The organism is Paenibacillus sp. JNUCC32 (assembly GCF_014863545.1).
GTDB lineage: Bacteria > Bacillota > Bacilli > Paenibacillales > Paenibacillaceae > Paenibacillus_AQ > Paenibacillus_AQ lautus_A.
Genome location: NZ_CP062260.1, coordinates 3,400,157 through 3,457,827, shown reverse-complemented (window position 1 = coordinate 3,457,827; position 57,671 = coordinate 3,400,157). Strand labels below are relative to the sequence as shown.

Below are 57,671 nucleotides of genomic sequence, written 5' to 3'. Positions count from 1 at the left end.
AGCAGAACTGAAGAGTAAGTACTCGGAGTCCGTCGGGCATAGTGCCGGTGTGCTGTCCAAGGGGCTTCTGATGGGAGCCAGAGGGAATTCGGGGGTGATCCTGTCCCAGCTGTTCCGTGGTTTCAGCCGGTATGCGGCACCTTATACAGAACTTAATTCTCATCAATTTGCCGCAGCGCTGCAGACAGGCGTGGAAGCTGCGTATAAAGCTGTCGTAAAGCCTGTGGAAGGCACCATCCTGACCGTAGCTAAAGAAGCGGCCAAACATGCCGTTTATTTCTCTCGCCGCAGCAACGATATCGTGGAGCTGATGGAGCAGGTGCTGGCCAAAGCCAAAGAAACGCTGTCCCAGACGCCGGATATGCTTCCCGTGCTGAAGCAGGTTGGCGTTGTGGACTCGGGCGGGCAAGGCCTGGTGTACATCTACGAAGGTTTCTTGCAAGCGTTGAAAAAAGACGGCGCGTCCGGCTCCTTCGCTTCTGCGGAAGGACAAGCAGAACAGAGCAGCGCGGCACCAGCCTATCATGCGGTTCCTGATTTCTCGGCGGTTCAAGCTCCGGCTTCGGCCCAATCCCGACTGTCCACGGAGGACATTGAATTTTTATACGACATGGAATTCTTTATTAATAGGCAGCTTGGAGAGGGAACGAGTGCGGACTTTGATGAAGATAAGTTCCGGAAAGCGCTTGCAGTGAACGGTGATTCCATCATTGTCATTGCCGATGACGAGACGATCAAAGTGCATGTCCATTCCAAGGCGCCGGGCGAAGTGTTGAATTTGGCCCTCATGTATGGAGAGATCACCCAGATTCACATTTTGAATATGCGCGAGCAGCACCGCGACTTGCTGACAACCGGAATGGATATCGCGCCGATGCCCGAGCTGTTTGCGGATATTCCGGCAGAGACCGTGACGCCGGAAGCACCGGCTGTTCCTCCTGCAGACGAGATCGCGCCGTACGGGTTCATTGCGGTTTCGTCAGGGGAAGGCATTTCCGATATATTCAAGAGCCTGGGCGTCGACGTCGTTCTCTCCGGAGGACAGACGATGAACCCGAGCACCGAGGATTTCGTCAATGCGATTTCTTCGATCTCGGCCCAGCAGATTTATATTCTGCCAAACAACTCCAACATCGTGCTTGCTGCCCAGCAGGCCAGAGAGCTTCTCGAAGGCGAGCGCAGCGTAACGGTCATCCCGAGCAAGACGATCCCGCAGGGAATCGCGGCAGCATTTGCTTTCCAGGAAGACGAGAATGCGGATATGAATACCGACAACATGCTGGATGCCATCACTCGCGTGCAATCGGGGCAGGTCACCTATGCCGTGCGGGACACAACAATTGATGATCTCGAGATCAAGGCTGGCCAGTTCATCGGTATCCGCAATTCCAACATCGTGGCAGCAAACGAGGATCTGATTACGACATCCCAGGATTTGCTGGGTAAAATGCTGGAATCCGGCGATGAAATCGTAACGCTGCTTACCGGCGCTGACGCAACCGAGGAATCGACCAGCGCACTCACGGAGTGGCTGGGCGAGCAGTACCCTAACGCGGAGGTTGAAGTACACTACGGCGGACAGCCGATCTATTCCTATCTGTTCTCCGTGGAGTCTTGATATAAGAGATAGGCGGGTTCCTCAAGAGGCTTTCCTTCCCTATCTCGGTAGAAAAACTTACGCTGCATGCGGCCTGTCTTCGGAGAAAGTACGTCGATAGAGTTTTTTTTCATAACGCTTTGATATTATGCATGGTACATTTTTAGGAGGGGTTCCGGTGAATAAGACCGTTATTGTGACAGACAGCACAGCGGATATTCCGGCAGACCTGGCGAAGCAACACAACATTCATATTGTGCCGCTGAGACTTATGTTCGGGGAAGATACGTTTTTGGACGGAGTGGAAATCACGCCGGGAGAGTTCTACCAAAAGCTGGTGCAATCGCCTCAGCTTCCGACGACCTCCCAGCCTTCGCCCGCAGATTTTGTGGCTGTGTATGAGTCCATTCTGGAACAGCACCCAGGCTGCTCCATTGTGTCCATTCACATCTCATCCGGCCTGAGCGGAACGTATCAGTCCGCACTGCTTGCAACCTCTCTTATTGAAGGAGAAGCGGATATTACCGTATGGGATTCCAAATCCGCCTCCTACGGTTTCGGGTTATTCGTGGTTCATGCAGCGAAGCTCGCGCAAGAAGGGGCCGCTGTTTCGGATATTCTTTCATCGCTTGAGGACCTTCGTTCCAAGCGCCGCCTCTACTTCTTGGTAGACACGCTGGAATATTTGCAGAAGGGCGGACGAATCGGCAAGGCGTCGGCCGTGCTCGGTACGCTGCTTAACATTAAGCCGATTTTGTCCATTGACGGCGAAGGGATTATCTTTCCGGTAGACAAGGTCCGGGGTCGGAAGAAAGCGACAGCCAAAATCATTGAGCTGTTTCAACAGGATCTATCCGGCGTGAAAAATATTAATGTGGCTGTGGGTCATACAGCTGACCCTGCTCTGGTTGAGGATTTTCTGCAGCAGCTGTCCGCTGTGTTCACGATCGAGGAAACCGTGTTCTCCGAGATCGGTCCGGTTATCGGTACGCACGTCGGACCGGGAACCATTGCAGCATATATATGGCCTGCTTAAGTGAGGTAGATGATATGAGTCTCAAACTCGATCAAATATCCGTCAGACAGATCAACGGCGTGAGCGCCCTGAAAGAGGGGGAGCTTCACGCCTTTGGCGTCTCTACGGTCAAGGATCTTTTGGAGTATTACCCTTTCCGGTACGAGGATTACCGGCTTCGGTCCTTAAGCGAAGTCAAGGACGGGGACAAAATCACCATTCAAGCCAAGATTGCGAGCGTGCCGGTTCTGCAGCGTTACGGGCGCAAATCCCGATTAACCTGCAAAATGCTGGCCGAAAACTGGATGTTCACCGCGACTTGGTTTAACCGGCATTTTCTGAAGGACCAGCTTACGGCTGGGCGGGAGATCGTGCTGACGGGCAAGTGGGACCAGCGCAGAATGCAGCTTACGGTGTCCGAATCCGAATTCCCGGATAAAGGAGCCTTCCGCAGCGGAACGCTGCAGCCGGTGTATTCCATCGGCGGAAAGATTACGCAATCCTGGATCCGAAAAACGATGGGACAGGCATTGGAGCAATACGGGGAGATGATTCCCGAGATTTTGCCGCAATCCCTGCTCCGAAAATATGATCTGATGCCCCGTAAATCGGCGATTATGACGATCCATCAGCCTGTCGACTCCAGGGAAGGTCAGGAAGGGCGGCGCCGCATGGTGTACGAGGAGCTCTTCCTGTTCCAGTTAAAAATGCAGGCATTCCGGGCACTGAACCGGGGACGGATGGACGGGGTGGTACATACGGCCGACAATGCAACCATCCGGGAGTTCGTGCGCAGCTTCCCGTTTGAGCTTACCGATGCGCAGAAGAAGGTGGAGCTGGAGATTTTGCATGATATGCGATCCCCTTACTGCATGAACCGTTTGCTGCAAGGGGATGTCGGCTCGGGTAAAACGATTGTTGCCGCCATCGCGTTGTTTACGACGGTCCGCTCGGGCTTCCAAGGCGCATTGATGGTGCCGACGGAGATTCTTGCCGAACAGCATATGCGTTCCCTGCAGAGGCTGTTTGAACCCTTCGGCATTACGGTCGGTCTGCTGACAGGCAGCGTAACGGGGAAGAAGCGGAAGGACCTGCTGGCTTCCTTGCAGATGGGGCTTACGGACATCGTTGTGGGCACCCATGCCCTTATCCAGGATGACGTCTACTTCCGGGAGCTGGGGCTCGTCGTGACGGACGAGCAGCACCGCTTCGGCGTGAATCAGCGAAGCGTTCTAAGGCGTAAAGGGTATAACCCGGACGTGCTCACGATGACGGCGACGCCGATCCCGCGGACGCTGGCGATTACCGCCTTTGGCGACATGGACGTATCCACGCTGTCGGAGCGTCCGAAAGGGCGCATTCCCATTACGACCTATTGGGTCAAACATGAACTGATGGACCGCGTGCTCGGATTTATTTCCCGGGAAGTAAATCAGGGACGCCAGGCATATCTGATCGCCCCGTTGATCGAGGAATCGGACAAGCTGGACGTCCAGAATGCGATTGACCTGCATGTTCAAATGCAGCAGGCGTTCCCCGCATATTCCGTCGGACTTCTGCACGGCCGCATGACGCCGGCCGAGAAGGATGAGGTCATGCGCCAATTCTACAGCAATGAGGTTCAGCTGCTGATCTCCACGACGGTTGTTGAGGTTGGCGTTGACGTGCCGAACGCAACCCTGATGATCATTATGGACGCCGATCGCTTCGGCCTGTCCCAGCTGCACCAGCTTCGGGGCCGGGTAGGCCGTGGACAGCATGCTTCCTATTGTGTCCTGGTGGCTGATCCGAAGTCGGAAGTGGGTCAGGAACGGATGCAGGTCATGACGGAAACCGAAGACGGCTTCGAGGTATCCCGGCGGGATCTGGAGCTTCGGGGACCGGGCGACTTTTTCGGTACGAAGCAGAGCGGGCTGCCGGAGTTCCGGCTGGCCGACATGGTCGCCGATTTCAAGGTAGTCGAAGAGGCCCGGGGCGACGCGGCGGCTCTCGTTAGCGACAGTTCCTTCTGGACGTCGCCGGAATATGAGCCGCTGCGCGACTTTTTGCAGCAGGAGAAGATCTTCCAGGGCGATATCATGGATTAATGGCATGAATCTGTTGGCACAATGGACAGACCTTCGTCATATACTCAAAAAGGGTAGCAGCATTTATGACTGGAGGTGCTTCAACATTGGGTTATCAGCAGTATGGCATTAGTCCGCAGCTGGTGGAGCGTATCAAGCTAAAAATGAAAAACCCGGCCATCAAGGAAAGAATCAAGGGACTGACTCAGGGCTTGACCAAAGCGGATCTTCAAAATAGCGCAAAAGTACATCAATTGATCCGGACGGCCAGCGGCATCTTGAATGAAAAGCTGAGCTCCGCACAGGAGCAGCAAATGGTTCAATTCGTGCTTGCACAGCGCATCGATCCGAACAACACCTTCCATTTGATCAAGCTGTGGGGAATGTTTCGTTAACAACTGGATGACATCAAGGAATGACAAGCATAGAAGAAGCCCCTCTCGGGAGTGTTTTCTCCTAATGAGCAGGGGCTTTTGACATGGCTTGAACAGGGATGAGGCGATCTTAGGCGGATTCCCGTTTAGAGGAGTCCCTCGCTATTGTGGTCTAACCGGCAGCGGTGAAGCCGGTATGCTGTGAAAAAGCGCGACAGTCGAAGAGAAATCCCAACCTTTTCGGAATATCTAGCTGCCCGTAATGGAGCGTATGCAATCTTCCGTGTCGTTCTTGACGGAGTTTACGGTTGTGCTTACCGGCACTGCCTGCATTTCCTCCGCGGGATAGGGTTTCAACAGCTCCTTGAGCGATTGCAGGTGGGAAGGGTGGTTCCCATGGGTATGGGAGGACGGCTGCCGTTCAAGCCATAGCGCTTCGTCAGCGGGTCTTAGAATGACCGGCATCCGGTTATGGATCGGCTCCATGAGCCTGTTGGGCTCGGTCGTAATGACGGTACAGGTGCTCAGCTTCTCGCCCCCTGGGGTGATCCAGGTGTCGTACAGGCCGGCCATGCTGAATATTTCGCCGTTCTTCAATCCAATGCGAAAGGGCTGCTTGCCATTGCCGCTTTTCTGCCATTCGTAAAAACCGTCTGCAGGAATCAGGCATCTTTTCCGATAAAAGGGCATCCTATAGGCAGGCTTGTCTTCCAGCGTTTCACTGCGGGCATTGATCATTTTGGCTCCGCCCGAGGAATCCTTGGCCCAGGAAGGGACAAGCCCCCATTGCAGCTGCCCGATCCGGTTGGTGCTCCCGTCATGGATAATGGCCGTGACCATCTGCGTAGGCGCGATGTTGTACCTGGGAACGTGAAAGGGAGAGACCGATTCGGGATCAATGAGATACCTGGTCATCAGCTCTTCCCAAGTAACGGTGAGCGTAAAACGTCCGCACATCGTTTCAAGGCCTCCTCTCATTCGAGCCGCTTTAGATCAGAACATCGACTTATGCTGGCATTCCCGACGGAATGGCCATATAAGGATGACGGCTCGTTTGTGTTTGAGTATATCAAATATTGCACAACTTACCAAAAGGGTCCGGCGCTCAGCCGGGCCGAGCATCATGAATGGAGGATTTTTCGTGTTTGATTTAAAAGCTAACGGCACCTCGGTCAAGACCGAGGTTGTTGCCGGGACCACGACATTTTTTACGATGGCTTATGTGACCGTGGTGAATCCGCTGATACTGTCGCAAGCGGGCGTGCCGTTTGAACAAAGCTTCACGGCTACGATTATTGCCGCCGTCATCGGTACGCTGCTCATGGGGCTCGTAGCCCGCTACCCGATTGCCGTGGCGCCGGGGATGGGGCTGAATGCTTATTTTACGTATTCCGTTGTCCAAGGGCATGCCGGACTTGGTTATATTGAAGCCTTTTCCGCCGTTTTTATCGCCGGTATTCTGTTTCTGCTGTTATCGATGACTTCCCTGCGGCGCAGGTTAATTGAGATGATCCCGGCGAACCTGAAGCATGCGATCACGGTCGGGATCGGCCTGTTCATTGCTTTTATCGGTCTGCGGATGAGCGGCATTATCACCGCGCATCCGGATAATCTGGTAGCGCTCGGCGATTTGCACCAGCCATCGGTCGTGCTCGCCTTGGTGGGCTTGGCGGTTACGCTCGTGCTGCTGTCCCGCGATGTGAAGGGCGCCTTGTTCATCGGCATGATCATCACCGGAATTATCGCTTATCTTGCCGATATGCTGTCCTTCACCGGCGGGATTATGTCCGTTCCCACGCTGCCGGAAGGCATTCTGGTATGGAACCCCATTACGGCGGCCTCGGATGTGATCAGGCACGGGCTCTATGCCGTGGTGTTCTCGTTCCTGCTTGTAACGCTGTTCGATACCACGGGCACGGTCGTTGGCGTGGCAGAGCAGGCAGGGCTGATGAAGGATAACAAGCTGCCCCGCGCGGAACGTGCCATGTTCTCCGATTCGGTGGCAACCGTGGCCGGTTCCATGGTCGGCACAAGCCCGACCACGGCGTATATCGAATCCGCAGCCGGTGTCGGCGCAGGCGGCCGCACAGGCTTAACCTCGGTGGTCGTTGCCGGGCTGTTCGTGGTTGCGGCCTTCTTTAGCCCGCTGATCGGGGCGGTGGCCGGATTGTCCGCCATCACGGCACCTTCGCTTATCGTGGTGGGCTGTCTGATGCTGAGCAACGTTCAGCACATCCGGTGGAATGATTTTGATGAAGCGTTCCCTGCGTTTCTCGTGATTTTGACCATGCCGCTTACGTCCAGCATCGCAACTGGGATTGCGCTCGGTTTTATTTCATACCCGCTCATGAAAATCGTGAAGGGCAAGTGGAAGGCGGTTCACCCGCTGATGTATATTTTTGCCGTGCTGTTCGTGCTGCAGCTCGTTTTTGTTCCGCATTGATAAGGAGCGCGGAAATCCCCTGCAAGGTCTTTAAAGCAGACCCGGCAGGGGATTTTTTGGCATGGCGGACGACCGTATGGCGGGTAGATCCCTTGTTGCGGATCAGGCGACGTTATAACGGTTTCCCGGCTGACGCTGCCGCAGCAAGGGGGAACACTGACAGCGGGGGATGGACGGGGCTCAGCGAGTCCGGCTCCATACGTCCGCGTACGTTGTGACAAGGCCGCGTTCGTCAACCTCCAAATCCGCTTGATACGCTCCGTGGTTGCTCTCGTAACGGTAGGCGAATTCGCCCGTCCGCGTGTATCGTTGGGGGAGGGGAGCGACGGTTAGACTCGGGAATTGAATCCATACGGCCGTCATGGTTGCGCTCTCCCCGGGCTCCAGCTGCAGGCGGCGGATCGGGAGCGTGTTGGTGGACGGGGTGATCCCGAGATCGATGTCGGTCATGCCGGCAAAGGCCGTGAGCTCGGTATCGCCGTTCCACCAGCGGCCCTCATCATCCCGTTCCAGGTGAAGGGACTGTTCTTCCGTGCCGCTTGAGAGCGTAATCCGGACTTTCCGGGTCTCCCAGCTGCTTGTGGTTTCGACCTCGTAGGAACAGTGGAGAGTCCGGCCTTCCAGGCTGGCTACGACCGTTCCGGTGAGCGTAAATCCATCGTGATGCCGATAGAGCCGGCCATGCTCCAGCGAAGGAAGATCGTGCCGGTTCCATAGCAGCGATTGCAGAAGCTGGCCGGACTGGCCGGAGCTTGCGTTTTTTTGTCCGATGGACTGCAGGTCTTGTTCAGCGTGCATATTGTTGTTCAAACGTGATCCCATCCTTGATCCATAATGTAACGAATTGGCCGTATCCCCTGGCTCCGATGATCCGAGAGGGCAGCAGGCAGGGGATCCGGCATGGGCAAGACGGCGGCGCGGCCAAGGCGCGGATATGGATGCCCGCGGCAGTCAATCACACGTCTCCGCCGTTTCAACCTCCAGTATATCTACCAGATTAATCCAAGTATCCCCGACAAGCAACCGCTCGTTCAGGGTATTGATTCGGGAGATCCTTCCGTTTACCGCGTAATTTCCGTACTCCCCGTATACTTGCAGCTGTATGGTTTCCTTGCTCCGGTAAGCCGTGCTGATCTTTTCTATAATCCACTGCATCTGCTGCTCATCCAGAAGAGGGTGGGCCTGCTTATGCTTCTCGCCCTGCTTCTCCAAAATGGCGTCGCGATGCTCAAACAGCATCATGCGGCTGGATTCCCATAGACCGTTTCCCGTTAGTTTTTTCATTTGTAGTGTCCTCCGATCTTGGCGTTCAGAAATTTCAGCTGGCTGGTTTTGGTTAGCGATGAGCCGAAGTAAACGGAGGAGGGACCATATTGGTTGTTGATATCGTCCATGGTATGTTCCAAATACATGAGCCGCTCCCGGTCGCCGAAGAGAGACAGCTGGTAAACGGCGTCACTCTGCAGTTCTCCGAGGGAGACCCAGATTTTGCGGACAGGGCCGCCGTCCCAGTGCTTGCGGAACAGCTCCTTGGCAGCCGCATACACTTCGCGGGACAGATGCGTCGGCTCGGCAATCTTCATTTGGCGGGAGAACCCCACCGGCCGGTCGAAATCGGCGCCCTGGGCGCCGGCGTGGACCACGTTGCCCATGTAGCCTTTGGCCCGCGCCCGCTGGCAGATGAGCATGGAGAGCTCGTTCAGCACGACATCGATGTCCTGCTGGTCGTGATAATCGACGGGAAGCGTGGTCTGCCGGCCGATTCCTTTTTGCCCGTCGAATGCATCGGGCGTCACCGGGGAATCATCATAACCATTGGCGGTTCGCCACAGCACTTCGCTCCAGATGTCGCAGTTTTTTTTCATGTAGCGCTTCATTTTGAATTTGAGATCGGGAAGCGGCGTATGGGCCAGCTCCCCGATGGTCTGGATGCCGAGCCGTGCCAGATGCTTCGTGGTCCGCGAGCCCACGCCGAACATTTTATGGGTGGGGCAGGCCCAGAGCGCGTCCATGGTGGCCTCGTTCAGCTCAAAGATGCCGTCCTCATTCTTCTTGGCGAAATTGTCGCAGGCCAGCTTGGCAAGAACCTTGTTGCGCCCGATGCCGACTCGGGTATAGACGCCGGTCTCGCGCCGCACCCGCATCTGAATATGCCGGGCGAGCTCCTTCGGCGTGCAGCCAAAGTGCGCCAAGCTTGCCGTCACATCGATGAATTGCTCATCAATGCTGAACGGCTCCACGAGATCGGAATACGATTCGAGAATGCTCATGATCTGCAGGGATACCCGGATATAGGCGCTCATGCGCGGTTTCATCACGACCAGATCGGGGCATTTCTGCTGGGCCTGCCACAGGGGCTCCGCCGTGGTGACCCCGTGATCCTTCGCAAGCGGGCATGCCGCGAGAATGATGCCGCTTCGCCGGGAAGGGTCGCCGGAGACGACCAGGGGTCTGTTTTGGTATGCGGGATTCGCCGCTTTTTCAACAGAGGCATAAAAGGACTGGCAGTCCGCCAGAAAAACGACGCGCTGCTTGCGTTTATGCATGATGATTCCTCCTATTCGAGACGAATGTGAAATGTTTCAGCCAGACGCATTTGAATATCGGCCCTCACAAAATCCCACATCAGCTCCATGTCATGCTGGTAGCCGCGACATCGGTAGCGGATGGTGACGGAGTGCTTCTGGCGCCGGGTTTCCAGAATGGCGATGCCGCGTGCGCGGCAGCTTCTCTTGAGCTCGGCGAGCTTCGCGAACGTAATCTTCTGAATGGTCTGCAGATGGAGCACGTAATAGTCGCTTATGCCGGTATGCTTCATGCTGCGGATATCCCGTTCCAGCACGTCCAGCAAAATCGGCAGAATGACGCAGTCCTTGACGGACAGCAGCTCTTCCTCGGTTTGCAGCGGAGACGCAGACATGCCTGATGCCTCCTCATCGTTCTTCATATGCTCCTCACTATTATATAACGAACATACGTTCGTTATGCAACTGGTAAATACAGAGCATGATGCGGCATTCCCTATATGGACTCCAAAACGTTTGTGAAGTAATATGAAAAGATCGTGTATTCATCCGGAAAAAATTTCATAAGAGTAGGGGTACAGCCTCCATGAACATACCCAAACGACGCCTCAAAATCAGTCTTGCGATGGTCATGCCTGCATTGGTTTCATTATCCATCCTAATGACGATGTCGATCATGGTCTACATCCAGTATAAAAACGAGAAACGGTCCCTGTACGACACGACCATGTCGCTGAATTTATCATCCGCGCAAAAAATGGCGGTTACCATAGAGGCGCTTTTCTCGGGGATGCGCCAAAGTCTACGCGCCGCCGCAAGCAACCCGGCCATTGAGGCAAGAGCGGCATCCGACGAGGAGGAGCTGCAGGTCATTTTTGATCTTATGCTCCAGAGCAGCCCTTACTTCAATTCCGTATTTTGGGCCGATGAAAGGGGGAGCATTCGGGTTGTTTCTCCTGCGGGGAATCAGGTAAACCATGCCCGATTAATAACGGAGGGGGCCATTCAAGCATTAAACGAGAGAAAATCCTATCTTTCGGTACCGTATAGGAGTCCGACCGGCCGCTGGATCGTGTTTGCGAGCGAGCCGATTTTTGACGGATCCGGCAAGTACTGCGGCATGATAGCAGGCACGATTTATCTGGAAGAGAACAATATATTGCATCGGATTTTCGGATCCGGTGCGGGAAATGAAGAGGACTCCTATTCCTATATCGTGGATTCCGGCGGGAAGGTGCTCTATCATCTGGAGGAAAGCCGGGTCGGGGAGGACGTGAGTTCTAACGTGGTCGTGAGACGGCTCATGGATGGCGAGAGCGGCATGCAACGCGTGACGAATACGCAGGGCGACGATTACTTGACGGGTTATGCCAGCGTGGCGATGAATGGCTGGGGGATCGTCATGCAGACGTCGGTAAGCTCCATCCTGGCCGATGTCAATGGAAATTTGCAGGACCAGCTGAGAAGCATGCTGTTTCCCATCGCGCTCATGCTGTTCATTGCCGTATATACGGCCGCAAGAATTGCCGCCCCGTTTACCCGGCTCTATAAATTAACGAAATCGGTAGCAGCCGGCCAAACGGTGTCTTCCCAGGAATTCCGGCCGCATTGGAACCGGGAAGCCGACCAGTTGAACCGGATCATGGGAGCCGCTGCGGAAACGATGGCCAAGCAGACCCAGTCGCTGCAGCAGGAGGCCATCACGGATCCATTGACGGGGCTGTCCAATCGCCGGGAACTGGAACGCTGTCTTGAGTCTTGGGATGCGCTCGGGGAGCCGTATGCCGTTATTCTCCTGGACATCGACCATTTCAAAGCGATAAACGATACATACGGCCATCAAACCGGCGATCAGATCCTGAAGCTCGTGGCAGCCGTCATGGTGGATTGCGCTCCCGCGGATGCGGTATGCTCCCGCTTTGGCGGGGAAGAGTTCGTCATTCTTCTTCGCGAACGCAGCCTGGATACGGCATACCGTATGGCCGAACGGATACGCAGGGCGATCCTGATTTCCCCGACCCCTTATTCCGGAACGCTCACCGTATCGATCGGCGTATCGCTGTATCCGGAGCACGGGGGAAACCGGGAGGATGTATTTCAAGCGGCGGATATGGCGTTGTACCGGGCGAAGGGGGAAGGACGCAACCGCACGGTGGCGGCTGGATTATCGGCATGAGAGACATCCTGGCCGCTTTGGTGAACCGGATATCTTTTTTTGTATATCGGGGTGTGATTCCGAGCACACTCCTATACAAATCAAAAAAATGGATGCTTGACGTGCTGCGGATCGCTTGCTACAATCATCACATCAAAATAATTTGATGGGAAAATGAGGTGACAACATGAAGGTCTCTACCATACATAACGACGTATTAAGCTTGTACGAACAGAAATTCAAAGCATTATCCGATAAGAATCGCTTGAGAATCATATATGAGTTAAATCAACGAGGTAAAGTATGTGTATGTGACCTGACGGACATGCTGGACCTCCCTCAATCGAAACTGTCTTACCATCTGAAAATGCTGCTCGATGCAAATATTATTTTGATGGAACGCATCGGAAAATGGAATTACTATGAGCTTAACGATGAGGAAGTCAAAGCGCTGTTATCCGAAAAGCTTTGCTGCGTTTTTTATCCGAATTCAAAGGCATAATTTTTTTAACCGATATATCAAAAAAAATTGATGGATTAAAAAAGGAGGATTTCCGTATGAAAAACATTGAGTTTAAGGTAACCTCATCTTCTTGTTGCACACCCCGAGTACCCTCATACACCAAGGAAACCGTCAAAGAGGAGCATGCTTCCTATAACGATAGCCTGCCCGTGGCGATAATCGGAGCCGGACCGATCGGGTTGGCAGCAGCAGCGCACCTAGCGGAGAGAGGACAAAATTTCATCCTTTTTGAAGCCGGATCCAGCATTGGCCACAACATCCTTCAATGGGGGCATGTACGACTATTCTCGCCATGGCAGTACAACATCGATAAAGCCGCTGAGCGTCTTTTGCGCAAACAAGGATGGAAGCCTCCTGTATTAACGGAACTGCCATTCGGTCAAGAGATTGTCCATCAATATTTAAAACCTTTAGCACAGTTGCCTGAACTGGAGCCCAATATCATGTTGAATTCCAGAGTGGTCTCCATATCGAAAAAGAATATGGATAAAATGAAATCGGCTCATCGCGAAGCTGCACCCTTCGTGCTTTATGTTGATGCAAATAACGCCACGCAGCGTTTTGAAGCTAGGGCCGTGATCGATGCGTCCGGAACCTGGGGACATCCGAATCCGCTGCATGCTGACGGAATATGGACGCGGGAAGAACGTGATTTGAAAGATCATATTTATTACGGGATTCCAGATTTATCAGCAGAACAAAGGCAGAAATACGCGGGGAAACGCGTTGCAGTGGTAGGAGGCGGACACTCGGCGATCAACACTTTATTGGATCTGGCCCAGCTCAAAGAAACGGATTCGAATACGGAAGTGATTTGGGTGATGCGAAAGAAATCGGTGGAAGAAGCCTATGGCGGGGAAGAGAATGATCAACTCGAGGCTCGTGGAGCGCTTGGAAGCCGCATTCACCAGTTGATAGATGCAGGCCAAATCCAAGTGGTTACTCCATTGATGATTGAGGGGCTTTCCCAAAAAGACGGGAGGATCGGCATCAAGGGGACTGCCAATGGCGAAGGCAAGGAAATACAAGGAATCGATGAAGTGATCGTAAATACGGGGAGCCGACCTGATTTTACATTTCTGAGCGAGATCAGGCTTAGCATGGATCCAGCCACGGAGAGCGTTGAGGCGCTGGCTCCGTTAATTGATCCGAATGTACACAGCTGCGGCACCGTAAGACCTCATGGGGAGAAAGAACTTCGTCATTTCGATAAAAACTTTTATCTTGTCGGGATGAAGAGTTATGGCCGGGCTCCGACTTTCCTCATGGCTACAGGGTATGAGCAGGTCAGATCCATTGCAGCCTATTTGGACGGCGATCTGGAGGCGGCGTTAAAGGTTGAGCTGGAGCTGCCGGAGACCGGCGTATGCGGCGTTAGCAGTGGACCAAATGCCAACGATTGCTGTCTGCCAACCTCATCTGCTTCGGGCTGCAAATAAATCGCTTATACGATTGAAATCAGGCACACTTTCCATTAACATATAAGCATTGACTTATATGAGACAGAATCGTCATTTTATTTTGCCGGAGGAAAGGGATGAATCTTAATGGAGCCCATGAACGAAATAGCCGAGAAACTCAAATTGCTTGGGGATAAAACAAGGCTTACGATGTTGACGCTCCTTAAGGAAAGAGAATGGTGCGTTTGCGAGTTCGTGGATATTTTCGATATGTCGCAGCCGGCGATCAGCCAGCATCTGAGAAAGCTGAAGTCTCAGGGAATCGTCAATGAAGCCAGGCGAGGGCAATGGGTTTATTATTCATTGAATGTGGATGACATGCCGTATATCCAAGCCGTATTAAATGAAATGCCAGGCTCGCAAGAAGTATTGTCATCCATGAATAAGGAGGTTAACTGTACTTGTAACTAACCGAGAGTCAGCCGGCATTCGCATAAAGTAGAATTGTTGTTCATTATATAAGGATATAGTTATATATTGATTCACCGTGAAACATAATTGTATTCCGGCTCAACACGTCATTGGAGGTTTGTACATTGGTTTCTGTTGTCCTGGCCAGCATCATTTTTATTGTCACTTTAATTTTTGTCATTTGGCAGCCTAAAAATCTATCCATTGGATGGTCGGCTTGCGGAGGCGCGTTGCTGGCGCTTCTCGTTGGAGTCGTGGACTTCCAGGATGTGTGGGACGTCACCCGGATCGTATGGAACGCAACGCTCGCCTTTGTTGCAATCATCATTATTTCGTTGATATTGGATAAAATCGGGTTATTCGAATGGGCTGCGCTGCATATGGCCAATGCCGCCCGGGGAAACGGCATCCGGATGTTTGTGTACGTCTCCTTGCTTGGAGCGGTTGTTTCCGCATTCTTCGCGAATGACGGAGCGGCGCTCATCTTGACACCGATCGTACTTGCCATGGTACGGGCGCTGAATTTCGATGAACGAAAGGTATTTCCGTTTATTATCGCAAGCGGCTTTATTGCGGACACCACCTCGCTACCGCTTGTCGTCAGCAATCTGGTGAACATCGTATCTGCCGATTTCTTCGGCATCACGTTCATCGAATACGCTAGTCGCATGCTGGTTCCGAATCTGTTTTCTTTGGCAGCTAGCGTTCTGGTGCTTTACTTGTTTTTCCGCAAAAGCATCCCGCGGAATTATGACGGTACCCAGCTGAAGCAGCCATCCACGGCAATTCAGGATCCTGCCATGTTCCGTTTATCATGGATCGTATTGAGCATGCTGCTGATCGGTTACTTTGTGTGTGAATTTGCAGGTATACCCGTATCGATCGTCGCCGGCGTTATCGCGATATTGTTCCTGCTGATGGCGAGAAAAAGTCCGGCTGTGCAAACCAAGGAAGTGCTTAAAGGGGCGCCATGGGCGATCGTGTTTTTCTCGATCGGCATGTATGTCGTCGTATATGGCTTGCGCAATGCAGGCCTTACGGATCTTCTGGCCGGCGTCATACAGAGCGCAGCGGATCAAGGGTTGTTTGCCGCTACCATGGCCATGGGTTTTATTGCCGCCATGATTTCGTCCATTATGAACAATTTGCCGACGGTGATGATCGATGCACTCGCTATCGATGCAACCCATACGTCGGCAGCCATTAAAGAGGCCTTAATTTATGCGAACGTGATCGGTTCCGATTTAGGTCCCAAAATTACGCCGATCGGCTCGCTGGCAACCTTGCTTTGGCTGCATGTCCTTTCTGCCAAGGGCGTGAAGATCAGCTGGGGAACCTATTTCAAAACAGGGATCATATTGACCATCCCGACGTTATTCATAACCCTCTTGGGTTTATATATCTGGTTGACCCTATTGTAAATGATCAAAATAAGAGGAGAGGGCAAAAGAAAGCATGAAAAAAGGTTAGCTTTCCGAAAGCTAACCTTTTTCCTGCTAAAGGGCAGGGGGCACCGCTCCCGGTGCTGCCCTATTGAATGGCGGCGTGCAGGGCTTGGGCGAACTTGGAGATTCCGGAGGGGATATCCTCGGCCCTGGCACGGGCGTAAGTGAATCGCACATATCCGGAAGCCGATCCGTACACGCTTCCCGGCGCGAAAATAACGCCTTTTTGAATAGCGGCCTCCAGCAGCTTGCTGTCGTTCACTTCCGGCACGATCTTGCACCAGAGATGCAGGCCGCCCTTCGGCACATGGAAATGAACCAGGCCTTGCAGCTCTTTCTGCAGGGCCTCGATCAGTAAATCCCGCTTGTACAGCAAGCTCGCTCGCAGCCTGTCCAGGTGGGGAGCAAAATAGGAAGAGTCGATAAACTGGACGGCAAGGCTTTGGGGCACCACGCTCAGCCCGAAATCCATCTGCTGCCTGGCGTCTGCGAGCCGCTCCACAATGGAATTCGGGGCGACCATCCAGCCTACGCGAAGGCCGGACGCGGCTATTTTCGAGAGTGACCCGATGTAAAGCACCGACCCGATGGAATCCACGGATTTCAAAGGAGCCGGCGGCGGGCACTGGTAGGCGGTCAAACTGAAGGGATCGTCCTCCACGATGGGAAGTCCAAGTTCACTGGCTGCATCCAGCAGCTGCGACCTTCGCTCCTGAGCCATGACGGTGCCGGTCGGATTCTGAAAATTCGGATTAATGAAGATCATCTTGATCCGGTGTTTCTTGTACAGCGAGCGGATGTCCTCCGGCCGCACCCCTTGTTCGTCGACAGGGAGTCTGAACAGGCGAAGGCCGGCCGATTGAAACATCGGCAGCGAATAGCAGTACGACGGATCTTCAATGGCCACCGCATCGCCAGGCGACAACAAGCACTGCGTAATGAGATACAGCGACTGCTGAGACCCCGACGTGATCAATATGGAGGATTCGGTGGTCTGGATCCCCCGATATTTTTTCAGATACGTAACCAAAGCCTGCCGGAGCGGACCATATCCCTGCGGGTTGTCATATCCGAAATAGGACGTGTTCGATTTTTGACTCATTAACGTATTCATTTCTTGGATTGGCGCCAAATCGCCGGCAAGCTCTCCGCTGGCAAAATCGATCAATGAGGGATCATGCGCCAGCGCTTCCCGAATCCGGCGAAGAAAAGGGAGATTCGGCAGGAAATTCCCTCCCTCCGCATAGCGGCGCCAGTTCGGCGTATGCTTGGGCGTGGCTCCCCATTTGGAGTTGCTGACCCGCGTTCCGCTTCCGGAACGGCTCTCTATGATTCCAAGCGCCCGAAGCTCCGAGTAAGCCAGAACCACGGTGCTTCGATTAACCCCTAACTGCTCCGCAAGCTTTCGTTCGGATGGGAGTAAGCTGCCCGGTGGAAACTCACCATAAGATATTCTTTGCTCCAGATCATCGGCAATTTGCTGATATAGAGGTCGTGTGCTGTTACGATCCGGCTTCCACACCTTCCTCATCCTTTCGTGACATATTCAGGCGGTTTCTGTCTGTAACCTTAATCATATCATTTAGCCTAAATAAAGGCTTTTCATAATTTCATCATTACGATGACAAATCTTGAGCCATCCCTTCAATATGGACGGGATATCGGACTGCGAGTTGGACGGGCAACATGACCGACTTCCCGAAATGCGGCTGTAAGTTGCTCCGATTTCTTGACAAAACATAAAAACGGGAATAAAGTATATTTTAATTAATCGTAATTATTACGATTTAAACAAAAGGCAGGAGGTGCTGAATATGCGAGTGACCATAACATTGGCATGCACGGAAACGGGGGACCGTAACTATACAACGACCAAAAATAAACGAAATCACCCGGAGCGGATGGAATTGCGCAAATATTGTCCGCGTTTGAAGCGGGTGACGCTGCATCGGGAAACCCGTTAGCGCATGCTTTAACGCAAGCCGGACCAGCCGTCCGGCTTATTTGACTTCAAACGAAATGGGACTACACTAAAAGTAACAGCAAGAGACCATGTCAATGAGGGGGATGGACGGGATGAACCAGGAACGACAGGATTCCGGCGGAGAGATGCTCCTGAGCGCACATACCCCGGAACAGTGGAGACGGAGAAGGCAGGAGCTAAACGAGTGGATCAACAGACCCAAGGTACGCAAACAGCCCAAACGCACGCGGTTGTTCGGCAATGCCCCTGTTGACGAGCAATTGTATCCGATATTGATGTCGCTGCAGCAGGCGGGCTTGGAGACCGAGTTTTCCTGCGCGGGCGTAAGCCCTCTCGATGAGCCCGTGGATCATTCCCTGTACGCCTACCTAACCTTTTTCGCAAAGGGTCCAGCGGAGCGGTTCGCTGACATACTTATCGAAAATATGAAGCATCGCGCTCTGATTACTTATGAGCCAGCCCGTCATCGCTATGACGTATCGTCATTTTTTATCGGACATAACCGGTCCTTCTGCCTTCTTCTGCAGCGCAGCGCGGATCAATTACTGAGCGATTCAGCCCGGTAGAATGCGGGGCTTTTACATAGGGTATCATCGTTTAGCCGGCTCAGAGCCTTGAGCAGCTTAGTCTCGGACTACCCCATTGGTTAACGCTTCTGTATCAATTGCCACAGCGGCCGTGCCGCGTGCGGTGATATATTGAAGCAGGACACGCACCAGCCTGCCCTATATCGATAACGTCCAGCAAAGGGGAGAAAACCATATGCCGAGTAAAGAGAGTACGGCTGTAAAAGAGCAGCTGACCGCCGAGGGATTTCATCATAAATGGGAACATGCCGGAACGATTCGGCAGTATATCGAAACATTGCCTCCATATCCTGCGTTGTCCGAGGAACAGGAAGGATTTGAGACCCGCCGTTTCCATAGCGGATCGGGCGCAAGCATGAATTATTATGTATCGCATGGTACGAAGGAACGGGGGACCGTCGTTTATTTGCACGGCGGAGCCTATATCGAAGAGATTCTGCCGCCCCACTTCGCGTTTGCCAGGCAGTGGACGAAACGAACCGGTTTCACCGTCATCCTACCCAATTACCCCACCGTTCCGGCTGCCGATGCGAAAAAGCTGACGGGGCTGATGCGCGAGTTTTACGTGCACGTATGCGCCCAGGCCGAGAGCCCGGTACTTCTTATGGGCGATTCGGCCGGCGGCGCGCTGGCTCTCGACATGGCCCAGTCGGTCAAGGAGACGCCGCTGCAGGCACAGGGGCTGATTCTGATCTCGCCATGGGTGGATGCAGCCACGGACAATCCGCAGATATCCGCGCTCGGCATCCCGCAGCGCGACGTCTTTCTCCAGCCGGCCGGGCTCGGAGCGGTAGGAAGGATGTATGCAGGAGGCCTTCCGATGGACCATCCTGCGGTCAGTCCTCTGTTTGGCGAGATGGGAAGCCTTCCCCGCACGGTCATTCTCGCAGGAACCGCCGATTCCCTGCTGCCGGACGCTCGCCTGCTGCGCGATAAGATGGCCCGGGAAGGCGTCGATACCGAGTACTGGGAATACGAGAACATGATGCATGTGTGGCCTCTGTTTCCGATGCCTGAAGCCGATGAGGCACTGGAACGGCTGCATCAATGGACGGCGCGCGAAGGTTGAAAGCCGAAATGGAGGGTGACCCGCCATCCAATTGGATGGTCACAACTGTCGCTCAATTGGATGGTGTGCATCGGCCGATTGTTCATTATAATGAGGCAGAAACGACCATTTCATGATGATATAGGTTGATCCTGAAGCCTCAGGTTCTATAATAGATTGTATATAATGAATAATCGAATGGGGTTGTTTGTGGTTGGTTATGTATATTATCGTCATCGCGCTGGCATTAATTGGAGGAATATCAACGCTTCTAGTAGGATTATCTCAGGAGAATAAGAAGGCAAACCCGAACTATGAGCGGAAAACGAGAACCAATCTCACGAAGCTGCTCATCATTTATCTTGTTTCGTTAATAGCGTTTATTGTGATATGGATGATTTTCAGATAGGCAGAGTCCGCTCCCGGTCCATGACCGAAGAGCGGGCTTTTTTTATTCAAATAAAGGAATTGAGGACAAGGCCGACGAAACATGATGCTTGCCGGGCTTTTCCGGTACTATGATAATGAAGAAGAACAGGGCATCGTCTCTAATAGAAGGGGAGGTTTTAGGATCAGATGGCATTCAACATAGGAATGATCGGTACAGGCTGGTTCAGCAGAGTGCATGCAGATATTTTGTCCAACATGGACGGAGTGAACGTTGCCGCCTTTGTCGGGACGAGTCAGGAGAAAGCGGAACAAGCGGTGCGGGGCTATGCTGGCGCCAAGGCGTACAGCAACGTTGAGCAGATGCTGGATGCAACCAAGCCCGATGCGGTTTATATCTGCGTTCCGCCATTTGCGCATGGAGAGATTGAAGCCCAGGTGGTGGAGCGGGGCATTCCTTTTCTGGTCGAGAAACCGCTGGGCACGAACCTGGATACGCCACGGCAGATTCTGCATGAGGTGAAGAAGGCCGGTTTAATTACGTCTGCAGGGTATCATTTCCGTTATACGGATGCGGCCATCAAGGCTGCCGAGCTGCTGGAAGGCCGGAAGATCGGGATGGCGCTTGGCTACTGGTTGGGAGACATGCCGCAGGTGTACTGGTGGAGACAGCAGGAAGGCTCGGGAGGGCAATTCATTGAGCAAACCACCCATATGGTTGACCTGCTTCGCTGCCTGCTCGGTGAAGCGGATGAAGTGTATGCGGCTTTTGCCCATCGAGCGATGAAGGATGTTCATGAGGGGGTAACGGTACACGACGTGGGCACTGCGACGCTGAAATTAAAATCCGGCGCCGTGGCAACGATCTCCAATACCTGCATGCTGCCGGAGTCGGATCGGGCTGGCTTGGATATTTATACGGAGCAGGGGGTCATCGGCATTCAATCCGATAAACTCATCGTCAAGGAAAAAGGAAGAACGACGGAATACCGCAATGCGGTTAATCCATATCTTCGGGAGAGTGAAGCGTTCATCCACGCGGTTCGCACCGGCGATGCTTCCGGAATCTTGTCCTCCTATGAGGATGCGTTTAAAACCATGGAAATTACCTTTGCTGCTTTGCAGTCGGCCGAAACGGGGGTCCCGGTGAAGATCGGGGAATGATTATAAACATTTAGCAGTCACAACAGAATCCGAAGGTGCCCCGCAAGATCATCAGGTCTTGCGGGACACCTTTTTTTCGTTTCACAAGACGATCCGTGCTCGAATCGCCGCCTGACGTTAACCAAGGGAATTCTCGAAGGAATATAGGAGTTTCCCTAATAGGAACCGAGGGTGAGGCCGCTCATAATGAAGCTATACGAAGAACGGCACATTGATTCCCCAATCATTGTCATTCAAGCAGAAGGAGTTGAAGTGTCCTATGAGACGAAAGTCGGGGCTGAAGTTCTTCAAGAGGATGGAAAGCTACTCTGGCAATTGGTCCGTTCTGGAGGAGAAAAGCAGGGAATGGGAGGATATGTACCGCAAGCGCTGGTCGCACGACAAAGTGGTGCGGACCACTCACGGCGTGAACTGTACAGGCTCCTGCAGCTGGAAAGTGTTCGTAAAGAACGGGATCATCACCTGGGAAAACCAGCAGATCGATTATCCGTCCTGCGGGCCGGATATGCCGGAATTCGAACCGCGGGGATGTCCGCGCGGGGCGTCATTTTCCTGGTATGAATACAGTCCGCTGCGGGTGAAATACCCTTACATGCGCGGCCGGCTGTGGCATATGTGGAAAGAGGCATTGAACGAGCACGGCGATCCGATCGCCGCTTGGGCCAGCATCGTCGAAGATCCGGCGAAATCCAAATCCTATAAACAAGCACGGGGAAAGGGCGGTCACGTTCGTGTATCTTGGCAGGAAGCCACGAAGCTGATCGCCGCCCAGTTAATCTATACGATCCGCAAATACGGCCCGGACCGCATCGCCGGCTTCACACCGATTCCAGCGATGTCCATGATCAGCTACGCTTCGGGGGCAAGGTTCATCTCCCTGCTGGGCGGCGAAATGCTGAGTTTTTACGACTGGTATGCCGACCTGCCGCCGGCTTCCCCGCAAATTTGGGGAGAGCAGACCGACGTGCCGGAATCGAGCGACTGGTATAATGCGGGCTACCTGATCATGTGGGGTTCGAACGTACCGTTAACGCGTACGCCGGACGCCCATTTCATGACGGAAGTGCGATACAAAGGGACCAAGGTCGTGTCGGTCGCGCCGGACTATGCCGAGAATGTCAAATTCGCCGACAACTGGCTGGCCCCGAACCCCGGAACCGATGCGGCGATTGCGCAGGCCATGACGCATGTCATTTTGAAGGAGTTCTATCATGAACGTCAGGAGCCGATGTTCCTGAATTATGCGAAACAATATACGGATATGCCTTTCCTGATTCTCCTGGATGAGTTTGAGGGGGGGTACAAGGCTGGCCGCTTCCTGCGGGCAAGCGATTTGGGCGATGCCTCGCAGCATGCCGAGTGGAAGCCGGTGATTATCGACGAGAACACGAATGAAATCATCGTTCCGAACGGTACGATGGGCCAGCGCTGGGAGCAGGACAAGAAATGGAACCTGATTCTGGAACGCGAAGACGGGTCGGTCATTGCACCGGCGCTTTCCGTAGAGTCCCAGGTAGCGGAGCGGCAGACGATCCTTTTCCCGTTCTTTGATAACCGGGCCAACGGCACCTTCAAACGCCAAATTCCGGCGAAGAAAATTCAGCTGGCCGACGGAACCGAGCGTCTCGCCGCCACGGTATACGATCTGATGCTGAGCCAATATGGGATAGGGCAAGCGGAGAGCGGACTTGCGGCTTCGGGATATGAAGATGCCGAATTCGACTACACCCCGGCCTGGCAGGAGAACATTACCGGCGTGAAGGCTTCGGTCGTCGTTCAAATCGCCCGAGAATTCGCGCAGAATTCGCTGGATACCGGCGGCCGCTCCATGATCATCATGGGTGCGGGCATTAACCACTGGTTCAACAGCGACACGATCTACCGCTCCATTCTGAACCTGGTCATTCTGACGGCTTCCCAGGGCGTGAACGGCGGCGGCTGGGCACATTACGTGGGGCAGGAGAAATGCCGTCCGATCGAGGGCTGGTCCACGGTTGCCTTCGCCAAAGACTGGCAGGGACCGCCGCGGCAGCAAAATGCCACTTCGTTCTTCTATTTTGCGACCGACCAGTGGAAATACGAAGAAATGGGGGCCGATTCCCTGAAATCGCCGACGGGCGGGGAGATCCGGTACCGGCATCCGGCAGATTACAACGTTCTTGCCGCTAGGCTCGGCTGGCTTCCGTCCTATCCGCAGTTCAACAAGAACAGCCTGACGTTTGCCCAGGAAGCGGCGCTGCAGGGGAAAACGAGCAATGAAGACATCGTGAAGCACACGCTTGAACAAATCGTGTCAGGAGATACCAAATTTGCGGCAGAAGATCCGGGTGCGCCGGAAAACTTCCCGCGATCGCTGTTCGTATGGCGCTCGAACCTGATCTCAAGCTCGGCCAAAGGGCAGGAATACTTCATGAAGCATTTGCTTGGCGCTTCGGACAGCCTGCTCTCGACGCCGAACGAAGAGGATAAGCCGGAGGAAATGGTGTGGCGCGAGGACGTGGAAGGCAAGCTGGATCTGCTGGTCGCGCTCGATTTCCGGATGACCTCGACGCCGATGTATGCCGATGTGGTGCTGCCGGCAGCGACCTGGTACGAGAAAACCGACTTATCCTCCACCGACATGCATCCCTTCGTCCATCCGTTCAACCCGGCGGTGGATCCGCTCTGGGAATCGCGTTCGGACTGGGATATTTACAGAACGATCGCTGAAGTCTTCTCGGACATGGCCAAAACGCATCTGCCAGGCGTATACAAGGATCTTGTGACAAGCCCGCTGGCCCATGACTCGGCAAGCGAGATCGCCCAGCCGTACGGTGAGGTGAAGGATTGGCGCAAGGGCGAGATCGAAGCGGTTCCGGGCAAAACGATGCCGAACCTGACGGTGGTCGAACGCGATTATACCAAAATTTACGATAAATATGTGACGCTCGGGCCGAATCTGGCCACAGGCAAAGTCGGGGCGCACGGCGTCAGCTTCTCGGTCGCCGAGGAGTATGAAGAGCTGAAGCGCTTGAACGGAACTTATTATGACGACTCCATCAAAAATGGCCTGCCGAAGCTTCATACCGCAAGACATGCGGCGGATGCCATTCTGAATCTGTCTTCGGCTACGAATGGAAGAGTAGCGCAGCGGGCATGGGAATCGGCGGAGCAGGATACCGGCGTGCAGCTGAAGGATATTTCCGCGGACCGCGCGGCGGAGCGCATCACGTTCCAGAGCATCACGGCCCAGCCGCGGGAAGTCATTCCGACGCCGGTGTTCAGCGGCTCGAACAAAATGGGAAGAAGATACTCGCCGTTCACGACGAACATCGAGCGGCTCGTGCCGTTCCGCACGCTGACCGGCAGGCAGCATTTTTATATCGACCACGAAATCTTCCTGCAGTTCGGCGAAGCGCTGCCGGTGTATAAACCGACGCTTCCGCCGATGGTGTTCGGCCCGCGCGACAAGCAGATTACCGGGGGCAAGGATACGCTGGTGCTCCGCTATTTGACGCCGCACGGCAAATGGAACATTCACAGCACGTATCAGGATAACCTGCACATGCTGACGCTGTTCCGCGGCGGCCCGACGGTATGGATCAACAATGACGACGCGGCGGCAAACGACATCCAGGACAACGACTGGCTGGAAGTATACAACCGCAACGGGGTCGTCACCGCCCGCGCCGTCGTCAGCCACCGGATGCCGAAAGGCACGATGTACATGTATCACGCGCAGGACAAACACATCAACGTGCCGGGCTCGGAAATCACGAAGGATCGCGGCGGCAGCCACAACGCGCCGACGAGAATCCATGTGAAGCCGACCCAGATGGTCGGAGGCTACGCCCAGCTCAGCTATGGATTCAACTACTACGGACCGATCGGCAACCAGCGGGATGTGTACGTGGCTGTCCGCAAAATGAAAGAGGTGGATTGGCTTGAAGATTAAAGCGCAGGTCGCCATGGTCATGAATCTGGATAAATGCATCGGCTGCCATACGTGCAGCGTCACCTGCAAGAGCACCTGGACGAACCGTCCGGGCGCGGAGTACATGTGGTTCAACAACGTGGAAACGAAGCCGGGCGTCGGCTACCCGATCCGCTGGGAAGACCAGGAGAAATACAAGGGAGGCTGGACGCTGAAAAAGGGCAAGCTGCAGCTGAAATCCGGCAGCAAGCTGTCCAAAATCGCGCTCGGCAAAATTTTCTACAATCCGGATATGCCGGAAATGAAAGATTACTATGAGCCCTGGACGTATAACTATGAACATCTGACGAATGCCGGGGAGAAGAAACATCAGCCGGTGGCCCGTCCGAAATCGGCGGTGACCGGCGAAACGATGAATCTGGATTGGGGCCCGAACTGGGAAGACGATCTGGCGGGCGCCCACGTGACCGGTCCGAAGGATCCGAATATCGAAAAGATCGAGGAAGAGATCAAATTCAACTTTGAGCAGGCGTTCATGATGTATTTGCCCCGCCTGTGCGAGCACTGCCTGAATCCAAGCTGCGTGGCGTCCTGTCCGTCGGGTGCGATGTACAAGCGGGACGAGGACGGCATCGTGCTGGTGGACCAGGAGGCCTGCCGCGGCTGGCGGTACTGCATGACCGGCTGTCCTTACAAAAAGGTGTACTTCAACTGGAAAACGAACAAGGCCGAGAAATGCACCTTCTGTTTCCCGAGAATCGAAGCAGGGCTGCCAACGGTATGCTCCGAAACCTGCACAGGCCGTATCCGTTACTTGGGCGTGCTGCTCTATGACGCGGACCGCGTACAGGAAGCAGCCTCCACGCCGGATGAGAAGGATCTGTATCAGGCGCAATGCAGCCTGTTCCTTGATCCGCATGATCCGGCGGTGATCGAGCAGGCGCGCAAAGACGGACTGTCCGAGGAATGGATCGAGGCGGCCCAAAACTCCCCGGTCTATAAGCTCGCGATCGAATACAAGCTGGCCTTCCCGCTTCATCCGGAGTACCGGACGCTGCCGATGGTATGGTACGTGCCGCCGCTCAGCCCGATCATGAACTATTTTGAAGGCAGGGATTCCATCGAGAATCCGGACATGATTTTCCCGGCGATCGAGGAGATGCGCACGCCGATCCAGTACCTCGCGAATCTGCTCACGGCAGGCGACACGGTCACGGTGAAGGAAGCCCTGCAAAGAATGGCGATGATGCGTTCTTATATGCGCGCACAATCGTCGGGGGCCGAGTTTGATGAGACTCGTCTGGCACGGGTCGGCCTGACTGCCCATCAAATGAAGCAGATGTACCGGCTTCTTGCCATCGCGAAATACGATGACCGGTTCGTTGTTCCGACTTCCCATAAAGAAAGCCATATGGATGTCTACCGTTCCCAGGGCTCTGAAGGATTCGGCGCGAGCTGCGGCGGCTGCGGTCCGGAAGGTCTGCAGGGCAAAACCGGCAAGGAGCTGTACGAAGAAAATTTCTATGGAGGGATCTGGCGTGATTAATCTCGGAAAGCTGCATGATTGTAAACATGTTTTCGGTTTTTTTGCTCAGCAGCTCACGTATCCGGAAAAGCTGGATTTCCATCCGTCCGTCATGGAGGAGCTGCTTGACTCCGCCGATCCGGCCTATGAATCCGTCAGAACGTATTGGACGATCATGCATGAATACAGCATGGAGGAGATTGAAGAGCTGTATGTCCAGACCTTCGACTTTCAGGCGAAATCCACGTTGTATATGACCTATTACAAATTCGAGGACGGCCGGGAACGCGGGCAGATGCTCGCCAGGCTTAAGGAGACGTACGAGATGTTTGGCCTTGGCATCGAAGGCTCGGAATTGTCGGATTATCTTCCGCTGATGTGCGAGTTTTTGTACGCGGGGCCCTGGCAGGGCCGCGAGAAGGAAGCCGCGGAGAGCCTGAATTTGATGATGGCCGTCATGGAAGACGGCACCTATCATCTGCTGAAAGCCTTGGAGAAGTATAACAGCCCGTATGGTTATCTCGTTCAAGGGCTTCGCGACACGTTCAAGGCGTGTCTCAGTCAGGAGGCTGCCGCTCATGAACATGATTGATCAATTTTTGTGGGTCATTTTCCCCTATGTATGCATCGTTGTATTTATCGTCGGTCATATTTACCGTTATCGTACGGACCAGTTTAACTGGACGGCAAAATCCAGCGAGTTTATCGAGAAAAAACATCTCAAGCTGGGCAGCCTCATGTTCCATCTCGGCATCATTCCGGTTATCGGGGGACACGTGGCCGGCCTGGCCATCCCCCAATCCTGGATGGAGTCGCTCGGCGTCAGCGACCATATGTACCATATCGGCGCGGTGTATATCGGAAGCGCGTTCGGCTTTTTAACGCTGGGGGGCATGATCTTGTTGACCGCCAGACGGTTTGCCATCCGAAATGTCCGAAAACTCAGCACCGCTTCCGATATGGTGGTCAATGTCCTCCTGCTGTTTATCGTCTTCATGGGGATGTACAGCACGCTGGTCACAAACGCGGTGCAGCCGGAATTCAATTATCGGGAAACGGTCTCGGTCTGGTTCCGCGGACTGTTTATGTTCCGACCGGAGGCTTCGCTGATGGAGGATGTGCCGCTGTCGTTCAAAATTCACATTCTTGCGGGATTTGGTATTTTCGGTTTGTGGCCGTTTACCCGTCTGGTCCATGTGTGGAGTGTTCCGTTGAATTATGTGGGCAGAAGATATATCCTGTATAGAAAGCACCGCAAATTTGAGTCGTAGGACGAGAGAAGGCTTCTTTAGCCTTCTTTTCTACGTCAGAGGAGTAATGGGGATGAAGAATCAGCCGATCTATGATTACCAACGTGAAATGGATAAGCTTCGGACCCGGTTTCATTTCGATTTCGTGTCCATGGCATTGGTGCAGCCGGCTGAAGACCGATTTGTATTGACCTGGCAGTATGCCTCGGGAAACATCAACGAGAGGTACAAGCGCATCGTGCTGCATTCCGGCAAGGGCATCGCCGGCATGGTGTTTAAGACCGGGAAACCGATGCTGATCCCGAATGTGAATGCGGATATTGAATCAAGGGACTTGTATAATTATCCGATTATCGTTGCAGAGCAGCTGAAGAGCCTCGGTGCCATACCGCTGTGGGAAGGCACGCGCGTCATGGGGGTTTTGCTTGTGGGATATCGTAAGGAGAACATGCTGGATCACAAGGCCTTTGCGTCTTTTCAGGAAGGTATAGGAACGGAATTTGGCGCTTTTTATGCCAAGGAGGTATCACGGCCGTGATTCAAATGACGGATGAGCATCTGAGCGAATTGCTGAGAAACATGTATCAGAACAGCATGGAGGCCATTTTTTTTATGGACGAGGACGGCAGCGTGGTCGCGATGAATCCGGCTGCGGAGAATATCCTTGACATTGAGGTGATCGAGAGGATGCACTCCGGACAGGACGGGTCCTTCTGCCAGACCTGCGAAGGGTACACCGACGAACAGGATCTCATCTCCTGCTCCAAATGCTATCTGGATTATCCGGATGGAGAATTCTCGTCGTTCCAAGTCTATCTGAAGACGCGGTCTGAAGGAATTGTTCCTTATGCGGCCAGTTACCATACCATCGATGAAGCCCGCGGCATCCGGGTGATGATGCTCCTCGATCTGACGAAGCAGCAGAAAACGCAGGAAATGCTGCAGCGGACGAATATGCTGAAATACGTCATCAAGGCACAGGAGGACGAGCGCAAGCGGATCTCGCGCGAGCTGCACGATAGCGTGGCTCAGGAGCTCTTAAGCTCGCTGGTCGACCTGCGCGTCGTTAAATATATGAATGTGGGCGAGGATGTGCTCAAGAAGCTGCACCAGACCGAGGCGTCTTTAACGAGGCTGCTGGATGATATCCGGCATTTGTCGGTCGAGCTTCGGCCCGCTTCCCTCGATGATTTGGGGCTGGAGGCTGCCTTCCGCTCCCATTTCAAATGGATCGGGAAGAATTACGGCATGCTGGTTGAATTCTCTGCCGAATTGGCGGCGGCCCGCTATGGCAGCGAGATTGAAACGGTGGTGTACCGGGTTTGCCAGGAAGCGGTGTTAAATGCCTTGAAATATTCGGGAACGGACGAGGTTCATGTCCGATTATGCGAGGAGAACGGCTGCCTTCAGTTAACCGTCCGGGACGATGGCGCCGGATTTAACATGATCATTGACGAAGCCAAGGGAACCGGACTCGGGCTGTACGGAATGCGCGAACGCGCTGAGCTCGTCGGTGGCCAGTTTACTTTGGTTTCCGCTCCCGGCGAGGGGACGACGGTTCAGCTGAAGATCCCGCTTACGAGCAGCGGCAAGGCGGAGGTGAGGGGAACATGAAAATTGTGATCGCGGATGATCATGCCGTGGTCCGCAGCGGATTTTCCATGATTCTGAATTACCAAGAGGATATGGAGGTCGTCGCGACGGCGGCAGACGGCATCGAGGCATACGCCATGGTGGCCAAGCACCGGCCGCATGTGCTGTTGATGGATTTAAGCATGCCTCCCGGCGAGAGCGGATTGATTGCCACAGGCAAGATCAGCAGCGAATTTCCGGAAACGAAAATTTTGATCCTGACCATGTATGACGATGACGATTACCTGTTCCATGTTTTGAAGAACGGAGCTTCGGGTTACGTGCTCAAAAATGCGCCGGATGATGAATTGATTTCGGCCATCCGGATGGTCCATAAGGGAGGAACCTACATCCACCCCCAGATGGCCACGTCCCTGGTCCGGGAATTTATCAAGAAAGACAGCGAGAGCGCGGAGCAGGATCCGTTCAACAGTCTGTCCCAACGGGAGATTGAAATCCTGCCGCTGATCGCGAAGGGCTATGGCAACAAGGAAATCGCGGAAAAACTATTTGTATCGGTCAAAACGGTGGAAGCGCACAAGGCCAAAATCATGGAAAAGCTGAAATTGAAGAGCCGCCCGGAGTTAGTGGAATATGCGCTGAAGAAAAAACTGCTGGATTTTTAATTATGGCGCATAAGCAGGGTGATTGCGGTAAGGAATAGGGAAGTTCCCCGGAGAGATTCAGGGAACTTCCCTATTCGCATTGTGAATAGGTGCACGTACAATAGGAGCTGGGGATCAATATGCCATTCATTACGCTTTGGAAAAGGTGATGGGAATGATCAAAAAGCTGCAGCTTCCGCTGCAAACAATGAATCTGGTGCTTGGTTTTATGGTATGGGTCATCATCTCCGCGCTCCTGCCGTTCATAAGAGAAGATATCGCCATTCCGGCAGACCGGATCGCCATTCTGACGGCCATTCCGGTGGTGCTGGGCTCGGTTCTGCGGATACCGCTCGGCTATTACGCCAACGTGGTCGGAGCACGAATTGTTTTTATATCCAGCTTCATCCTGCTGCTGTTTCCGGTCTATTTTATCAGCGTGGCTTCATCCTTTACGCATCTGGTCATCGGCGGCTTGTTCCTTGGGATCGGTGGGGCCGTGTTCTCGGTGGGCGTGACCTCATTGCCGAAATACTATGCAAAAGAGAAGCTGGGACTGGTCAATGGGATCTACGGGATGGGCAACATCGGTACAGCCATTACCACGTTTGCCGCACCGGTCATCGCAACGGGGATCGGATGGTCCAAAACCGTCCAGCTGTATTTGATCCTGCTGCTGATATTTGCATTATTCAATGTTTTTTTAGGCGACCGCAAAGAAATCAAGGTGAAAACACCGGTCATGGAACAGATCAAGGGTGTATATAAGAATGAAAAACTGTGGTTTTTCTCGCTTTTTTATTTCATTACCTTCGGTTCGTTCGTAGCCTTTACGGTGTACTTGCCGAACTTCCTGGTTTCTCATTTTGAGCTGGCCAAGGTGGATGCCGGGATGCGGACGGCCGGGTTCATCATGATCGCGACTTTTTTGCGTCCCGTCGGCGGCTGGCTTGCAGATCGATTTAAACCGCTGTTCTTATTAATGGGCGTATTCCTGGGGCTGACGGCTGCGGCTATCCTGTTGGCATTCTCCCCGTCCATCGGCTTGTATACGGCCGGCTGCTTAACCATAGCCGTTGGTGCGGGTCTCGGCAACGGGGTCATTTTCAAACTCGTGCCCCTTTATTTCAACAAGCAGGCCGGCATCGTGAATGGCATCGTGTCCATGATGGGCGGTCTTGGCGGTTTCTTTCCGCCGCTGATGCTTTCCTTTATCCATTCGGTTACGGGGCAGTATTCCATCGGCTTCATGGCTTTGTCGCAGGTTGCGCTTGCGAGCTTCGTCGTTGTGGTATGGATGTACTACCAGGACAAACTTGCCGTGCAATCCGAGGTGTTTAACTCCACCGGCCAAGGGATTCTGGTAACGGATCCAGGCGGAAGGATCAGTGCCGTCAATCCGGCATTCACGAAGCTAACGGGATACTCGGAGGAGGAAGTGCTCGGCAAAAATCCGAGCGTGCTGAAGTCCGGAAGGCAATCGCCGGCGTTTTACCGCGCGATGTGGTCTGAGATCATGGAACGCGGAAGCTGGCAGGGGGAGATTTGGAACCGCAGGAAAAACGGGGATGAATATTTGGAGCTGTTGACCATTAATGCCGTAAGGGACGAATCCGGCGACATCATTCATTATGTGGGTACCTTTAGCGATATTACATACCATTCGTCCGGCAATGCTTCGAGCGGCTGACAAGAGATGAATCGTTGTCGGTGCGAGCTGATGGATGGAGAGGGAGAGAGGCATGAATAAGACGAGGATTGTGATTCCGCGGGAGCATGGAGGCTGGGCCATGGTCTCTGTACCTTATTTCATCGGAATGGTGGCTGCCAAGCCGGCCCTTCTGCACCTTCCGCTGTTTTTGGCGTGGTTGTTTCTATATATGGCGTCCTATCCGTTTCTGCAATCCTTAAAGACCCCGGCCAAACGCAAAACCTGGATATCCTGGGGGACCGTTTATGCCCTTGTTGCCGCTGTGTTTCTGGTTCCGGTACTTGTTCTCAAGCCGTCGATGCTCTGGTTTGCGCCGGTCCTCCTCGTGCTGATCATGGTTAATGTCTGGCATGTCCTCCGCAAAGCGGAGCGTGCGCTGCTGAACGATATTTGTGCGATCCTGCTGTTCTGTACCGGAGGCGCCGCTGCATACATGCTGGGAGGAGGAGGCTTCGATCAGCTTCTAGCTGCTGTTGTTGCTCTGAATTTCCTATATTTCACGGGAACCGTATTCTTTGTCAAATCCGTATTTCGGGAGCGGAAAAACAGGCGCTGGACGGCATATGCCATCATGTATCATTCGGTGATGCTGATTCTGCCGATATTCCTCGGGCATCCGTGGATGTGCCTGCCGTTCTTGTTTCCGTTTGTGAAGACACTGCGGTATGCCGGAAAAATAATGAAACCGATGAAGGTCGGCATGATCGAGATTGCGGGTTCCATCCAGTTTTTATTGCTGTCATGGATCTTGATGTAATCTGCTTTTGCTATCGCGATGGCGAAATATGCACAGCTGCCTTCGGTCGGCTTCCATGCGAATCGACTCTGTCGTCCATTCTGTTATAATAAGGGAATGGATACAGAAGGGAAGAATGCAAATATGGCATATACAGCACAGCAGGTGGCCGAATGGATGGTGGAGGAAATCCGGTTTACGGGCAATTTGTATCAGACGGAAGCCATCCGTTATGTACGCGAGAACTTCGGGGAAGAATTTGTCTTCGTGAACGAGAATGGAAATGCTTCGCTGTCCAAGGACGTGAAGAAGGCCTTCCGCAAACTGCATGGCGGCCGGATTGCCTGGGATCGCGACGGATTCATGTGGGCCTGGACGTAATCCCGCTATAACCGAATAATCAAAAGACGGGAGAGGCCAGATCGGCAGGCCACATCCTTATATTAATGAGAACGAGGGTGCCCCAAAAGATCTTAGATCTGGCGGGATGCTCTCTTTTTCTGTTAGGAGGCGCTCCGAGTACGAATCGTTCCTCCCATCGCTGTTGCCCCCAAATTTCTTGGAACGGTTCTAAGCAAGGATGAAATTCGGGGACAAAGGCGACCGCTCTCGCTTGTCCGGAATCGTTTCGTCCTCTCCGCTACGTTGTGCAGATCCCTCACTTTAATTAGCATACGAAAAAAACCGTCTCTTGGTAAAATGAAAGTGTTACCTATCATTTACGAAAGAAACGGTTGGAACACTATTTTGTCGACGGTACCAAGATCGAAGCCAATGCCAACCGCTATACGTTCGTCTGTGTGTGGTAAAGCGGTTGTCAAGCACAAGGCGAAATTACAGAAGAAAGTCCAGGCGCTGTTTTCAACCATCGAAGATGCCGGGATGGCTTTCACTTGCCGATAATCTGCTCAAGGAAGCGGCAACGAACCGAAAAGCAAGAAATGGCGGTGCAAGGATAATATCCTGAGCACCGTCATTACTTCATTTGACACATTTTTTAATCTGACGAACCGTCCGTCAAGTGAACAACCCTACTTATTTATGGGGCAGCTGTTCTCATCATGAATCAATGGATCCGATGGATCGTGAATTGTCCGGTCGAGGCGTGCAGCGTCTTCGCCGTTTGCTGGGGGTCCAGCTGGCGATGGCGTTCTACCGCATAGCGGAACTCGTAGAAGCCGCCGAGCGTAGCCTTGAAATTGGTCTCCCAGTAGTTCGTCAATATCCAGGCATACGTGGAAGGACGGCTGTCCGCCGGCTGCATGGTGTGAAGCTGGCGCGGCCCGTGCTCCAGCGTTCCGAGCTGTACGAGCGGCGTGTCTGTCATGGACAGGGTCAGCGCTTCCCGGTCTTTAGCCGAGTGCCAGAAGATTCCCTCCTGCACGCTGGTGTAATCGAGGCAGCTTCCAGGAATTTGATCCTTCCAAGGCCGGACATGGCATCCGGCTTTTTCGGCGTATAACTCGGCTTCCGTCCCCAGCGAGAACGGCAGTGCCACATAGACATTTTCCGGCAGCCAAACGCTGTCCTTGTGGAAGCGGACGGACACCTCGACACGAGGCTGGTTGGCAAACATCTTGATGTGGAGGGCATAGTAGCTGAGCCCCTTCACGTCGAACACCAGCTCGACCAGGGCAAACAGCGGTCCGTTGTCCAGCACGGTCGCCCGGGTTAAGCGCCCGGCATCCCGCTGGACGTTGGTGCCCTTCCGGTTGCGTCCCATGCGGCGGCGGGTCGAGCATATTTCGGATGGATTATGCTCATCCTGTGCCGGCGTAACCTCGTAGACAGGAGTGAATGCCCCGTGCTCGCGTTCGCCGTCCAGCAGGTCCGCCGAGCGTGTCTTATCGATCCAGGCCGTAATGCCATTGTTCATTTCCCATTCGATCCGGAAGAAGTCGGATTCGAGCGAACTCTTGCCCGCCACGATCGGATAGGGAGTCAAGGGCTGGGTCCAGATGTCGGCGATGCCTTCGCACGCGATCGGTTCGGTATTCCGCGCGGTCGCCATATTCCCGGAAGCAGCGGGAACATCTGAAGATTCGTGCGCATGAATAAACAATATCCGGGACTCTCCCGCTTCAAGCGTGAGCTCCGTAACGAGTGCCCCCGTATGTGTCAATTGGTACGGTAGAGGCTTCCCGGTCGTTTCGTCGATGAGCTCGAACCTTTTCTTCAGAATTACGTGTTCCCAGCCATCCAGCGGTATGGCAACCTGCAGCGTAGCTGCGGCCGGTTCCGTGTTGATCACCTCGTAGCGTAAGGAACGATGGGGGGCAAGCAGTGCGCCCTGACGGGCAACGAGCGTTTTATCCAGCGCCCCGTAAGCCAGCTTGCTGGCTTCCGCCGCATAGGCTTGCTTTCGCACCTCCAGCATCTGCACCTGCGGATGCCAAGGCTCATACACGGAGGAATGGTAGCCCCAGGTATGCTCGGCGTACATGGTCAGCGCCTGCGAGGCCTCTTCGATCTCGGCGAGGCTCGCCGCTGCATGGCCCGGATCGAGACGCTTGACTTTGCGAAGCGTGCGCTGGGCATCCCGGTAAATCTGGGTATGCATCGCCGTGGAGGCGACCCCATCGGTCCACCAGTCCGGCCAATCCCCGCGGTGCACCGGAAGCGCGGACAGATCCTCCTGCTTCAAGACGGCAAAAAATTCGGAGAGCGTGGCCATTTTAATGGTGATTTGGTCGCCGTATTGTTCATTCCATGCGCTTATCCATTCCGCAATGTCGGCATTCGGGGACGCATTGTCCGTACCCAGGCCGGAGACCATGACGGGAACGAAGGAATACGGGTAGGACTCCTGCTCAAGATTCCATAAATACCGGTTAATCCGCAGGGCAGCAATGTCGTTGTGCCGCTCCTCGGGCTCCATCAGATTATGCTGAAGCTCATCCTTGATGATGTATTTGCCGAGTGCGTCAGGGCAGAACCCGAGCTCGTTGCCGAACATGTAATGCTCGCCGTTCCATACGAGCAGCCTGCCGCCGCTGTGGCTTTCCCACCAGAACGGGGTTTGTTTGCGGCCCAGCGGATACATGCCGTGGTGCGTATGGATGCAGGAAAACAGATGCTCGATGTTATTTTGCAGCAGGCTATCCGCATAACCCCAGCTGTACCCGTTGATGTCGGCGGTCATGGCGCTGTCGATCCGATGTCCGAAAGTGTTTGCATACCTTTGCGCCTTGCCGTGATTGCGCAGAAGGAGGTCGAAGTCCGGAAGCTCCGTCATGTTGAGATAGGTTCCGGACAGTTCGATATCACCGCGGATTACCGCTTGCTGAAAAGCCTCCTTTTCTTCCGTTGTGGCCGATTCGAGGAATTTCTCAACCGCCCAGAATGTTTCGCAAGTCCAGCGGAACGATTTCCATTCCGGACGTTCTCCGCGGTGTGCGGCATCCGTGATGCCCAGAGCCTGGCGGATAAAATCGACATGGTACTGCTCGATCCGTTCCTGGCGCTCGGTGTAACCGATATCCGTGTGAGAATGATGGATGGCATAGATCGTCCAGGGACGGGCGGGTTTATGGCTTCCTTGGCGTGATATGTTCTTGTTCATATGATAGGACCTCCTAATGATAATATGGAGCGGATCGTTCGCCCGCCGTATCGTCAAACAGCTTATCAATGCCGTAAAACACCGCGGACGTACCGTCCTCGAGACAGTCGATTGGAACGCTGTGCGTACTACCCAAGGCCAGCTGCATATCCCTTTCCCATAAGGGCAGGCTGCCCGAGATCTGTCCGCCCAGCACCAAGCGGTCCGGCCGGAATCCGGATAGGTAGGGCCGCAGCATGCCTCCCAGATTGCTGCCGTATTCCCGGAATAATTCGCGGGCCTGCTCATTACCTCGCGTTGCCGCTTCCGCCAGATCGGCTACGTCGATTCCGTCCGTCAGGAGTCCACGCTCCGAGGCCATCCTCAGAATGCCTCTTCTCCCGAAATAGCTGTCCACGATGTGGTCCCGGTAAGGCTCCGCATACAGCATGCCGCTGCCAGGGATACCGTCCTTGCCGGCTACGATCCGGCCATTCTCCACGAAGGCCGAACCGAGGCCCGTACCGAGCGTCAGGCATACGAGACGTTCCGCCCTGAACCGGATGGAGGCGCCCAGCCCGAACATGAAGGCGTCGTTCCCGAACCGGATGTCGGCAGCGGTCAAACGATTCATCATGGCACCCGGAAAGGATGGTTTGAGGCTCTGGAACTTCGAACGGAGCAGATCCCGAACCGACAGTTTGTACAGCCCATCATATTTGCCGATGCCTTGAAGAAGGGCAACGCCTTTTGCGTAATCGAAGGGCCCCGGAAAGGCAAAGCCGATCCGGATCGAATCGCGATAGTCCACCGGCCGGAAGGCCGAGGCGTAAAAGCGTAACAAATCATGGCAGGCGCCGGCGAAGCTGGCGATCGCTTCCTCCGCCGTTCCTTGCGATGCGGAAGGCCGGATGAGGAACGAGCCGGGGACAAGCTGCCCGTTCACGAGCAGCGCCCCCTTCAAAGCGGTTCCCCCGGCATCAAGCGTTATGGTGATGGGGGCAGGGGGAGACGGGCTTCCCGGATCGTCCCAATCAGGGCGGTTCATGAAAACTCTCCGCTTGCCGCTCTCCGGGAAGGCGGAAGCAGCGGGAGATTCCATTCCGGGTTGACCCTGGCCGCAATCAAGGTGCATGGGGATCCGGACAGGTTCTCCAATCGGTATTCGCCTATACATGCCGGAACGATGTAGGATTCCGCATAGCCCCATTCAACGGCCCCACCCTCGTCCGCAGCCGGTACAAGGCGGACGCGGTCGCCTTCCACGAGATTGTACATAACGAACTCTCCTTGGGTATCCGCTTTCCACGCATCCTGCAAATTCAGCCTGCTGACCTGGAACAGAAGATCTTCCCGTTGTCCCAGCAGTTCCTCCGTGCTGCCGCCTTGACGGCTCACGACGGATGGCCTAGCGATAAGCCCGTCCTCTACTGCCGGCGTATTCATGGCGTCATTGATATTGTGGCGCGCATGCTCAGGGTTCATCGGGCGTGGCTTGCCATCGGCGTCCAGCCGCAGATAATCGTAAATCTTGAACGTAAACCACCAGGTGGTCGAGGAGATTTCCAGCACGAGATTATCCCTGCCGGAGCAGTGGACCGTACCCGGTGGAATAAGGTAGAGATCCCCTGTTTGCGAGCGGTACTCGTTAACGTAGTCGGAGAGCTCCAGCGGCTCTTCATGAAGATGGGCATTCTCGACGGCTTCAAGGAGCCGGCCGCCGGTGATCCCTTCCTTCAGTCCCAAATACACCTTGGCTCCCGGGATATTACGCATGATGTAGTACGACTCTTGCTGTGTCATATGTTCATTGAACTGCGCCTCTGCATATTCCTGCAGCGGATGCACCTGAAGCGACAGCTCGCCGCCCTGCATCGTATCCAGATAGTCAAACCGGATCGGAAAATAATCGCCGAACAGCTCGAAATTACGCGTTCCCATAATTTCCTGGGGGGCTGCCTCCATCAACAAAGTGAACGGAACCTCGAAGGTGACATTCTGCACGCGCAGCAGCAGCGTGTTCTCGGGAGCGATGGGTTCAAAGCTCCAGGCGCAGTTCGGCCATTCTTCGGGAAGGCCGCACAATTCCTTAAGGTATTGCCCTCCCCATATCCCCGGGGCAAAAAACGGCTTGACCCGAAACGGCTGCCGGGCCGCTTGATGCAGCACGCTTGCCAATTTCGCTGCAGGCAGCCAGACAGGAGCTTCCGAACGATTCAAATCCATATAGTACGATTGGTTGACCGAATGCTGGACATGATGGTCCAGCCAGTCCCGGCGGTAAGTCTCCCAGACGGGCCATTCGAGAAACAGGCAGTTCTTGTAGGTCTCAACCTTATCGCTCGAGATGCCGAGGCCGAAGCTGCCCATACGCTCCGCATGGCGCCGCTGCTGGTTTTCGCGGGAGTAATCGGCGTAGAAGCGAAGATCGGGAGTTCTGCCTTCCAGCAGCGAGGCACCCGGGCCGTGCAGCACGTGAATGCCGCACATCGCGTCAAATTGCAGCGCGCTTTTTTGCAAGGCAGCCTTAGCGTCCGGCTGAAAATATTGAATAGGACGGACATCCGAGGCTTTATAGCCGAATGCCCGGTTATCGGTCAGATAAGGAGCCATCTCGGCCCGGAGCTCGGCTTCGGGTTTTACGTAATGGGACGTCGAATCGCTCGAGAAGGCGATGCCCTCTTGTTCGCAGGTTTGCTGAAGCTGGATCAGCAGTTTATCGAAATCGGCACCGTGCGTTCCGTCAAGCGTAATGTAGACGCCGCGCTTTTCGGGGGGATGAAGCTGCGATTTTTGTTTGTGGGTCGACATGATGAACGAGCACCAGGAGTCGATCCCCTGATTCATGAACAAGGGCTCGTGGCGAAAATCCACAGGATTGATCGGATGTGATTGAAAGGCAGTTGCAGGTTTCATGGATTGGATGTATCCTCCCTTCCGGAATGTCTGTTACGACTTCATTGTAGAAGGCAAGGGAGGATACGTCTTTATAAAAAGAGGAAGTGTTTTTGTACGATCAGGACATCGGCGGGCCTTGGGCGCTAAACCTCGGAGTCGTAGCGTCCTTCCGAAAACTGCGAGCGCCGGAAGCGGGCCGGGGTTACGCCAAGTTTGGACGTAAATACCCTGGTGAAGTAATGCACGGACTCGAATCCGCAGCAGACGGCAATCTCCTTGATCTGGCGATCCGTATGGAGGAGCATATGCTTTGCCTGCTGCACGCGCTGCTCCTGTACATAATGGACAAAGGATTGATGGCCGTATTTGCGAAACAGCCGGGTTAAATGACGGGTCGTGATGTGGAGATGGCCCGCCACGCGCTCCAGCGAGAGCGGTTCGTTGAGGTTGTCCTTGATAAACAGTTCGGCCTGATGAAACATGGAGGTTCCTTCATCGTTTGCTTCGGCGCCGGAAGGCTCATGATGGAAGCCCGGGCCATGGACGGTCAGAAAGGATACTATCAGTGATGCGGCCAAACTGTTCAGCATTTGCGGCGGGTGCTGTTTGCCGGAACCCGTATGAAACAGCGATAACAGCGAAAGCCACAATAATCCGGACGCCTGCCGGGCACCTTCTGCAACCACCGGATTGCCTTGTTTGGCCAGCAACCGGAACGCGGCCGCATAAAACTCGCCGGTTGCCGTTTCTTCCGGTTCAAAGGCGACATAGCATAAGGCCAAGCCGTCCTTGCTTCTTATTTGATGCTGGACGCCCGGCCGTGAGAGAAACAGCGTGCCCGGATGGAGATGAAACTCTCTCTCGCCTTCGATATAGGTTCCGTTGCCTGTTAACACGTAACAAGCTTCAAAAAAAGAATGCTTGTGCTCCGTATTGTCGTAGTGGCGCGGCATGAACCCCCAGTAATGGATCCGGATGCTCAGCTCCTGTTGTTCAATACGGCTCAAGGTACGATTTAATATGGAATTGGCCCGTTTGAATAACGGGATGAAAGCATCGTCATCGATTTGCATGGGAGATGGTTCTCCTTCGTTCATAAGGCAATGTCATCTGCCTTTAATATAGGTTGGATGTATCTTGGGTTGTCTCTCTATTATATATCACAAGATAAGATATAAAGAAAAAATGGGTATAGTGATGTAATGCATAGACAGCTACATAAGTTCTTCACAAGTCGCTGTTATGCTATGAATATTCACTATAAGAGAGGAGTTCGTCATATGTCAGCAAAAAAACGATTAAAGCCGCTTATTCTGGTTGCCTTCGCATCCCTCGTCCTCGTGCTGGGCGCCTGCGGAAATACGGATGGCGCGAATCCGGATCAAGCGGAGAGCGTGGATACTACCGGCGGCATGGAAGGCATGGATCACGGCAGCATGAACCATTCCGGATCGGGCGAGGTTCCGGAAGGGTTGAAGACGGCGGACAATCCTGCCTATGCGGCCGGGACCCAAGCGATCATCGAATCCGACCACATGCCCGGGATGAAGGGGGCCCAAGCAACGATAGTCGGAGCTTACGATACGACGGTGTACACGATATCGTATACGCCGACGAACGGCGGGCCCGAAGTGAAGGATCATAAATGGGTCATTCATGAAGAGCTCAAGGATGCGGGCAAGGAGCCCCTGGAGCCGGGAGCGAAAGCCGTCGTGAATGCGGATCATATGGAGGGGATGAACGGTGCGACGGCCGTTATCGATTCCGCCGAGCGTACGACGGTCTATATGGTGGACTTCACGTCAACATCCGGAGAGGAAGTCAAGAACCACAAATGGGTCACGGAGAGTGAGTTATCTCCGGTCCAATAGCGTTCATCGAATAAAACAATCGCTCCCTTGAGATCAAGAGAGCGATTGTTTTTTATGCGCAAGGAGGGTGATTCAGCTTCCTTTGATCTGCTGCAAGGCGGCCGTCAATTCCGGATATTGGAACTTGAAGCCGTGGCGCTGGGCTTTGGCCGGAAGGATCCGCTGGCCCTTTAACAGAATAAGCGACATTTCGCCCAGGATGCCTTGGAGCATGAATGCAGGCAGGGGCAGCCAATGCGGACGGCGATAGACCTTGGAGACGCTACGGCCAAATTCCTCGTTCGTGACCGCATGCGGGGAAGCGGCGTTCACGGCTCCGGAAATGTCTTCGTGCCGGATGCAATAATCGATTAATTCCACGATGTCGTCGATATGGATCCAGGAGAGCCATTGCTTGCCGCTGCCGATGTTGCCGCCGACCCCTAATTTATACGGCAGCAGCATTTTGGGGAGGGCACCGCCTTGATCGCCCAGAACGACGCTGATGCGCAGCTTGATTAACCGGTCGACCGGGATGCAATCGGCTGCCTGCTCCCATTGCTGCACAACCTCGGACGGGAAATCCATGATCGTGGCCGGACTGTCCTCATCAAACGCTTCAAACTCGGATGTACCGTATATGGCCATTGCCGATGCTTGAAGAATGACCGGAGGTTTGTGCTCCAGGCGCTGCATCAGGTCCGCTACGGCAGTTACGGTTCGTTGCCGGGACTGAAGAATTCTCTTCTTGCCTGCTTGCGTCCAGCGTTGGCTCAGGGAGGAGCCGGCAAGGTTAACGAGTGCGTCCAAGCGCTCGAACCGCTCCGGATGGGATTTCATCTCATCCCAGGTTAAGTAGGATAATGACCCGTTCTGCTGCACAGCGGGGATCTCCGGCTTCGACCTGGTGACGATGATCATGTCATGTCCGTCGCGCAGCCAGCGCTTGCACAATGCTTGGCCAATGAAGCCGGTACCCCCGCAGATGGCTATTTTCATGAGTGAACCTCCTTGTTAAGTTATCATCAACCCCGATAAAACATGGCTGGGAATCATTACCCTTCATAGGCTGAAGTGAGCCGAGAGGGGAATAACGATACGTTACTTGTCAGAATCGTACATCCAATATTATACAACCCATTATACAGGAAATGCGGCATGGCACCGCTATATGATATTTCAGTCAACGCTTCAGCTTCTGCCTGGCTAGGAGCGGAAAGAAACCGCAAAAAACAGTTTGCCGCACCCCATGCCTTGGAGCCAGGGGGTGAACAAACTGTTTTTTGCGCAAGTGCAAGCCGGTATCGATTTATCACGCAAACGCCTGCCTTACGATCGCCGCCGCCTGGTCCAGTTCTGCTTTGGTGATGATGAGCGGAGGGGCGAAGCGGATAATGGCTTCATGGGTTTCTTTGCAGAGCAGGCCGAGATCTTTCAGTTTCTCGCAATAGGATCTGGCCGGGACCTTGAGCTCCATGCCGATGAATAGACCTCTGCCGCGCACCTCCTGGATATCGGGATGCGGGATGGAACGAAGCAGCCGGAGAAAATATTCGCCGAGCTCCAGGGAGCGAACCTCCAGCGCTTCCTCAATGAACACGTCCATGGAGGCGATGGCCACCGCGCACCCGAGCGGATTTCCGCCGAAGGTGGAGCCGTGGGAACCCGGCTCGAATACATCCAGAATATCCGCGTCCGCCGCCACGGCGGAGACGGGAAAGACGCCGCCGCCCAGCGCTTTTCCAAGAATGTACATATCCGGCTCGACGTCCTCCCAGTCGCAGGCAAAGCGTTTGCCCGTCCTGCCGAAGCCGGTCTGGATTTCGTCCGCTAGCATAAGGACGCTGTGCTGCCTGCACAGCTCCAGTGCCCCGCTCAGGTATCCGTCAGGCGGAATCACGATGCCGGATTCGCCTTGGATCGGCTCCACGAGAAAAGCAGCCGTATTCGGCGAAATCGCCTGCTCCAGCGCCTCAAGGTCGCCATAGGGAATGACTTTGAATCCCGGCGTAAACGGACCGAAGTCCTCGCGGTATTCGCGGGATGAGGAGAAGGAGGTAACCGTGATCGTACGGCCGTGGAAATTGCCCTCGCAGACGATGATTTCAGCCTGATCTGCCGGAATACCTTTCTTCCGGTAAGCATAGCGACGCGCTGCCTTAAGCGCGGTTTCAACCGCCTCGGCTCCCGTATTCATGGGAAGAATCATCCCTTTGCCGGTTAAAGCGGACAGCTTCTCGTAAAAGTCGCCTAGTTGATCATGATGAAATGCGCGCGAGGTCAGGGTCACCCGATCCGCCTGTTCCTTTAAGGCCCGGATGATGCGGGGATGACAATGACCTGCGTTAAGTGCCGAGTAGGCGCTTAACATATCGATATACCGTTTGCCGTCCGAATCCGTCACATGAATGCCTTCAGCTGAAGCGATGACGATGGGAAGAGGGTGGTAGTTTCTCGCGCCGTACCTTTCGGCTTTCTCGATATAAGGGTCGGGAGCGTCCATGGCGTAACCTCCTTGGGAGTCTAAAGAAACCGCAACGCGGAAAATAGAGCATGCCCGCGGAAGAGGCTCTCATAATCAAGCGTGATGCCATGTCATGAAAATGTCATAAGATGCTTTCGCCCAGCATGGAGGCGATTAAACCGACAAGCAGCCGGGACGTCTTCTGCCCGCGGTCCAGCAGCGGGTTGTTCTCCACGAATTCGGCTGACGTCAGAATGCCGGATTCCGACAGCATCTCCATGGCCAGGTGCGCTTCCCGGTAGCTGAGCCCGCCTTGAACCGGCGTTCCTGTTCCCGGTGCGATCTTCGGATCGACACTGTCAATATCAAAGGAAAGATGAACGCCATCCGTTCCCGTTGACGATATGCGGATGGCTTCCTCCATGACCCGGAACATGCCCATGCGGTCGATATCCTGCATCGTGAAGCAGGCGATGCCTTCCCGGCGGATGAAGTCCCGCTCGCCCTGATCAAGTGAGCGCGCGCCGATGAGCACGACATGCTCCGGCTTAATGGTTGATTTAACGCCGCCGATCGAGGTTAGCCGCCGATCGCCTTTTCCCAAGCTGACAGCCAGGGACATGCCATGGATATTGCCGGTCGGGGTAGTATCCGGCGTATTGAGATCGGAATGGGCATCGATCCAGATGACGCCCAAGTTGCGGTAATGCCGGGTAAGTCCGGCGAGCGTGCCGATGGCTATGCTATGGTCGCCGCCGAGCACAAGTGGGAAGGTGCCCGCTACTGCCAGGGCGGATACGCGTGCTGCCAGCTGCTCGTTCATCGTCACGACTTCTGTCAAATGTTTTAATCGGGGATGATGCGCTTCATCCTTGCGCTCGGGGAGCGCAGCAGGGTCATCGACCTGGTAAGTTACACCGAGCGCGTTAAGCTTGCGTTTCAGACCGGCTTCGAATATGGCGTCCGGTCCCTGTCCGGCGCCGCGGCGGGTAGCTCCCCGGTCGAAGGGCACCGGGATGATCGATACGGTGGACGGAAGATTGTTCATCACTTTGCTCACCTCCACTTTGTAACAGTGTATTCCGGAGCCGGGCTGAGTGACTTGGGCAAAGCCCTATACAAGCTGATCAAATATGGAAAGTTTTGGATCGAACAAAAAATACCCTTTATGCATGATTCACGGGGTGACCGCAGAGGGCCCCATGAGGCAGCATAAAGGGTGTTAATGAAATGACTGCAATTCGAATTAGGTTTTATCGCATGCTTACGCGGCATGCCCGACGTTTATTTTACCGTTTTATTATAGGTCTCGATCTTGGAGCTGATCTCCTGGGCAGCTTTATCCAATGCTTCCTGCGGTGTTTTCTGACCGTTCAGCACTTCCTCGATGGCCGTTTCCGTCAGCTGGCGGGCCTCAGGGAACACGCCCATGACAGCGCCCTGCGTTGCCAGGTTGGCGGTCGTTTGATGCAGTTGATCCACCGCCGTCTGGAATTGAGGATATTTCTCCAGGTTTTCTTTTACCAGGGATTCTTCGTAAGCTTTGGTCGTGACCGGGAAGTAACCCGTGTTGACATGCCAGTAGGCTTGGGTTTGCGGCTCGGCCAAATACTTCATGAATTCCCAGGCGGCCTGCTGCTCTTCTTCCGATTTGTTGTTCATCAGCCACAGGCTTGCACCGCCGATGATAACGCCGCCTTCGCCGCCGTCAGCCGGTTTGGGCAGGAAAGCCGTGCCGACTTCGAATTTGCCTTCCGCTGCGCTGACGATTCCCCGGAGCGAAGCCGTGGAGTCCAGCGTCATGGCGACTTGGCCGGCTGCAAAGGCTTTTTTGGTGTCATCCGTTTTACGTCCCAGGTTCAGCAGGACTTTATCGTCCAGCATTTGCTTCCACCATTCCAGCGTTTTCACGGCAGCGGCGTTGTTGACTTGCGAAGCGGTTGCCGGAGAAGTGCGGCCGTTGCCGTTGTTCAGCAGCTCAACGCCTTGGTTCGCAAGGAATTGCTCCATGAACCAGCCGTATATTGCGAAGGATGCGCCGGTTTGGCCGCCTTTCGTTAGCGCTTTAGCCGCTTTCGCTACCTCTTCGTAGGTTTTTGGAGGATTTTCCGGATCCAGACCTGCCGCTTTAAAGGCATCTTTGTTGTAGTAAAGGATCGGGTTGGAGGAGTTGAACGGCATCGAATACAATTTGTCGTCGAATGTATAATAATTTTTGATATTCGGTTCCAAGGAGGAAATGTCGTATGCTTCAGCATCCATGAAGTCTTGAACCGGACGGATCGCCTTGGTGTCCATCATGAAACGGCTGCCGATTTCGTACACCTGAATCATGGTCGGTCCGCTGTTCGATCCCAACGAAGCCTTCAGCTTGTTCAAGCTTTCATCGTACGTGCCTTGAAACACGCCCTCTACCTGAATATCCTGGTGGGCTGCGTTAAAATCGGAAATCAGCTTGTCCGCAACGGTTCCGAGCTCGCCGCTCATGGAATGCCACCAAACGACCTTAACAGGTTCCTTGGCAGGTTCGCTGCCGGCGGCAACGGTCGTTTCTCCGGCGGCTGGCGTATTGCTGCAAGCGGCGCTGATCAGCATGAAGCAGGAAAGCAGGAGCATCGCGAAGGACCTTTTACCATAACGTTTCATGATCGGTTAATCTCTCCCTTTTTGAAAATAAAGTATGGTTTGATCTATCAGAAATTGCGTGAGCCCGTTTGATATCGATAACCGGCACGCAAGGCTGATCCAATATGGTCTACTGGGTCGGCATCGTGGCCATTAGCCCTTCAAAGCACCTGCGGTGATGCCGCGCACAAGGGGTTTCAGCCCGAGCGCAAGCAGCAGCAGGGAAGGCAGCAGCAGCAGGAGCACGCCGGAGAGTATCAGATTCCATGAGTTCATCTCTTCGAACTGCAGCATGCCGATCCCGATTTGGACGGTTCGCATCTCGACCCGGTTGGTTGTCAGAAGCGGCCACAGGTACATGTTCCAATTATTCAGGAACGAGTAGACCCCCAGCGTGGCGATTCCGGGGATGGATAACGGCAACACCATGCTCAGGAAAACGCGGACATGTCCGCAGCCGTCCACGCGGGCCGCTTCAAACAGCTCCTTCGGCAGCTGCAGGAAGGTCTGCCTGAGCAGGAAGGTTCCGAAGGCCGTGGCCAGAAATGGAATGATGAGCCCTTGATAGGTGTCCAGCCAGTTCAGGTTTTTGACCGTCAAGTAATTCGGAATCATGATCACCTCCCACGGGATCATCATCGTCGCGAGAAAGAGGCTGAACAGCAGCGTTTTTCCCGGAAATCGCAGGAAGGCGAAAGCGTATGCTGCCAGACTTGCGGTCACGATCTGTCCGAGCATGATGGCAATGGAGACAACCAGGCTGTTTCCGATAAAGGTAAGGACAGGAATCGTATCGATCACCTTGGCGAAGTTGGACAGATTGACGGCTTCGGGAAGCAGAGGCGGCGGATAGACGGCCGATTCGGCCTCGCTCATCAGCGATGTCGACAAGGTATATAGGAGCGGGAAAAGAACGGCCAACGAACCGAGAAGCAGCGCGATGTAGATGAAGCTTTTGGGCATGAGACGCATGTTCATTGGTAATGCACCTTCTTCTCGACGAATTTAAATTGAAAGACGGTCAGCAGCAGAATGATGGCAAACAGGATGAGGGCCTGCGCGCTGCCGATGCCGAAGCGAAAATTGACGAAGGCATCCTGGTAGATGTTGAATACCATGACGTTGGTGCTGTTCATCGGACCGCCTTTGGTGAGGATGTTGATTTGCCCGAATGCTTGGAAGGCACCGATAACCGATACGACGGACGTGAAGAATAACGTAGGGGAGATTAGCGGCATCGTAATCCGGAAGAACGTTCTCAGCGGACCGGAGCCGTCAATCTTGGTGCTGTCATAGATATCCTCGGACACGCCCTGCATGCCGCTCAGCATCAGGATATAGTTGAATCCAAGATTCATCCAGACGGTCATAAGCGCGACGGAGATCATGGCCCATTTCGGATCGGTCAGCCATTGGACGGGCTGCGTGCCGAGCAGCGTCAGAAAATAATTCAGTATGCCTAAGGTCGGATGGTATAGAATCATCCAGATCATCGAGCCGGTACCGACGGACACGGCCATCGGAAGCGAGAAGATAAAGCGGAATATTTTCATGCCCTTGAGTTTGTTGTGCGTCAGGGCAGCCAGCAGAATCGCAGCCGCCATGCCGGTCGGAACCGTCAGCACGATGAACAGCAGGGTATTGCCAAAGCTTGTATAGAACATGTCGGAGGCCAATATTTCCCTGAAGTTGTCGAATCCTACGAATTCAGCTACCCGGCCTTGCGGATCGGTCAGGAACAGGCTAAGATAAACCGACTTGAGCAGCGGGTAGAATAAGAACAGGCCGAATATGAGCAGCGAAGGCGCTAAACATGCATAAGCGAGCAGAATTTCTCTGCGCCTTGTTCTCTTGATCGAGACGGGTTTCGCCGCGGTTGATACCTCCGGCTCGTTGACGTTCGGCGATAGAGAGTGCCCCGGAGAAGGAAGCGTGAATTCTTTTTCCATCATCATGTTTTACCTCACTTTCCAGCTTGGCCTTACAGCCTTGAGTATAGGAGCCGGATGTAAAATCCAGTAAGGGGTTTTGTAAGAATACCGTAATTTATTGCAGGACATGGCAGTTGCTGAAGGCGAGCTTGCCAGTGCCGGTACAAGAATATTCCATTCCCTAAAAGCTTGCACGTTGAAAAGAGATGTGATATCTTATACCTGTAACCGGTTACACATGAATGAGGTGATGACGGTATGGCAACGATCAAGGATGTGGCGAATCAGGCGGGCGTATCCGTAGCCACGGTTTCGCGGGTTTTAAATGGAAACGGTTACGTGCATGAGGACACCAGGTCCAAGGTGGAACAGAGCATTCGAGAGCTGAATTACACGCCGAATGAAGTGGCGCGTTCTTTATACAAGAGGAAATCCAAATTGATAGGACTTTTGCTTCCCGACATCATGAACCCTTATTTCCCGCAGCTTGCCCGCGGGGTAGAGGACGAGATGCAGGAGAATGATTACCGATTGATCTTCGGAAACAGCGACGAGAGCAAGAAGAAGGAAATGGAGTACATTCAGACGTTTGTCCAGAATAATGTGGTTGGCGTCATATCATCGACCAACGATCCGGATGCCGACATGTATACGGGACTGAACATTCCCGTCGTGTTTCTCGACCGCACCTCGTCGGACCGCCCTTCCGTGTACGCGGATGGCCGTCAGGGAGGAAGAATAGCGGCTGAGGAAATCGTACGGCGAGGGAGTAAAGCCATAACGGTAATTCAAGGTCCGGCGGATGTGCGGCCTGCACAGGAACGTTTTGAAGGAGCTGTCGAGGTTCTGGAGCAACAGGCGGCTGCGTACCAAGTGCTGAAGACGACATCGTTTTCTTTAACCGATGCCGAAGAATTCGCCCAGAAAGTGTTCAGCGAATATCCGGACACGGATGGCATAATCGCGAGTAACGATATTATGGCATCCGCCGTGGTGAAGGAAGCGTTTCGGCTGGGGAAAAGGGTGCCGGAAGACGTACAAATTATCGGATTTGACGATATTCTGCTCAGCAGGCTGCTGGCCCCGCCGCTGTCAACGATTCATCAGCCGGCGTACGAAATGGGCCGGGAAGCGGCCAGATTGCTTATCGGACTTATCGAAGGGCAGCGCATAGAGAAAAGCAATATCGAATTCTCGGTAGAATTCATAGAGCGGCAGACAACGAGAAAGGTGGAATCGTGATGGCAAAAATCGTGGTAATCGGAAGCGCGTCGATGGACTTGGTGGTGACCTCCGCCAAGCGCCCCGGCGCGGGAGAGACGGTGCTGGGCGACAGCTTTAAGACGGTGCCCGGAGGGAAGGGAGCCAACCAGGCCGTCGCGGCGGCAAGGCTGGGTGCAGAGGTGACGATGGTTGGCTGCGTCGGTGACGATTCCTTCGGCGAAACGATTTTGAGCAATTTGCAGTCGAATGGTGTTCTTACGGATTATGTGGAACCGGTTACAGGTATGGAAAGCGGCACGGCGCACATCATTTTGGCAGAGGGAGACAACAGCATCGTGGTGGTGAAGGCTGCCAATGATCGGATCACTCCGGAATATGTAGATCAGGCGGAAAAGGCAATCCAGGCGGCGGATATCGTGTTGATTCAGCAGGAGATTCCGGAAGAAACGGTGGTGCACGTGAGTGCGATATGCGCCAAGTATCAGGTGCCATTGATGCTGAACCCCGCTCCTGCCCGTCCGGTGCCGAGCGTCGTTATAGAACGGGCGGCATACATTACGCCAAACGAACATGAAGCCGCTATCCTGTTTCATGACGAGCCGCTCGGCGACGTGCTGCGCCGGTATCCGAATAAACTCATCGTAACGGAAGGGAAAAAGGGCGTTCGTTATTTTGACGGTATGAAAGAGGTCGTGGTTCCGGGCTACAAGGTTGAAGCCGTAGATACGACGGGTGCCGGCGATACATTCAACGGCGCATTCGCCGTGGCGCTGGCCGAGGGCATGAGCCTGACCGACAGCCTCAGATTCGCGAACCGCGCCGCTTCCTTGTCGGTCATGAAGTTCGGAGCGCAGGGCGGAATGCCGTCGCGCCTCGAAGTGGAAGGGAGCCTTTGACCATGAAGAAGAACGGCATGCTGAACAGCCACATCGCGAAAGTGCTGGCGGATCTGGGGCACACCGATACCATCGTGGTCGGGGACGTTGGCCTTCCGGTTCCTCCAGGCGTTCCGAAGATCGACCTGGCGCTAACGCTGGGGACGCCGAGCTTTATGGAGGTGGTGGAGGCGATCGCCGACGATATGGTCGTTGAAAAAATCGTCATTGCTGAAGAAATGAAGCGGGAGAATAAGGAAACACTGCATGATATAGAGGAACAATTTCAGGATTGCGAGATCGAGGCTTGCACGCACGAGCAGTTCAAGGAACGGACTCGAAACGCCAAGGCGGTTATCCGTACAGGCGAAGCCAAGCCCTATGCGAACTGCATTTTGCAGGCCGGCGTTCATTTCGGTTAAAGAGGAGGAAGCATCATGAACATTCAGATGACGAATATCCATAAATCCTTTGGCACGAACCGGGTGCTGGCGGGCGTGGACTTTGATCTCCGGGAAGGAGAGGTTCATGCCCTGATGGGAGAGAACGGCGCGGGCAAATCGACGCTGATGAATATTTTAACCGGGCTTCACAGCCGGGATGAGGGCAAGATCTTGATCGACGGTCAGGAAACCTATTTTGCGAACCCGAAGGAAGCCGAAGAGAGAGGCGTCGCCTTCATCCACCAGGAGCTCAACATCTGGCCGGAGATGACGGTTCTGGATAACTTGTTTATCGGCAAGGAGATGACATCCGGCCTGGGATTCCTCAACATGAAACAAATGAAGGCGCTTGCGAAGGAACAGTTCGGCAAATTGGCGGTGACGATACCGTTGACGCAGGAGGCAGGGGAATGCTCCGTCGGCCAGCAGCAGATGATTGAGATCGCCAAAGCGCTCATGACCAAAGCGAAAGTCATCATTATGGACGAGCCCACGGCGGCACTGACCGAAAGGGAAATCGAGAAGCTGTTCGGCGTCATCCGCTCGTTGAAAAAGCAGGGCGTATCCATCGTTTACATTTCCCACCGCATGGAGGAGATCTTCACGATCTGCGACCGGATCACGGTTATGAGGGATGGCAAATCCGTGGACACCAAGCCGATTCCCGAAACCAACTTTGACGAAGTCGTCAAAAAGATGGTCGGCCGGGAGCTGACCGAGCGATATCCCGCACGGCATCCGTCTCCGGGCGAACCGGTGCTGGAAGTGAAGAATATTACCGGCAAGGGCCGGTTCGAGAATGTGAGCTTCTCGGTCCGAGCCGGCGAGATCGTAGGCGTATCCGGTTTGATGGGCGCGGGGCGCACCGAGATGATGCGAGCGATCTTCGGGCTGGACCCGCTGGACAGCGGGGAAATCTGGGTGCGCGGCAAAAAGGTTCATATCAAGAAGCCGGATGATGCCGTGAAACACGGCATTGGATTCATAACGGAGGACCGCAAGGATGAAGGGCTGGTGCTGGATTTCTCGGTCCGTGAAAATATGGCGCTGCCCAATCTGTTCAGCTTCTCATCCCGAGGATTCATTTCCGGGAAGAAGGAGCAGGATTTCGTGGATACGCTGACAAAGCGGCTGCAGATCAAGACCCATTCATCCGAAACGCACGCCCGCAATCTGTCGGGGGGGAACCAGCAGAAGGTGGTTATCGCCAAATGGATCGGCATTGGGCCGAGCGTGCTCATCCTGGACGAGCCGACCCGGGGCGTGGACGTAGGGGCGAAGCGCGAAATTTACCAGCTGATGAATGAGCTGACCGAACGCGGCGTGGCGATTCTGATGGTTTCGTCGGAGCTGCCGGAGGTGCTCGGGATGAGCGACCGGATTCTCGTCGTTCACGAGGGTAAGATATCCGGTGAACTGGACCGCGAACAAGCCACGCAGGAACACATCATGACTCTAGCTACAGGGGGACAGTAATATGACAACTATTAACGATGCCAAGGCGGGAAAAGGGTTCAAGGTCTCAGGTTTGACGCAAAAGCTCGGTCCGCTGCTCGGACTGATCATTCTGATCGTCATCGTTTCCGTCCTGAATCCAAGCTTCTTGGAACCGCTTAACATTCTGAACCTGCTGCGTCAGGTATCGATTAACGCACTGATTGCTTTCGGTATGACGTTTGTTATCCTGACGGGCGGCATTGACCTGTCGGTCGGTTCGATTCTCGCGCTCTCCAGCGCATTTGTCGCCAATATGATGGTGGCCGGGTTTGACCCGATTCTCTCGATCATCATCGGCGTTGCGCTTGGCGGCGTGATGGGCATGATCAACGGTCTCATGATCACCAAGGGGAAAATGGCGCCGTTTATCGCCACCTTGGCTACCATGACGATATTCCGGGGACTTACGCTGGTTTATACGAACGGTAATCCGATTACCGGGCTTGGCGACAGCCTTGTATTCCAATTGTTCGGCCGCGGATACCTGCTGGGCATTCCCGTGCCGGCCATTACGATGATCATCACGTTTGCCGTGCTGTGGGTCATCCTGCATAAAACGTCGTTTGGCCGCAAAACGTATGCCATCGGCGGTAACGAAAAGGCATCGCTTGTATCCGGCATTAAGGTACCGCGCGTAAAGATTATGATTTATTCCCTGGCAGGGATGCTGTCCGCGCTGGCGGGCGCGATTCTGACCTCCCGTTTGAATTCCGCGCAGCCGACTGCGGGTACCTCCTATGAATTGGATGCCATCGCAGCCGTTGTGCTGGGCGGTACAAGCCTGACCGGCGGACGCGGCCGAATTGTCGGCACGCTGATCGGGGTGCTGATCATCGGAATTCTGAACAACGGGCTCAACCTGCTCGGCGTGAACTCATTCTATCAAATGGTTGTCAAAGGTGTCGTGATTGCGATTGCCGTACTGCTCGACCGCAAGAAATCGGCTTAAGGGGGAGAATGAACGATGAAAAAAACAACTTTGCTGCTCGTATCACTCATGCTGATCTTCATCACGGGCTGTTCCCTGGAGCCGCCGGAATGGGCGAAGCCCAAAGCCGGCGGGGACGTCAAAGACATCAAGATCGGTCTTTCCATCTCCACCTTGAATAATCCGTTCTTCGTCTCCTTGAAGGATGGCGTCGTCGCCGAAGCGGCGAAGCAGGGAATGGAGGTCGTTGTCGTTGACGCGCAGAACGACTCAGCCAAGCAGAGCAATGACGTCGACGACCTGATTCAGCAGGGCGTCAATGCACTGCTGATTAACCCGACGGATTCGTCCGCGATCTCGACCGTGGTCCAAACGGCGAACAGCCTGGGCATTCCGGTCATCACGCTGGACCGTTCGGCGGATCAAGGCGAGGTCGCTGCGCTGGTCGCCTCGGATAACGTGAAGGGCGGCCAAATGGCAGCCGAATATATCGTGGAGCAGTTGGGCAAAGATACGAAGGTTATTGAACTCGAAGGCGTTCCGGGCGCTTCCGCGACCCGCGAACGGGGCAAGGGCTTCCATGATATCGCGGATGAGCAGCTGAACGTGGTCGCGAAGCAAGCGGCGGATTTTGACCGGACCAAAGGTCTTACCGTGACGGAAAATCTGCTGCAGGGCAATCCGGACGCCAAAGCGATATTTGCCCACAATGACGAAATGGCCCTGGGCGCAATCGAAGCGATTCAAAGCTCGGGCAAAGACATCATGGTCATCGGCTTTGACGGCAACGACGATGCGCTGAAGTCCATCGAAGCCGGCAATCTGACGGCAACGGTAGCCCAGCAGCCTGAGCTGATCGGTCAGCTCGCCGTCGGCGCAGCCAAGGACGTGCTGCAGGGCAAAGAGGTGGAAGCGAATATCGCGGCACCACTGAAGCTGGTCGTGAAGGAATAACTCGCGAAAATCAAGAAGCGTTGCCCTGCGATAGAAGCAGGGTAACGCTTTTTTTTGCCATCCTGCTCATTCCATTCCGGACTGCGATGTAACTCACAGCCTTGCGATGGCAGCAGGAATACAATATCGTAAAAGAGAACAGTTATTTCGCATATGATATTATAATGGTTGTGTATGCGTTTACTGCTTAGATGTAAAAAAGGAGCTATGTATCTATGACGACGGAAAAAAGAAAACAAGCGATCGTGATCGTGGGCTACGGCGGAATGGGCAGCTACCATGCCAAGCTGATTAAGGACAACGCGTTTCTTGAGGTGACCGGAACCTACGATATTCTGGAAGAGCGCAGGAAGGCGTCCCGGGAGGACGGGTATGCTGCCTACGAGAGTTATGAGCAGGTGTTGAACGATGCCGCGGTTGACGTGGTGCTCATTGCAACGCCGAACGACGTGCATAAGGAGCTGGCCCTTCAGGCGTTTGCGGCCGGCAAGCACGTCATCTGCGAGAAGCCGGTAACATTGTCCGTAAGCGACTTTAAGGACATGGTCTCCGCTGCCGATGCGGCCGGACGGGTGCTGATGGTCCACCAGAACCGCCGCTGGGACGAGGACTTCCTGACGATTAAGCAAATGTACAACGAAAAGACGATTGGCGATTTGTTCCGTATCGAATCCAGGGTGCACGGGGCGAACGGCATTCCGGGCGACTGGCGCCATCTGGAAGCCCACGGCGGCGGCATGCTGCTGGACTGGGGCGTGCATTTGCTGGACCAGATCCTGTTCATGGTGGACAGCCGGATGACCAGCCTGAGCAGCCGCTTGAGCTTTATTCTCGGCGATGAGGTGGATGACGGCTTTGAATCGGTCATCGAATTCGAGAACGGCGTATCGGTTCTGATCGAAGTGGGAACGACGAATTTCATTACGCTTCCACGCTGGTATGTCAAAGGAACCGAGGGAACCGGCATTATTGAGGACTGGTCGTTAAACGGAAGAGTCGTTACCCGGAATCAGGATGCCGCGAAAGTGGAGCCGAAGCCGATTCAAGCCGGGGTAGGCTTGACCAAAACGATGGCCCCTCCTTCCGAAGAAGCTACCATTACGGGTGCCCTGCCGGAGCCGTACCGTCAATCCAGCAGCTTCTTCGATAACTTTGCGGCCGTGACCCGGGGCGAGGCAGAACCGATCGTGAAGAACGAGGAAGTGCTGCGCGTCCTGAACCTGATCGAAGCGGTGTTTGAATCCGCCAGAACGGGCGAAACGCTGAAGGATTTCGACATTTACCCTGCGTAACCTGACGAAGGACAGCACTTATTGAAAGAATATCTTAAAAAAAAGTACCGCGGCCGCTAAGCGATTGTGCTTGAGGCTGCGGTACTTTTTATGTTGACTTCGTCTACCTGCCAATTCTTCATGGATTGCCAGTGCATGCTGCGGTTATTTTGCGTGATCCACCTTCCCGCTGCCTCCGCCTTGCAGCACCCGCCTGTAGTCGCTGGGCGCCCAGCCCGTATCCTGCTTGAACAGCTTCGAGAAGTAGGAATAGTTGGCGTATCCGACCTTCGCCGCAATCTGATACACGGACAACGGAGTCGATTCCAACAGATGTTTGGCCGCCCGGATGCGGGCCTGAATGATATAAGTGCCTAAAGATACGCCCGTTTCTTTCTTAAAGACGCGGGCCAAATAATCCGGGTTCAGAAAGACGATTTCCGCCAGGGTCGTTCGCGTCAGCTCCTCTCCGTAATGGCACCCGATATAATGCTTGATTTCCTCCACCACGGTATGGGAATGGCCGGCGTAGGCTTGATATTCGGCTGCCGTCCGGACGAGATACGCCATGTATTTTTCCATGTCTTCAATCGAGTTTAACGACTGCAGAAATAACTGATCATTGGTTTTGCCGGTATACAGCTTGTGAGCCTGGATCTCTTTGCCCTTCAGGTAGGAGTACACGAGCTGCACCATATCCAAGCGGAATAAACGCAGCACCGAAGCGCTGTGGACGCCGCCCTTGGCCAAATTCTGCAGGTACCGGCGAGTTTCTTCGAGAAAGGCGGCCGGGTTGTTTTCGGCAAGCAGCGCCTCCCAGTCTTGGAGCGGGGGAGGGGTATACGCGGCTTCTTGCAGCGAATGCCGTTCCAGAAACATGATCTGGTTGCGCTTCTTGATCATGTCCTCGTTCATTTGCAGCAGGTCCCGTATGGATTTGTTGATCCCCTCCAAAGCCGCCGAGACCGAGACGTTGCAGCACGCATCGCTCCGAAGGAACCGGTTGGCTTTCTCAATGAAGGACGTGCAGATGGATTCAATGACCGCGGTATCCGGAGGATGATTCCATTTCAGCATGACCATCCATTCGTAATCCCTATACTCCATGACGGTCTCGACCGTAAAGAGCGGATCCTGGAACAATTCGGACAGCACGTTGAGAAACGCGTAATCAAACAGGTCCTTGTCTTCTTTGCCCAAGCTTTGATCATACGGAAAAATCGTGATCAGCAGGGGGAGAAACAAATCCGACATCGCATAGGACAGATTCTGCTCCGCGATATACCCGGCGATGGCCGCCCGGTCCGACGAAGCTTTTTTTTCCTTGATCAGCTTGCTCCAGAAGTGCTCTTGCAGCTTTCTTTGGTTTTTCTTCCACAGCTGCCCGTCCTGTATCGCTTCCTGGTCGCTTTGCTGTTCCTTAGCTTTGTACACGGCCTTGGAGATGATGAGGCTGAGCTTATCGAATTCAATCGGCTTCAGGAAATAGTCGAAGCTTTGCAGCTCAATCGCTTTCTGCGCATAGTTGAAATCGGCGTAATTGGTCAGGAAAATCGTCTGTATGCCGTATTGTTCCTCGCGTATCCAGGCGAGAAGCTCCAGTCCGCTGCCCTGCGGCATTTCGATGTCGCAAATGAGGATCTGAACGGAATGACTCTGCAGAATCTCCCTTGCCTGCGCCACGCTGTATGCGGTATGGACTTGTTCGATCGAGAGTGCCTTCCAATCAATCTTCTTTTCCAGCGCGGCCACGACAAAATAATCGTCATCAACCAGCAATACATTCATCGAATGTCTCCTCTCCTTTCCTGCAATGGCTGGGGCAGCGTTAGTGCGACGCTGGCACCGCCGCCTTCCGGGTTCGAAAATTCCACCTGCGCCCGATGATGGTAGAGCAGCTCCAGCCGCTGAAGGGTGTTCATGATCCCGATGTGTTTCCCTTCGCTTTGATCCAGCGGCTTGCCGTTTGCCAGCTTATCCAATACGTCTTCCGGAAAGCCGGGACCGGTATCGGAGATCCGGATGACCGCATAAGTCTTATCGTCCTCCACCCGCAAACTGACGGTCAGGCGAATTTGGAGCACCCGATCTCTGGATACGGCGTATTTCACCGCGTTTTCAATAAAGGTCTGGAGCACCAGGGGGGGAATCGTGAGGCCGGCAAGCTCTTGTTCATGCCCGATATGATAAGAAAAGGCATCGCGGTAGCGGTGCTTCTGAATCTCCAGATAAATCCGGACGTGCTCGATTTCGTCCTCAAGCCGCACGAGGTTATCGCCGCTCTGAAAGATGTAACGAAAATATTTGGACGTGGACAGCGACATATATTCGATTTCCTTAAACATTTGCATTTGCGCCATGCTGTAGATGTTCGTCAGGCAGTTCAGGAAAAAATGGGGGTTGATCTGCAGCTTCATATAATCGAGCTGGATTCTTTGCTTCTCGAGCTCCTGCTCGTAAATATCGATTTTAAACTTCTTGATCTGTTCGATCAGGTGTTTGAATTGGGAGTTCACCTGCTCGAGCTCGATGATCTCGCTGCTCATGAAATCCAGATTTTCGCTATCCTCGTGGATGCGCCTTACGTTTTCCGAGAAATTCTGGATCGGCTTCA

At 54.1% G+C, this 57,671-nt stretch carries 50 protein-coding genes (2 of these 50 running past the window's edge); 32 read left to right on the top strand and 18 right to left on the bottom strand.

Translation table 11 applies throughout. The features are described from left to right. The 4 genes from JNUCC32_RS15555 to JNUCC32_RS15540 form a co-directional block, all read left to right on the top strand. Positions 1-1,618, top strand: the 3' portion of a protein-coding gene (locus tag JNUCC32_RS15555) for a DAK2 domain-containing protein (protein WP_036672418.1). The gene continues 161 nt to the left of window position 1, outside the view; 1,618 of the gene's 1,779 nt are visible here — the last part of the coding sequence; the start codon falls outside the window, past its left edge; its stop codon occupies positions 1,616-1,618. Positions 1,619-1,775: 157 nt separating this feature from the next. Continuing rightward, complete coding sequence (locus JNUCC32_RS15550) at positions 1,776-2,633, top strand: DegV family protein (protein ID WP_096773145.1); 858 nt, start codon at positions 1,776-1,778, stop codon at positions 2,631-2,633. Between the two features lie 14 nt (positions 2,634-2,647). Next, complete coding sequence (gene recG, locus JNUCC32_RS15545) at positions 2,648-4,699, top strand: ATP-dependent DNA helicase RecG (protein WP_192572555.1); 2,052 nt, start codon at positions 2,648-2,650, stop codon at positions 4,697-4,699. A gap of 86 nt (positions 4,700-4,785) precedes the next feature. Next, on the top strand, positions 4,786-5,073 hold the full coding sequence (locus JNUCC32_RS15540) for a stage VI sporulation protein F (RefSeq protein WP_009592565.1): 288 nt from the start codon (positions 4,786-4,788) through the stop codon (positions 5,071-5,073). A gap of 228 nt (positions 5,074-5,301) precedes the next feature. Here the strand turns inward: JNUCC32_RS15540 and JNUCC32_RS15535 are convergent, their stop codons facing one another. Next, on the bottom strand, positions 5,302-6,009 hold the full coding sequence (locus JNUCC32_RS15535; RefSeq protein WP_090912905.1) for an SOS response-associated peptidase: 708 nt from the start codon (positions 6,007-6,009) through the stop codon (positions 5,302-5,304). A 184-nt stretch (positions 6,010-6,193) separates the two neighbouring features. Here JNUCC32_RS15535 and JNUCC32_RS15530 point away from each other — a divergent pair, with 184 nt between their 5' ends. Further along, a complete protein-coding gene (locus JNUCC32_RS15530) occupies positions 6,194-7,495 on the top strand; it encodes an NCS2 family permease (protein WP_192572554.1) in 1,302 nt (433 codons plus the stop codon). A gap of 180 nt (positions 7,496-7,675) precedes the next feature. Here the strand turns inward: JNUCC32_RS15530 and JNUCC32_RS15525 are convergent, their stop codons facing one another. The 4 genes from JNUCC32_RS15525 to JNUCC32_RS15510 all read right to left on the bottom strand — a co-directional run bounded on the left by JNUCC32_RS15525 (position 7,676) and on the right by JNUCC32_RS15510 (position 10,415). Further along, positions 7,676-8,305 (bottom strand): putative glycolipid-binding domain-containing protein, encoded by a 630-nt coding sequence (locus tag JNUCC32_RS15525; RefSeq protein ID WP_096773504.1) that lies wholly within the window; start codon positions 8,303-8,305, stop codon positions 7,676-7,678. A gap of 141 nt (positions 8,306-8,446) precedes the next feature. Then, positions 8,447-8,779 (bottom strand): YolD-like family protein, encoded by a 333-nt coding sequence (locus JNUCC32_RS15520; protein WP_096773147.1) that lies wholly within the window; start codon positions 8,777-8,779, stop codon positions 8,447-8,449. Continuing rightward, on the bottom strand, positions 8,776-10,041 hold the full coding sequence (locus JNUCC32_RS15515) for a DNA polymerase IV (RefSeq protein ID WP_119849176.1): 1,266 nt from the start codon (positions 10,039-10,041) through the stop codon (positions 8,776-8,778). Before JNUCC32_RS15515 ends, JNUCC32_RS15520 begins: the two co-directional genes overlap by 4 nt. Positions 10,042-10,052: 11 nt before the next feature. Beyond that, on the bottom strand, positions 10,053-10,415 hold the full coding sequence (locus JNUCC32_RS15510) for a YhjD family protein (protein WP_096773149.1): 363 nt from the start codon (positions 10,413-10,415) through the stop codon (positions 10,053-10,055). A gap of 191 nt (positions 10,416-10,606) precedes the next feature. On the opposite strand from JNUCC32_RS15510, the gene JNUCC32_RS15505 reads away from it, so the two are divergent. The 5 genes from JNUCC32_RS15505 (at position 10,607) to JNUCC32_RS15485 (ending at position 15,990) form a co-directional block, all read left to right on the top strand. Next, on the top strand, positions 10,607-12,196 hold the full coding sequence (locus JNUCC32_RS15505) for a sensor domain-containing diguanylate cyclase (RefSeq protein ID WP_192572553.1): 1,590 nt from the start codon (positions 10,607-10,609) through the stop codon (positions 12,194-12,196). A 166-nt stretch (positions 12,197-12,362) separates the two neighbouring features. Further along, entirely contained in the window at positions 12,363-12,677 is a 315-nt protein-coding gene (locus JNUCC32_RS15500) for an ArsR/SmtB family transcription factor (protein ID WP_096773151.1), read from the top strand. A gap of 56 nt (positions 12,678-12,733) precedes the next feature. Next, entirely contained in the window at positions 12,734-14,137 is a 1,404-nt protein-coding gene (locus tag JNUCC32_RS15495; protein WP_192572552.1) for an FAD-dependent oxidoreductase, read from the top strand. Between the two features lie 108 nt (positions 14,138-14,245). Continuing rightward, complete coding sequence (locus JNUCC32_RS15490; RefSeq protein ID WP_192572551.1) at positions 14,246-14,569, top strand: ArsR/SmtB family transcription factor; 324 nt, start codon at positions 14,246-14,248, stop codon at positions 14,567-14,569. Positions 14,570-14,694: 125 nt separating this feature from the next. Next, a complete protein-coding gene (locus JNUCC32_RS15485) occupies positions 14,695-15,990 on the top strand; it encodes an arsenic transporter (protein ID WP_186326405.1) in 1,296 nt (431 codons plus the stop codon). 109 nt (positions 15,991-16,099) lie between these two features. Here the strand turns inward: JNUCC32_RS15485 and JNUCC32_RS15480 are convergent, their stop codons facing one another. Next, entirely contained in the window at positions 16,100-17,536 is a 1,437-nt protein-coding gene (locus JNUCC32_RS15480; protein ID WP_096773155.1) for a MocR-like pyridoxine biosynthesis transcription factor PdxR, read from the bottom strand. Positions 17,537-17,828: 292 nt separating this feature from the next. Between JNUCC32_RS15480 and rpmG the strand changes: the two genes are divergently transcribed. The 14 genes from rpmG to JNUCC32_RS15410 all read left to right on the top strand — a co-directional run bounded on the left by rpmG (position 17,829) and on the right by JNUCC32_RS15410 (position 32,937). Further along, positions 17,829-17,978: a 50S ribosomal protein L33 gene (gene rpmG / locus JNUCC32_RS15475; protein WP_009592608.1), complete on the top strand. Its 150-nt coding sequence runs from the start codon at positions 17,829-17,831 to the stop codon at positions 17,976-17,978. 112 nt (positions 17,979-18,090) lie between these two features. Beyond that, complete coding sequence (locus JNUCC32_RS15470; RefSeq protein WP_096773156.1) at positions 18,091-18,564, top strand: hypothetical protein; 474 nt, start codon at positions 18,091-18,093, stop codon at positions 18,562-18,564. A gap of 196 nt (positions 18,565-18,760) precedes the next feature. Further along, positions 18,761-19,654: an alpha/beta hydrolase fold domain-containing protein gene (locus tag JNUCC32_RS15465; protein ID WP_192572550.1), complete on the top strand. Its 894-nt coding sequence runs from the start codon at positions 18,761-18,763 to the stop codon at positions 19,652-19,654. A 555-nt stretch (positions 19,655-20,209) separates the two neighbouring features. Next, positions 20,210-21,184, top strand: a complete 975-nt coding sequence (locus JNUCC32_RS15460; RefSeq protein ID WP_192572549.1) for a Gfo/Idh/MocA family protein — start codon at positions 20,210-20,212, stop codon at positions 21,182-21,184. A 259-nt stretch (positions 21,185-21,443) separates the two neighbouring features. Next, a complete protein-coding gene (locus tag JNUCC32_RS15455; RefSeq protein WP_192572548.1) occupies positions 21,444-25,118 on the top strand; it encodes a nitrate reductase subunit alpha in 3,675 nt (1,224 codons plus the stop codon). Continuing rightward, positions 25,108-26,643: a nitrate reductase subunit beta gene (gene narH / locus JNUCC32_RS15450; protein WP_192572547.1), complete on the top strand. Its 1,536-nt coding sequence runs from the start codon at positions 25,108-25,110 to the stop codon at positions 26,641-26,643. The genes JNUCC32_RS15455 and narH overlap by 11 nt, the downstream gene beginning before the upstream one ends. After that, positions 26,636-27,214, top strand: coding sequence for a nitrate reductase molybdenum cofactor assembly chaperone (gene narJ, locus JNUCC32_RS15445; protein ID WP_192572546.1), 579 nt, complete (start codon positions 26,636-26,638; stop codon positions 27,212-27,214). Before narH ends, narJ begins: the two co-directional genes overlap by 8 nt. Next, positions 27,201-27,893: a respiratory nitrate reductase subunit gamma gene (gene narI, locus JNUCC32_RS15440; RefSeq protein WP_009592621.1), complete on the top strand. Its 693-nt coding sequence runs from the start codon at positions 27,201-27,203 to the stop codon at positions 27,891-27,893. The genes narJ and narI overlap by 14 nt, the downstream gene beginning before the upstream one ends. Positions 27,894-27,945: 52 nt before the next feature. Further along, on the top strand, positions 27,946-28,410 hold the full coding sequence (locus tag JNUCC32_RS15435) for a GAF domain-containing protein (protein ID WP_015734361.1): 465 nt from the start codon (positions 27,946-27,948) through the stop codon (positions 28,408-28,410). Continuing rightward, on the top strand, positions 28,407-29,486 hold the full coding sequence (locus tag JNUCC32_RS15430) for a sensor histidine kinase (RefSeq protein ID WP_192572545.1): 1,080 nt from the start codon (positions 28,407-28,409) through the stop codon (positions 29,484-29,486). Before JNUCC32_RS15435 ends, JNUCC32_RS15430 begins: the two co-directional genes overlap by 4 nt. Further along, a complete protein-coding gene (locus tag JNUCC32_RS15425; protein WP_009592555.1) occupies positions 29,483-30,130 on the top strand; it encodes a response regulator transcription factor in 648 nt (215 codons plus the stop codon). Before JNUCC32_RS15430 ends, JNUCC32_RS15425 begins: the two co-directional genes overlap by 4 nt. 154 nt (positions 30,131-30,284) lie before the next feature. Beyond that, positions 30,285-31,799, top strand: a complete 1,515-nt coding sequence (locus tag JNUCC32_RS15420) for a nitrate/nitrite transporter (RefSeq protein WP_192572544.1) — start codon at positions 30,285-30,287, stop codon at positions 31,797-31,799. A gap of 52 nt (positions 31,800-31,851) precedes the next feature. Beyond that, on the top strand, positions 31,852-32,577 hold the full coding sequence (locus JNUCC32_RS15415) for a YwiC-like family protein (RefSeq protein WP_192572543.1): 726 nt from the start codon (positions 31,852-31,854) through the stop codon (positions 32,575-32,577). Between the two features lie 123 nt (positions 32,578-32,700). Then, positions 32,701-32,937, top strand: coding sequence for a DUF6953 family protein (locus JNUCC32_RS15410; RefSeq protein ID WP_009592569.1), 237 nt, complete (start codon positions 32,701-32,703; stop codon positions 32,935-32,937). A 685-nt stretch (positions 32,938-33,622) separates the two neighbouring features. On the opposite strand, the gene JNUCC32_RS15405 is transcribed toward JNUCC32_RS15410, so the two are convergent. From JNUCC32_RS15405 to JNUCC32_RS15390, 4 genes are all read right to left on the bottom strand, one after another. Next, positions 33,623-36,118 carry a glycoside hydrolase family 38 N-terminal domain-containing protein gene (locus JNUCC32_RS15405; RefSeq protein ID WP_192572542.1) on the bottom strand — a complete coding sequence of 832 codons (2,496 nt, stop codon included), beginning with the start codon at positions 36,116-36,118 and terminating at the stop codon, positions 33,623-33,625. Positions 36,119-36,131: 13 nt separating this feature from the next. Then, positions 36,132-37,145, bottom strand: a complete 1,014-nt coding sequence (locus JNUCC32_RS15400) for an ROK family protein (protein ID WP_096773166.1) — start codon at positions 37,143-37,145, stop codon at positions 36,132-36,134. Further along, positions 37,142-39,013: a class I mannose-6-phosphate isomerase gene (locus JNUCC32_RS15395; RefSeq protein ID WP_192572541.1), complete on the bottom strand. Its 1,872-nt coding sequence runs from the start codon at positions 39,011-39,013 to the stop codon at positions 37,142-37,144. Before JNUCC32_RS15395 ends, JNUCC32_RS15400 begins: the two co-directional genes overlap by 4 nt. Positions 39,014-39,138: 125 nt before the next feature. After that, positions 39,139-40,068, bottom strand: a complete 930-nt coding sequence (locus JNUCC32_RS15390; RefSeq protein WP_192572540.1) for an AraC family transcriptional regulator — start codon at positions 40,066-40,068, stop codon at positions 39,139-39,141. A gap of 207 nt (positions 40,069-40,275) precedes the next feature. Here JNUCC32_RS15390 and JNUCC32_RS15385 point away from each other — a divergent pair, with 207 nt between their 5' ends. Further along, positions 40,276-40,866, top strand: a complete 591-nt coding sequence (locus JNUCC32_RS15385; RefSeq protein WP_192572539.1) for a YdhK family protein — start codon at positions 40,276-40,278, stop codon at positions 40,864-40,866. 72 nt (positions 40,867-40,938) lie between these two features. Here JNUCC32_RS15385 and JNUCC32_RS15380 read toward each other — a convergent pair whose 3' ends face one another. From JNUCC32_RS15380 to JNUCC32_RS15355, 6 genes are all read right to left on the bottom strand, one after another. Next, positions 40,939-41,844: a TIGR01777 family oxidoreductase gene (locus JNUCC32_RS15380; protein ID WP_096773169.1), complete on the bottom strand. Its 906-nt coding sequence runs from the start codon at positions 41,842-41,844 to the stop codon at positions 40,939-40,941. 313 nt (positions 41,845-42,157) lie between these two features. Next, entirely contained in the window at positions 42,158-43,348 is a 1,191-nt protein-coding gene (locus tag JNUCC32_RS15375; protein ID WP_096773170.1) for an ornithine--oxo-acid transaminase, read from the bottom strand. Between the two features lie 103 nt (positions 43,349-43,451). Continuing rightward, a complete protein-coding gene (gene rocF / locus JNUCC32_RS15370) occupies positions 43,452-44,357 on the bottom strand; it encodes an arginase (RefSeq protein ID WP_096773171.1) in 906 nt (301 codons plus the stop codon). A 236-nt stretch (positions 44,358-44,593) separates the two neighbouring features. Next, positions 44,594-45,955 (bottom strand): ABC transporter substrate-binding protein, encoded by a 1,362-nt coding sequence (locus JNUCC32_RS15365; RefSeq protein ID WP_192572538.1) that lies wholly within the window; start codon positions 45,953-45,955, stop codon positions 44,594-44,596. Positions 45,956-46,087: 132 nt separating this feature from the next. Further along, a complete protein-coding gene (locus JNUCC32_RS15360; protein ID WP_192572537.1) occupies positions 46,088-46,912 on the bottom strand; it encodes a carbohydrate ABC transporter permease in 825 nt (274 codons plus the stop codon). Beyond that, positions 46,909-47,889 carry a carbohydrate ABC transporter permease gene (locus tag JNUCC32_RS15355; protein ID WP_096773173.1) on the bottom strand — a complete coding sequence of 327 codons (981 nt, stop codon included), beginning with the start codon at positions 47,887-47,889 and terminating at the stop codon, positions 46,909-46,911. Before JNUCC32_RS15355 ends, JNUCC32_RS15360 begins: the two co-directional genes overlap by 4 nt. Positions 47,890-48,123: 234 nt before the next feature. On the opposite strand from JNUCC32_RS15355, the gene JNUCC32_RS15350 reads away from it, so the two are divergent. From JNUCC32_RS15350 to JNUCC32_RS15320, 7 genes are all read left to right on the top strand, one after another. Further along, complete coding sequence (locus tag JNUCC32_RS15350; protein ID WP_192572536.1) at positions 48,124-49,107, top strand: LacI family DNA-binding transcriptional regulator; 984 nt, start codon at positions 48,124-48,126, stop codon at positions 49,105-49,107. Continuing rightward, positions 49,107-49,985 carry a ribokinase gene (gene rbsK / locus JNUCC32_RS15345; protein ID WP_192572535.1) on the top strand — a complete coding sequence of 293 codons (879 nt, stop codon included), beginning with the start codon at positions 49,107-49,109 and terminating at the stop codon, positions 49,983-49,985. Before JNUCC32_RS15350 ends, rbsK begins: the two co-directional genes overlap by 1 nt. Before the next feature lie 2 nt (positions 49,986-49,987). Then, positions 49,988-50,386 (top strand): D-ribose pyranase, encoded by a 399-nt coding sequence (rbsD, locus tag JNUCC32_RS15340; RefSeq protein WP_096773175.1) that lies wholly within the window; start codon positions 49,988-49,990, stop codon positions 50,384-50,386. A 15-nt stretch (positions 50,387-50,401) separates the two neighbouring features. Next, positions 50,402-51,883, top strand: a complete 1,482-nt coding sequence (locus JNUCC32_RS15335) for a sugar ABC transporter ATP-binding protein (RefSeq protein WP_192572534.1) — start codon at positions 50,402-50,404, stop codon at positions 51,881-51,883. 1 nt (position 51,884) lies between these two features. Then, positions 51,885-52,853: a ribose ABC transporter permease RbsC gene (rbsC, locus tag JNUCC32_RS15330; protein WP_090912858.1), complete on the top strand. Its 969-nt coding sequence runs from the start codon at positions 51,885-51,887 to the stop codon at positions 52,851-52,853. Between the two features lie 15 nt (positions 52,854-52,868). Further along, the gene (gene rbsB, locus JNUCC32_RS15325; RefSeq protein ID WP_096773177.1) at positions 52,869-53,786 is read left to right on the top strand and encodes a ribose ABC transporter substrate-binding protein RbsB; all 918 of its coding nucleotides are present in this window, start codon (positions 52,869-52,871) and stop codon (positions 53,784-53,786) included. 215 nt (positions 53,787-54,001) lie between these two features. Further along, entirely contained in the window at positions 54,002-55,078 is a 1,077-nt protein-coding gene (locus JNUCC32_RS15320; protein ID WP_096773178.1) for a Gfo/Idh/MocA family protein, read from the top strand. Positions 55,079-55,222: 144 nt separating this feature from the next. Here JNUCC32_RS15320 and JNUCC32_RS15315 read toward each other — a convergent pair whose 3' ends face one another. After that, positions 55,223-56,845: a response regulator gene (locus JNUCC32_RS15315; protein ID WP_192572533.1), complete on the bottom strand. Its 1,623-nt coding sequence runs from the start codon at positions 56,843-56,845 to the stop codon at positions 55,223-55,225. Then, positions 56,842-57,671, bottom strand: the 3' end of a protein-coding gene (locus tag JNUCC32_RS15310; protein WP_096773180.1) for a sensor histidine kinase. It continues 910 nt past the right edge of the window; only the last 830 of its 1,740 coding nucleotides appear in the window; its start codon lies off the right edge, out of view — the gene reads right to left on this strand; the stop codon is at positions 56,842-56,844. Before JNUCC32_RS15310 ends, JNUCC32_RS15315 begins: the two co-directional genes overlap by 4 nt.

What these genes read in the sequence shown, in the direction of transcription:
- JNUCC32_RS15460 (WP_192572549.1), top strand. Translation starts at nt 20,210, where the DNA reads ATGGCATTCAACATAGGAATGATCGGTACAGGCTGGTTCAGCAGAGTG.
- narI (WP_009592621.1), top strand. Translation starts at nt 27,201, where the DNA reads ATGAACATGATTGATCAATTTTTGTGGGTCATTTTCCCCTATGTATGC.
- JNUCC32_RS15350 (WP_192572536.1), top strand. Translation starts at nt 48,124, where the DNA reads ATGGCAACGATCAAGGATGTGGCGAATCAGGCGGGCGTATCCGTAGCC.
- JNUCC32_RS15385 (WP_192572539.1), top strand. Translation starts at nt 40,276, where the DNA reads ATGTCAGCAAAAAAACGATTAAAGCCGCTTATTCTGGTTGCCTTCGCA.
- JNUCC32_RS15455 (WP_192572548.1), top strand. Translation starts at nt 21,444, where the DNA reads ATGAGACGAAAGTCGGGGCTGAAGTTCTTCAAGAGGATGGAAAGCTAC.
- JNUCC32_RS15335 (WP_192572534.1), top strand. Translation starts at nt 50,402, where the DNA reads ATGAACATTCAGATGACGAATATCCATAAATCCTTTGGCACGAACCGG.
- JNUCC32_RS15425 (WP_009592555.1), top strand. Translation starts at nt 29,483, where the DNA reads ATGAAAATTGTGATCGCGGATGATCATGCCGTGGTCCGCAGCGGATTT.
- JNUCC32_RS15495 (WP_192572552.1), top strand. Translation starts at nt 12,734, where the DNA reads ATGAAAAACATTGAGTTTAAGGTAACCTCATCTTCTTGTTGCACACCC.
- JNUCC32_RS15400 (WP_096773166.1), bottom strand. Translation starts at nt 37,145, where the DNA reads ATGAACCGCCCTGATTGGGACGATCCGGGAAGCCCGTCTCCCCCTGCC.
- JNUCC32_RS15470 (WP_096773156.1), top strand. Translation starts at nt 18,091, where the DNA reads ATGAACCAGGAACGACAGGATTCCGGCGGAGAGATGCTCCTGAGCGCA.
- JNUCC32_RS15380 (WP_096773169.1), bottom strand. Translation starts at nt 41,844, where the DNA reads ATGAAAATAGCCATCTGCGGGGGTACCGGCTTCATTGGCCAAGCATTG.
- JNUCC32_RS15415 (WP_192572543.1), top strand. Translation starts at nt 31,852, where the DNA reads ATGAATAAGACGAGGATTGTGATTCCGCGGGAGCATGGAGGCTGGGCC.
- JNUCC32_RS15515 (WP_119849176.1), bottom strand. Translation starts at nt 10,041, where the DNA reads ATGCATAAACGCAAGCAGCGCGTCGTTTTTCTGGCGGACTGCCAGTCC.
- JNUCC32_RS15490 (WP_192572551.1), top strand. Translation starts at nt 14,246, where the DNA reads ATGGAGCCCATGAACGAAATAGCCGAGAAACTCAAATTGCTTGGGGAT.
- JNUCC32_RS15505 (WP_192572553.1), top strand. Translation starts at nt 10,607, where the DNA reads ATGAACATACCCAAACGACGCCTCAAAATCAGTCTTGCGATGGTCATG.
- rbsK (WP_192572535.1), top strand. Translation starts at nt 49,107, where the DNA reads ATGGCAAAAATCGTGGTAATCGGAAGCGCGTCGATGGACTTGGTGGTG.
- JNUCC32_RS15535 (WP_090912905.1), bottom strand. Translation starts at nt 6,009, where the DNA reads ATGTGCGGACGTTTTACGCTCACCGTTACTTGGGAAGAGCTGATGACC.
- rpmG (WP_009592608.1), top strand. Translation starts at nt 17,829, where the DNA reads ATGCGAGTGACCATAACATTGGCATGCACGGAAACGGGGGACCGTAAC.
- JNUCC32_RS15365 (WP_192572538.1), bottom strand. Translation starts at nt 45,955, where the DNA reads ATGAAACGTTATGGTAAAAGGTCCTTCGCGATGCTCCTGCTTTCCTGC.
- JNUCC32_RS15510 (WP_096773149.1), bottom strand. Translation starts at nt 10,415, where the DNA reads ATGTCTGCGTCTCCGCTGCAAACCGAGGAAGAGCTGCTGTCCGTCAAG.
- recG (WP_192572555.1), top strand. Translation starts at nt 2,648, where the DNA reads ATGAGTCTCAAACTCGATCAAATATCCGTCAGACAGATCAACGGCGTG.
- JNUCC32_RS15315 (WP_192572533.1), bottom strand. Translation starts at nt 56,845, where the DNA reads ATGAATGTATTGCTGGTTGATGACGATTATTTTGTCGTGGCCGCGCTG.
- JNUCC32_RS15395 (WP_192572541.1), bottom strand. Translation starts at nt 39,013, where the DNA reads ATGAAACCTGCAACTGCCTTTCAATCACATCCGATCAATCCTGTGGAT.
- JNUCC32_RS15465 (WP_192572550.1), top strand. Translation starts at nt 18,761, where the DNA reads ATGCCGAGTAAAGAGAGTACGGCTGTAAAAGAGCAGCTGACCGCCGAG.
- JNUCC32_RS15520 (WP_096773147.1), bottom strand. Translation starts at nt 8,779, where the DNA reads ATGAAAAAACTAACGGGAAACGGTCTATGGGAATCCAGCCGCATGATG.
- JNUCC32_RS15435 (WP_015734361.1), top strand. Translation starts at nt 27,946, where the DNA reads ATGAAGAATCAGCCGATCTATGATTACCAACGTGAAATGGATAAGCTT.
- JNUCC32_RS15390 (WP_192572540.1), bottom strand. Translation starts at nt 40,068, where the DNA reads ATGCAAATCGATGACGATGCTTTCATCCCGTTATTCAAACGGGCCAAT.
- JNUCC32_RS15410 (WP_009592569.1), top strand. Translation starts at nt 32,701, where the DNA reads ATGGCATATACAGCACAGCAGGTGGCCGAATGGATGGTGGAGGAAATC.
- rbsB (WP_096773177.1), top strand. Translation starts at nt 52,869, where the DNA reads ATGAAAAAAACAACTTTGCTGCTCGTATCACTCATGCTGATCTTCATC.
- JNUCC32_RS15355 (WP_096773173.1), bottom strand. Translation starts at nt 47,889, where the DNA reads ATGATGATGGAAAAAGAATTCACGCTTCCTTCTCCGGGGCACTCTCTA.
- JNUCC32_RS15375 (WP_096773170.1), bottom strand. Translation starts at nt 43,348, where the DNA reads ATGGACGCTCCCGACCCTTATATCGAGAAAGCCGAAAGGTACGGCGCG.
- JNUCC32_RS15500 (WP_096773151.1), top strand. Translation starts at nt 12,363, where the DNA reads ATGAAGGTCTCTACCATACATAACGACGTATTAAGCTTGTACGAACAG.
- JNUCC32_RS15405 (WP_192572542.1), bottom strand. Translation starts at nt 36,118, where the DNA reads ATGAACAAGAACATATCACGCCAAGGAAGCCATAAACCCGCCCGTCCC.
- rbsC (WP_090912858.1), top strand. Translation starts at nt 51,885, where the DNA reads ATGACAACTATTAACGATGCCAAGGCGGGAAAAGGGTTCAAGGTCTCA.
- JNUCC32_RS15360 (WP_192572537.1), bottom strand. Translation starts at nt 46,912, where the DNA reads ATGAACATGCGTCTCATGCCCAAAAGCTTCATCTACATCGCGCTGCTT.
- rocF (WP_096773171.1), bottom strand. Translation starts at nt 44,357, where the DNA reads ATGAACAATCTTCCGTCCACCGTATCGATCATCCCGGTGCCCTTCGAC.
- JNUCC32_RS15320 (WP_096773178.1), top strand. Translation starts at nt 54,002, where the DNA reads ATGACGACGGAAAAAAGAAAACAAGCGATCGTGATCGTGGGCTACGGC.
- JNUCC32_RS15420 (WP_192572544.1), top strand. Translation starts at nt 30,285, where the DNA reads ATGATCAAAAAGCTGCAGCTTCCGCTGCAAACAATGAATCTGGTGCTT.
- rbsD (WP_096773175.1), top strand. Translation starts at nt 49,988, where the DNA reads ATGAAGAAGAACGGCATGCTGAACAGCCACATCGCGAAAGTGCTGGCG.